Consider the following 55964-nt stretch of genomic DNA (forward strand, 5'->3'; position numbering starts at 1 on the left):
CCCGCGCCTCCGGCGTCATCCCGCAGATCTCCGTGATGCTCGGCCCCTGCGCCGGCGGCGCCGCCTACTCACCCGCACTCACCGACTTCGTGTTCGCGGTGCGCGGCATCGCGCAGATGTTCATCACGGGGCCCGAGGTGGTCAAGGCCGTGACGGGTGAGGACATCACGCACGACGGGCTGGGCGGCGCCGACGTCCACGCGGGCACCTCAGGCGTCGCGCACTTCGCCTACGACGACGAGGAGACGTGCCTTGCCGAGGTGCGCTACCTGCTGTCGTTCCTGCCGTCCAACAACCGCGAACTGCCGCCCGTCACCGCCGCGTCCGACCCGGCGGACCGCCGCTGCGACGCGCTGCTCGACCTGGTCCCGGCCGACGGCAACCGCGCGTACGACGTCCGCGCCGTGATCGGGGAGATCGTGGACGACGGCGACCTGGTGGAGGTGCACGCGGGCTGGGCGCCCAACCTCGTGTGCGCGCTGGCGAGGATCGACGGCCGCCCGGTGGGCGTCGTCGCCAGCCAGCCGCGGTCCATGGCCGGGGTGCTCGACATCGGGGCGAGCGAGAAGGGGGCGCGGTTCGTGCAGTTCTGCGACGCGTTCAACATCCCGCTGGTGACGCTGGTCGACGTCCCCGGCTTCCTGCCGGGCGTCGGGCAGGAGCACGAGGGCATCATCCGGCACGGCGCGAAGCTGCTGTACGCGTACTGCAACGCAACGGTGCCGCGCGTCTCGGTGGTGCTGCGCAAGGCGTACGGCGGCGCGTACATCGTCATGGACTCGCTGTCGATCGGCGCCGACGTCGCGCTGGCCTGGCCGGGCAACGAGATCGCCGTCATGGGCGCGGAGGGCGCGGCCAACGTCGTCTTCCGGCGCGAGATCGCGGCGTCGGACGACCCGGAGGCGACGCGGCGCCGGAAGATCGAGGAGTACCGCGCCGAACTGATCCACCCCTACTACGCGGCCGAACGCGGCCTGGTCGACGACGTGATCGAACCGGGCCAGACCCGCGCCGTGCTGGCGCGCTGCCTCGCGATGCTCGCGTCCAAGTCCACGGCGCTGCCGCCCCGCAAGCACGGCAACCCACCGCAGTGACAGGAAGGACCCCAGCCATGGAACAGACCGCCCCCGACCCCGTCGGCGCGCTGCGCGTGCACCGCGGCGCCGCCGCGCCCGAGGAGCTGGCCGCGCTGATCGCCGTCCTCCACCTGCGCGCCGCCGCGCTCGGCGCCGCGACCGCCCCCACCACGCGGCCCCGGCCCCCGGCCACGTGGAACAGACCCGAGCGGCAGGCCCGTTACACCGACCCGCGCGGCTGGTCGGCGGGCTGAGCGGGACCGCGCCCGTCCCCGCGCGTCAGGGCGAACACGGCCCACGCCACGGCGCACACGGCGGCGGACACCACGAGGGACCAGCCGGTGTCCGCCGCGACCGCCGCGCCCATGACGGCCACGCCCAGCGTCGCGCCCACCTGGCGCACCGCGTTGAGAAGCCCGCCGACCGCCCCCGCCGTCCCCTCGGGCGCGGCGCCGACGAGGGCGGAGACCAGGGCGGGCAGGGCGTACGAGACGCCGAAGCCGGTCGCCAGCAGGCCGAGCGCGAGCCAGGGGTAGGCGGCGTCGGCGAGGACCGCCGCGCCGAGCACCGCGCCGCCGCCGGTGAGCAGGCCGAGCCCGGCCAGGACGGGCGGCCTCGGGCCCCTGCGGGCGACGATCCGGCCGGTGAACGGGGGGTTGGCGGCGAAGGGCACGGTCAGCGGGAGGAAGGCGAGGCCGGTCTCCAGCGGGCCGAGGTGCCGTTCCTGCTGGAAGAGGAGCGGCAGGACGAACAGGGCGCCGGTGAGGGCGAAGGTGACGACGGCGGCGGCGAGGAGCCCGGCGCGTACGCGGGCGGAGCGCAGCAGGGCGCGGTTCAGGACCGGCGCGTGGCTGCGGCGTTCGAGGGCGCGGAAGGCGGCGGCCGAGGCGGCGAGCCCGGCGGCGGACCAGGCCGTGTGCGTCCAGGCGCGGGCACCGGAGGCGATCAGCGCGTCCGTGAACAGGGCGAGGACGGCGGCCGCCGTGAGCTGCGCCCACCAGTCCACGCGGCGGTCGCCGCGCGGGCAGTCGGCGGCGTGGCCCGACGTCAGCGCAAGGACCAGCAGGCCGAGGGGCACGTTGACGAGGAACACCGCCCGCCACCCTGCCGCGTCCACGAGCGCGCCGCCCAGGACGGGCCCGGCCGCGACGGCCGCCCCGCTGACGGCGGCCCAGGCCGCGACAGCTCGCGCCCGTTCCGCCGGGGCGGGGTACAGCCGGGCGATCATCGCCATCGACGCGGGCACGCACGCGGCCGCCGCGACACCGGAGACGGCGCGCAGCAGGACCAGCGCGCCCAGGGTGGGGGCGGCGGCGCTCAGCAGCGACGCGGCGGCGAACGCGGCGGTCCCGGCGCGGAAGACGCGTTCGGCGCCGTGGCGGTCGGCGACGGCGCCCGCCGTGAGCAGGAGGGCGGCGAACGCGACGGTGTAGCCGGTGGTCGCCCACTGGAGGCCGGCCATCGAGGTGCCGAGGGACGCGGCGAGGTCGGGCTCGGCGACGGACAGGACGGTCATGTCGAGCAGCACCATGAAGTAGCCGAGCGAGATGCCGGTCAGCGCGCGGCGGCGGTGGGGGGCGGGGGAAAGCACAGTGGTCATGCCGGGTCCTGGAAGCGGGAGGGGATGGACGCGGCCCACTGTGCGCGGGAGGGGGCGGGCGGCTCCACCGGCGCGGGCGCAGGGAGCGTTCGGAATTTCCGCACGCTCCCGGTCGTTGGCGCCGGGCATGGAACTGCGCCAGCTCAGGACGTTCGAGGCGGTCGTACGGCACCGCACGGTGACCGACGCCGCGCACGCGCTGGGGCTCGCGCCGTCGTCCGTGTCGGCGCAGGTCCGCGCGCTGGAGGCGGCGCTCGGCGTGCCGCTGTTCGTGCGCGGCGCCCGGGGCATGGAGCCGACCGAGGCGGGTGAGCGGCTGCGGACCTGGGCCCGCACCCTCCTGGAGCAGGCGGAACGGGCGCGGCGCGACGTACGCGGCGAGCGCGCGCCGCTGCGGCTCGGCGCGCTGGAGACGCTCGCCGGGACGCACGTGCCGCCCGTCCTCGCCAGGCTCGCCGGGCGGCGCCCCGACCTGGCGGTGGAGGTGCGGCCCGAGCGCTCGCGGGCCGTGCTCCTGGACGACGTGGCCGGGGGGCGGCTCGACGCGGCGCTGCTGCTGGACACGGGGGACGCGCTGGGCGGGCTCGGCTTCGCGGCCGGGGACGGGTCGCTGGCGTTCGTGGACGTGGAGCCGGTGCCGCTGGCGCTGGTCGCGGCGCCGTCACACCCCCTCGCGGGCCGCCCCGCGCTGACGGCGGACGACCTGCGCGGGGAACGGCTGCTGGTGAACGTCCCCGAGTGCTCGTTCTGGATGGCCGGGACACGCGCCCTCGGCCCCGGCCTTGAGCGGATCAGGGCCGGGGGCGTGCCGGTGATGCGCGCCTGGGCGGAACACGGCCTGGGCATCTCCCTGCTCCCGCGCTTCGCGATCGCGGACAGCCTGGCAACGGGCGCACTGGTCCCCCTCACCCTCCCGGTCCCGGACCTGAGCCTGCGGCTGGTGTGGCAGGCGAACACGGACCACCACCCACCGATCCGCGCCCTGCTCTACGCGGCGGCCCACACGTGACCGCGCGCCGGGCCGGTCACTCCATCCACTCGTAGACCTTCCCCCCGATCCCGAGTGCGAGGAAAGCGGCGACCCACCACCAGAAGTCGAACAGGAAGAAGAACACGCCGAAGAGGACGGCCGCGCACACCAGCCCGGTGATCAACCGGAACCTCTCCGCCCTCTCCTTCTCTTCACGCCGCAAGCGCTCCTGCCGCGCTGCCTCTGCCCGGCGGGCCTGCTCCGCCCTGAGTATGGCTGCCTCCATCGCGCGGGCGAGCTCGGCGGGGTCGTGGGGCCGGGCCCAGTGCATGTTCACATCGCCGTGCACCGTGCCGAACTGTCCGACCGGTCCGTCGATGTCGCCGCCGCTGATCTCGTTGCGCACGTCCGGCAGTTCGTCGTCCCCCTCGTGTCTCCCCATGTCCCCAGCATGGCCGTTCCCCACCCGCGTGGCCAGGTTCACCGGCACATCCGCCGGCCCTCCGGGACGCCGCTCCGCCCGGCGGCGGGTGCGCGCGGGGTGAGGGGGTGGTGAAGAGCACGGTTAGGCATGCCTTACCTTAGTCGGCGTGACAGTGAACTCTGCGGCCGCCGGGGCGGACGCGATGCGTGCCGAGGGTGTGCGGGCGGGTTACCGCGGCACCGATGTCGTGCACGACGCCTCGGTGCGGCTCGCGGCCGGGCGCGTGACCGCGCTCATCGGGCCCAACGGCAGCGGCAAGTCGACGCTGCTGCGCACCATGGCGGCCCTCCACCCCGCGACGGCCGGCCGGCTCGTCCTCGACGGCGACACGGCCGTACGCGACCTGGCCCCGCGCGACCTCGCGCGCCGCCTGACCCTGCTGTCACAGGCACGCCCGACCCCGGGCGGCGTGACGGTGCGCGAGGTGGTCGAGTACGGCCGCCACCCGTACCGCCCCCGCTGGGGCCCCGGTGACGAGGAGGGCCCCGAGGTCGTCCGGCGGGTCATGGAGATGACCGGCGTCACCGCCCTGGCCGCGCGCCCCGTGGACAGCCTGTCGGGCGGCCAGCTCCAGCGCGTGTGGCTGGCGAGCTGCCTCGCGCAGGACACCCCCGTCCTGCTGCTGGACGAGCCCACCACCTTCCTCGACCTGCGCTACCAGGTCGAACTCCTCGACATCGTGCGCGACCTGGCCGACGAGCACGGCATAGCCGTCGGCCTCGTCCTGCACGACCTCGACCAGGCCGCCGCCGTGGCGGACGACGTGGTGCTGCTCGTGGACGGCCGCGTCGCCGCCGCCGGGCCGCCCGCCGAGGTGATGACGGCCGACCTGCTCTCCGCCGCGTACGGCATCGACGTCGACGTCCACCACGACCCCGTCTCCGGCCTGGTCCACACCCGGCCCCGCGCCCGTCACCACAGCCGCCTCAGCCGGCTCCAGCACCCGCACCACCCCTGAAAGGACCACTTCGTTGAGATCCCGCTCCGTCCCCGCCCTGGCCACGCTCGTGGCGCTCGCCGCGCTCACCGCCTGCGGCACCACCGAGGACCCGGCCGAGGACGAGAACACCGGCTCCGGCTCCGACTCGTCCGCCGCGCCCCTGACCGTCACCGACGCGCGCGGCAAGGAGATCACCCTCGACGGCCCGGCCGTCCGCGTCGCCGGCACGGAGTGGAACGTGGTCGAGTACCTCGTCTCGCTCGGCATCCAGCCCGTCGGCGTCTCGGACGTCGAGGGCTTCGAGACGTGGGACAGCTCGGTGCAGCTCGACGAGGGCGTGACCGACATCGGCACCCGCGGCGAGCCCAGCATGGACACGCTCGCCACGCTCGACCTCGATGTCGTCTTCGCCACCGACGAGATGGTCGACGGCGCCCTGGAGCAGATCGAGGAGAACACGCCGGTCATCGTCGTCCCCGGCGGTGACGTGGCCGACCCGCTCGGCACGATGTGGGACAACCTGGATCTCGTGGCGCAGGCCACCGGCACCGAGGACCGGGCCGCCGGGATGCGCGACGCGTTCGACGAGGCGCTGGCCGACGGCCGCACCGCGCTCGCCGAGGCGGGCGCCGAGGGCGCGAACGTCGCCTTCGCCGACGCGTACCAGGCGGGCGAGGCCGTCTCCATACGCCCGTTCGGCGAGGGCTCCCTCATCGGCGGCGTCCTGGCCGAACTCGGCCTCACCAACGCGTGGAGCGGCGTCGAGGGCCTGGAGTTCGACCCGGTCTACGGCCTCGGCCAGACCGACGTCGAGGGCCTGACCGCGCTGCCGGACGACACCGCGTTCTGGTACATCGCCAACGACAGCGAGCCCGACGTCTTCACCGAGGTCCTCGCCGACAACTCCGTCTGGAACTCGCTGCCCTTCGCCGCCGACACGGTCCGCTTCCCCGACGCCATCTGGATGTTCGGCGGCCCGGCGTCGATGGAGCAGTTCATCGACGCGGTCGTGGACGCCGCGAGCTGACCACGCGATGAGCATCGGCACGCTCACCCGGCGCACCGCCGGGCCCGCCCCCGTCGCCCCGGCCGGGGAACGCCCCCCGGCCGGGCGGCTGGTGGCGCTGACCGGGACGCTGCTCGCCGTCCTGGCGCTCCTCGCGGCGGTGCACCTCACGCAGGGCACCGCCGCGGTGGGCGTCGGCGACCTCGTGTCCTGGCTCCTCGGCCGCGACGGCGGGACCGGGACGGCCGTGGTCGTCGAGTCCCGCGTCCCCCGGCTCGTCGCCGGGCTCACGGTCGGCGCCGCGCTGGGCGCCGCCGGGTGCGTGCTCCAGTCGGTCTCGCGCAACCCGGTGGCGTCCCCCGACGTCCTGGCCGTCAACGGCGGCGCGCACCTCGCGCTCGTCACGGGCGCCGTCACCGGCCTGTCCCTGCCGTTCTTCGGCGAGGTCGCCCTCGCGTTCGCGGGCGGCCTGCTCGCGGCGGTCGTCGTCCTGCTGCTGACCGGCAACGCGTACGGCACCGTCCGGCTGGTCCTCGGCGGCACGGCCGTCTCGCTCGCGCTGTCGTCCGTGACGACGTCGCTGCTCCTGCTCTACCCGAACGAGGGCACGGGCCTGTACGCCTGGGCCGCCGGGTCGCTCAGCCAGAACGGCCTCGGCACCATGCGGATGCTGGCCCCCGTGGTCCTCGCCTGCGTCGCGGTCCTGCTGCTATACGGCAGGCGGCTCGACGTCATGGCGCTCGGCGACGACGAGGCGCGCGCCCTCGGCGTCCCCGTGCGGCGGACGCAGCTGATCGTCGTGCTGCTGGCCGTCCTGTTGTCCACGGCAGCCGTCGCCGCGACGGGGCCCGTCTACTTCGTCGGCCTGGCGGCGCCCGCGATCGTCCGGCTGCTGGTCCCGCACGTGCCCGGCCTGCACCGGCACCGGGCGCTCGTCCCGCTGTCCGCGCTGACCGGCATCGGCGTCGTGCTCGGCGCGGACGTCCTCCTGCGGGCGGTCATCGGCGCGCAGAGCGCCGTCAGCGTCCCCACCGGCGTCGTGACGTCGCTGCTCGGCGGGCTGCTGATGATCGGCCTGGCGCTGCGGCTGCGCGCCACGCCGATCGGCGGCGCGGCCACGGCACTTGAGGTACGCGGCACCGGCACCCGGCACCGGGGCCTGCTGACGGGCGCGGTGGCCCTCGTGCTGGTGGGCGTCCTGCTGGCGGCCGCGCTGGTGGGCGACCGGACGTTCCTGCTCGGCGACCTCGTGATGTGGGCGCGCGGCGAGGCGGGTCCGCTCGTCACGACGGTGCTGGACACGCGGGTGCCGCGGCTGGCGGCGGCGCTCCTGGCGGGCGCCGCGCTCGCGGTGGCGGGCACGACCATCCAGGCCGTGACGCGCAACCCGCTCGCGGACCCCAGCGTCGTCGGCGTCGCGGGCGGCGCGTCGGTGGGCGCGGTGCTGGTGGTGACGTACGTGCCGATGGTCGGGTTCTGGGCGCTGACCGGCGCGGCGGGGGCGGGCGCGGCCGTGGCGGCGCTGGTCATCTTCACGCTGTCGGCGCGCGGCGGTTTCGCGTCGGACCGGCTCGTCCTGGTGGGCGTCGGGGTGTCGTACGTGACGTCGGCGCTGGTGACGGTCCTGATCGTCGCCACCGACCCGTTCAACGCGACCAAGGCCCTGACGTGGCTGTCGGGTTCGACGTACGGGCGCACGTACGAGCACCTCGTGCCGCTCGCCGTCAGCTGCCTGGTCGTGATCCCGCTCGCCTGGGCCGCGCACCGGCGGCTCGACCTGATCTCGCTGGACGACGACACCCCGCGCCTGCTCGGGCTGAGCGTGCCGCGGACGCGGCTGCTCCTGCTGGCGTGCGGCGTGGTGCTGACGGCCACGGCGGTCGCGGCGATCGGGATGATCGGGTTCGTCGGCCTCGTCGCCCCGCACGCGGCGCGGACGCTGATGGGGCGGCGCCACCGGTGGGTGCTGCCCGTGGCGGCGCTGCTCGGCGGCACGCTCGTCGTCGCCGCCGACCTGCTGGGCCGCACGGTGATCGCGCCCGCGCAGCTGCCCGCCGGGCTGCTGACCGCGGTGATCGGGACGCCGTACTTCCTCTGGCTGCTGCGCAGGACGCGCGGCGTGTGACGGGTCACCCCGCCGCCGTCGCGCTTGCGCGACGGGGGTGCGGGGGCCGAGGATCGGGGGATGCAGGGGTCCGCGTCCGTGAAGCTCACCGAGGGTGATGTCACCCTGTCACCGCTGCTGCCGGGGGATGTGGACGCCCATCTGGCGGGCGAGGACGAGGAACTCGCCCGCTGGCTGAACGGCGGGGCCGGCACGCGTGCCGACGTGCAGGACTACGTGCGGCACTGCGGCGAGCAGTGGGAACGCGGCGGGCCGCTGCGCGCGTTCGGCCTGCGGGTGGGTGAACCCCCGGTGCTCGCGGGCACGGTGGACCTGCGCTTCGCCATGCCGGGCCTCGAACCGCACCAGGTGAACATCGCGTACGGCCTCTACCCCGCGTGGCGGGGGCGGGGGCTGGCGACGCGAGCGGTGCGGCTGGCGTGCTGGTACGCGGCGGGCGAGGGGGCGACGGAGGGCGTGATCCAGGTGGATCCGGGCAACCCCCGCTCGGCCGATGTCGCGGTGCGGGCGGGCTTCACGTACGCGGGACAGGTACGGCGCCTGGACGGCGGCCTGTTCGACCGCTACGTGCTCGACCTGCCGCCCGGCGCGGACGCGGACTGAGTGCGCGCGGGGACGCCCGCACCGGCCGGACCGGACCGCTCACCCGCGCGGGCCTGAACACCGGCTGCTCGCGCCACGTCCCGCCACTGGACGGCGAGTCGGGGGTGTGGTGGCCCTGTCGGCGGTCGGCGGCGTGCGGATGACGGGATGGGAGTCGGAGCGGCGCTGGCGACTCCTGCGAGCGGCCGGTGCGTCGGTCTGCGGTGGAGCGCGGTCGCCGTCACGTACGCCGGGCGGGGCGCCGCGTACGCGCGTCTCCCGTGCCGCCGCCGCGCGTTGACGGCGGCGGCACGGGGGGACGGGCGCCCGGTGGGTCAGGCGGTGTGGAGTGTCAGGCCGTACGCGCCCAGGATCTCGTTGACGGGCTGGTGCCAGGTCTGGCCGCCGCTGGCGCAGTTGCCCCAGCCGCCGGAGGTGACGCCCTGGGCCTGGTCGCCGCTGATGTAGGAGCCGCCGGAGTCACCGGGCTCGGCGCACACGCTCGTCCGCGTCAGCTGGTAGACCACCTCGCCGGATGAGTAGTTGACGGTCTCGTTCTTGCCGAGGACGGTGCCGCAGTGCCAGCGCGTCGTGGAGCCGGAGCGGCAGACGGACGCGCCGACGGGGGCCTCGGCGGAGCCGCGCACGAGGACGTCCGGCACGGTGCCCCAGCCGAGGACGACGGGCACCGTCCACCAGCCGTTGCCGACGCTGACGAACGCGTAGTCGTTGCCCGGCCAGGACGAGCCCTGGATCTGCCCGATCAGGGACCGGTCCCAGCCGTACGCCTGCTGCCCGGCGCGGCCGCAGTGCCCGGCCGTCACGAAGCCGCCGTGCACGGAGAAGCCGATGGAGCAGCGGACGTTGCCGGTGTACCACGGGTCGCCGCCGACCGTCCCGGCAGCGAACGTCTCGGGGGCGCGCGTCGTCGTGGCGGACACGGTGACGGGCCCGGCCGCGCGGGCGGCGGCGAGGAAGTCCTCGGTGGCGGCGTCCCGTTCGGCCCCGGTCACGAGGGTGACGACGACGCTGTTGGCGCGCGGGTCGACGCGCCAGCTCGCGACGGAGGCGGGGGCGTCGAGGCGGTCGAGCGCGGTGGCGGTGGCGTCGAGTTCGGCGTCGGTGTGGGTGACGAGCCGGGGCTCGGCACCGGTGGCGCGCACGTCGTCGGCGCGGCCGGTGTCGGTGACCGCGACGACGAGCGTGCCGCGCGCCGGGTCGAACCAGCTGCCGCCGTACGCGTCGCCCGCCGCCTCGCGGGCGGCGGGCTCGGTCCCGGCGGCGTCGGCCTCCTGTGCCAGGCGCGTACGGGCCTCGTCCGGCGAGAGGCCGAGGTCGCGCTGGAGTGCGCTGAGCAGACCGGCGGAGAGCGGCTGTGCGGCGCTCTCCTCGCCACCGGCGGTGGCGGTGGAGGCACCGGTCCCGACCAGGGTTCCGGTGACCAGCAGGGCGGACAGGGAGAGGCGCACAGCGATGCTGCGTCTCATGGGGGTTCTCCTTCTGTCGCTTCGTGGCGCGAACGTGGGGGAACAGCGGAAGTGTGCGAACGCGTGCTCCTCTGGGAGTTTCTGAGGAGTCGCGTCGCCATATTGGCATGCCCACACCAATACAGACAGCCCTCCGGAACCCACTCGGGGCGCACGGGGCGCGGCATCGCCAACGAGCCGCGAGAACGCCCGTGGTGCGCTCCGCGCCCGGCGCACCACCGCCGCGCGCGCCGCGGCGGAGCGCGCTTCGCGGAAGCGACCGCCGCCGGGGCCCGGCGCGGCGGGGCGGGTCCGCGATTGGTACAGACCATGGTCTTGACGGCGGGGCGTGTCCGCTTCTTCAATCAGCCGGAGGGCATCGCCCCGCCCGGTCACTCCCGCTGTTCCGACGCGCCCTCTCCCGAGGAAAGGTATGTCATGAGCATGCAAAATTGGTGGAGACGTGCGCTCCGCAAGGTCAGGTACGTCGCGGCCGGGTCGCTGGTCGTCGGGCTGCTGAGCGTCCTGCCCGCGTCACCCGCGTCCGCCGCCACGGGGCAGATCAGCGGCCTGGCCGGCAAGTGCGTCGACGTCGCCGCCGCGTCGAGCGCCAACGGCACACCGGTCCAGCTCTACGACTGCAACGGCACCAACGCCCAGCAGTGGAATGTCGGTTCGGACGGCACCATCCGCGCCCTCGGCAAGTGTCTCGACGTCGCCAACAACTCCACGGCCAACGGCGCGCAGCTCCACCTGTGGGACTGCACCGGCGGCGCCAACCAGCGCTGGACCGTCACCGCCGCGCGCGACATCGTGAACCCCCAGGCCGACAAGTGCCTCGACGTCACCGGCAACAACTCGGCGAACGGCACCCGCCTGCAGATCTGGACCTGCACGGGCGCGGCCAACCAGAAGTGGAACGCCCCGGCCACCGGGGGCGGCAACCCGAACCCGACCGGATTCGTGGTCACCGAGGCGCAGTTCAACCAGATGTTCCCCGGCCGCAACTCCTTCTACAGCTACAGCGGCCTGACGGCGGCACTCAGCTCGTACCCCGCCTTCGCCACCACCGGCGGCGCGACGATCTCGCGGCAGGAGGCGGCGGCGTTCCTCGCGAACGTCAGCCACGAGACGGGCGGCCTCGTCCACATCGTGGAGCAGAACACCGCCAACTACCCGCACTACTGCGACTGGGGCCAGCCGTACGGCTGCCCGGCCGGGCAGGCCGCCTACTACGGGCGCGGCCCGATCCAGCTCAGCTGGAACTTCAACTACAAGGCGGCGGGCGACGCCCTCGGCATCGACCTGCTGGGCAACCCCTGGCTCGTCCAGAACGACTCGGCGATCGCCTGGCGCACCGCCCTGTGGTACTGGAACACCCAGAACGGCCCCGGCACCATGACGCCGCACAACGCCATGGTCAACCAGCGCGGCTTCGGCGAGACGATCCGCAGCATCAACGGCTCGCTGGAGTGCAACGGCGGCAACCCGACGCAGGTCCAGAGCCGCGTCACCACCTACCAGCGCTTCACGTCGATCCTCGGCGTCCCGACCGGCGCCAACCTGTACTGCTGAACCCCGCCCCCACCCACCGGCACCGCCCCCGGCACGGACGAGCAGCGGCCCGCGCCGGGGGCGGGCACGTCATGTCACCCGGCCTCGGCCCAGGCGCGGGCCAGCAGTTCGTACGAACGCACCCGGTCCGCGTGGCCGTGCGTGATGGTCGTGATCAGCAGCTCGTCGGCGCCCGTCGCCTCGCGCAGCGTGGCCAGCCCCTTGACCACGGTGTCGGGGGAGCCGACGAACTGGGTGTCCACCCGGTCGGCGACCAGCTCGCGGTCCTCGTCGGTCCAGGGCAGCGCGGCGGCCTCCTCGGGCGTCGGGAACGGGATGGCGCCCTCCGCGCTGCGGATGCTGCGCACCCAGGGGGCGTAGCCGGTGGCGAGTTCGCGGGCGGTGGCGTCGTCGGGCGCGACGACGGCGTCGGCGGAGACGAGGACGTACGGCTCCGCCAGCGCGGCGGACGGGCGGAACGCGGCGCGGTACGCCTCCACCGCGTCGAGCACCGTCCCGGGGCTGACGTGGTAGTTGGCCGCGAACGGCAGGCCCCGCTCCCCCGCCACCTCGGCGCTCTGCCCGCCGCTGCTGCCGAGGACCCACACCGCGACGCCGGCGCCCGCGCCCGGCACGGGGCGCGCGTCGGCCTCGCCGTCCGTGTAGGTGCCCGCGAGGAGCGCGAGGACGTCGTCGACCTGCTCCGCGTAGTCCGGTGTCTCCGCCTTCGGCTGCTGGAGCAGCGCCTGGTGCAGCCGGAAGCGCGGGGAGTCGAGCAGCCGGGCGAAGCCGGTGAAGCGGGGCGGGATGTACAGGCCCTCAGGCGTGTGGCGGCCGGGCGCGGCGGGCGGCGGCGCGCCGGGGCGTGCGCCGGGCTGGAGGCGCGGCGGGCCCGAGCGGCCGAGGCCGAGGTCGACGCGGCCGGGGAACAGCGCGTCGAGCAGCCCGAACTGCTCGACGACGGCGAGCGGCGTGTGGTGGCCGAGCTGCACGGCGCCCGAGCCGACCCTGATCGTCCGTGTGGCCCGCGCGACGAGCTGGATGACCAGCGCGGGCGTGGTGCCGGCTACTCCCGGGTTGAGGTGGTGTTCCGCCAGCCAGTAGCGGTGGTAACCGAACTCCTCGGTCCTGCGGGCGAGTTCCTCGGTGTTGCGGAGGGCCTGCGCGGCCGTGGAGCCGGAGCTGACGGGTACCAGGTCGAGCACGGAGAGGGGCACGGGTGGCTTCATGCGGTGGGTGTCTCCCTGGGGTCGTCGGCACGTCGGGCGGCCGCGCGCCGGGGCACGCGCCGGGGCACGGGAGGGCCGCCCGAAGGACGTCCGGTCGAACGCACGGTCCCACTGTGACCACCCAATGTTGCGATGCTGTGACCATGGCATGGACACACATACGGGCCCGCCGGGCGCGGTCAGGCCCCTGAGCGGCGCACTTGCCGTCCCGGGCCCGCGCCGCCCTCGTCCGGCCGCCCCGAAGGCCCATGGACAAGCCGGAAGAGCCCCTGTTAGCTTCCCGTCATCCGCCCGGCGGCCTCCGCCGGGCCCGTCACGCCCCGGGTGAGGAGGCACACGCATGACCCGCGTCCCGCACGGAACCACGGCTCTCCCGTCCGCCTTCGCCGCGCCCTGCCGGATCACACAGCGCGTGCCCCTGTTCCGGCGGCTGACCATCGACCTGCGCCGCTCGGCCGGTTCGCTCTGTAGCTGACCCCGGGTCACACGCCCGTTCCCCGCGCCGCGCGCGGTCCGTACGCGCCGTGCGCTCCCGTCGCTCCGTCATCCCTTCGCTCCGTCCAGCGCCGCCCGCGTGCCCGGTCCGGCGCGCGCCGCGCCGTGCCCCGCCGTACCGGCGCGTCGCCCTCCCGGACGCCTCCTCCCCGTTCCCGGCAGCCCCGTTCCAGAAGGTGAGCGCACGATGCCCACTCCCGACCACCTCCACCTCGCGGTCGCCCTCGACGGCGCGGGCTGGCATCCGGCGGCCTGGCGCGAGCCGCGCGCCAGGCCAGACGAGCTGCTGACCGCGCGGTACTGGGCCGATCTCGTCGCCCTGGCCGAATCGGGGCTGCTCGACTTCGTGACGCTGGAGGACGCGCTGGCCCTCCAGTCCACGGACGCGAACGCGCCCGACGACCGCACCGACCTCGTACGCGGCCGCCTGGACGCGGTGCTCGTCGCCTCCCGGGTGGCGCCGCTGACGCGGCACATCGGCCTGGTGCCGACCGTGACGGTCACGCACACCGAACCGTTCCACATCTCCAAGGCCGTCGCGACGCTCGACCACATCAGCGGCGGCCGGGGCGGCTGGCGGGCGCAGATCGCGCGGCCGCTGGAGGCGCCGCACTTCGGGCGGCGGGAGATCGCCCCGTTCCCCGCGCCGGGACCCGGCGGACGGCTCGCGCCGCCCGAGGAGTACGAGCGGGCGGCGGCGGACGCGTTCGGCGAGACCGAGGACTTCGTGGAGGCCGTCAGGCGGCTGTGGGACAGCTGGGAGGACGACGCGGAGATCCGCGACGCGGCGACCGAGCGGTTCGTGGACCGCGACAGGCTGCACTACGTGGACTTCGCCGGGCGCTGGTTCAGCGTGCGGGGCCCGTCGATCGTGCCGCGCCCGCCGCAGGGGCAGCCGCTCGTGACGGTCCTGGCGCACGCCGCCGCGCCCCGCCGCCTCGGCGCGCGGTCGGCGGACGTCGTGTACGTCACGCCGCGCGACGGCGAGGACGCGCGGGCGGCCGTCGCCGACGTGCGCGCCGAGCAGGAGGCGGCCGGGCGCGGCGGAGAGACCGTGCACGTCTTCGGCGACCTCGACGTGACGCTCGCCGCGACGGCCGCCGAGGCCGAGGACCGCAGGGCCGCGCTCGACGCACGGGCGGGCGGGGCGCCGGCGAGCGACGCGCAGGTGTTCACGGGGACGGCGGTCGAACTGGCGGACCTGCTGCTGGCGCTGCGCGACGGCGGCCTGACGGGCTTCCGGCTGCGACCCGCCGTCCTCCCAGACGACCTGGCGGCCATCACCGGCGCGCTGGTGCCCGAACTCCAGCGGCGCGGCGTGTTCCGCACCGCCTACGAGGCGGACACCCTGCGCGGCCTCCTCGGGCTCGGCAGGCCCGCCAACCGTTACGCGGCCGCCCGGTGACCGGCGCCCGCGCGCCCCGCGTCCCCCTTCCCACCCCCCTCCCGATCGGACGGCGTCCATGAGCGCGGAAGCCCAGAGGAAGCACAAGAAGCAGATCGTCCTCGGCGCCTTCGTCAACGGCGTCAACCACACCACCGTCTGGTCCGACCCGCAGGCCGGGAGCCAGATCGACTTCTCGACCTTCCGGCATGTCGCGCAGACCGCGGAACGGGGGAAGTTCGACTTCTTCTTCCTCGCCGAGGGCCTGGCGCTGCGCGAGCGCGGCGGGTTCGTCTTCGACCAGGACATCGTGGGACGGCCCGACACGTTCCCGCTGCTGGCCGCGCTTGCCGCCGTCACCGAACACCTCGGGCTCGTCGGCACGTTCAACGCGACGTTCAACGAACCGTACGAGCTGGCCAAGCAGCTCGCGTCCCTCGACCACCTCTCGGGCGGGCGCGCGGGGTGGAACGTCGTCACCTCCTTCGACGCGTTCACCGGGCGGAACTTCCGGCGCGGCGGCTTCCTGCACCGGGACGACCGGTACGTGCGGGCGCAGGAGTTCCTGGCGGCGGCACGGCAGTTGTGGGACTCCTGGGCCGCGGACGCCGTCGCGGCCGACAAGGAGAGCGGCGCGTTCCTGCGCCACGCGGACGCCGGGGCGTTCGCGTACTCGGGCAAGCAGTTCGGCATCGAGGGGCGGTTCGCGACGCCGCGCAGCCCGCAGGGGCACCCGGTGATCCTCCAGGCGGGCGGCTCGCCGCAGGGCCGCGACTTCGCCGCCGGGGGCGCCGACGCCGTCTTCTGCCCCCTCCAACCGCTGGACAAGGCGCGGGAGTTCTACCACGACGTGCAGGCGAGGGCCGCGCGGCAGGGGCGCGCGCCCGGGTCCGTGAAGCTGCTGCCGTCGGCGCACGTCGTGCTCGGCGAGACGGAGGAGGAGGCCGTCGAGCGGCACCGGGACATCGTGCTGCGGCAGATCAGCGGCAAGACGGCGCAGATCCTGCTGGAGACCGTCTGGAACCGCGACCTGTCCGGCTACGACCCGGACGGGCCGCTGCCCGACGTCGAACCGGGCACGGACGAACCCCGCTTCATCCAGGGGCGTGCGAGCATCTTCCAGGACGCGCGCAAGACCGTCGCGCAGTGGCGGGAGATCGCCGAAACGCACCGCTTCAGCCTGCGCGAGCTGGCCATCCACGTCTTCGGGCGGGCGGAGTTCGTCGGCACGCCCACGCGGATCGCCGACGAACTGGACGACTTCGTCCAGCGGGACGGCTCGGACGGCTACATCCTCGGCTCCCACCTGGTGCCGTCGGGGCTCGACGAGTTCGTCGACAAGGTGGTGCCCCTGCTCCAGGAACGCGGCTCGCTGCGCACCGAGTACACCGGCAGCACCCTGCGCGACAACCTCGGCATCCCCGCGCCGGCGGGGGCCGACGGATGACGGCCCAGGACACCGGGACGGCGACGACCGCGAAGGCGGACGGCCTCACCGTCGTCCCCGTCAGGCTCTCCGACCCGCTGTGCGGACCGATGCTGCGCGACCTGGAGCGGGAATACGTCACGCGGTACGGGCCCATCGCCTCCGACGAGATGGCGCGCTACCCGGACGCGGAGTTCGCCCCGCCGGACGGCCTGCTGCTGCTCCTGCTGCGGGACGGGGAGGCCGTGGCGGGCGGCGCGTACCGGCGGTACGACGGGCGGACCGCCGAGCTGAAGCGGATCTGGACGCACGCGGCGCACCGCAGGCGCGGGCTGGCGCGCCGGGTCGTCGAGGAGCTGGAACGGGCCGCCGCCGTACGCGGGTACCGCCGCGTGTACCTGACGACCGGGCCCCGGCAGCCGGAGGCGCGCGGGCTGTACCTCGCCGCCGGGTACACGCCGCTGTTCGACACGGCGGCCGACCCGGAGACGATCGGGCCGCTGCCGTTCGAGAAGCACCTCGGCGCCGTACCGGCGGGTGCCGGAAGACCGGGAGGGACGTGATCATGACATCGGAAGCCGACAGAGACGGCCCGCCGTCCGCCGTCGCCGCCCCGGAGCGTGCACACGCAGGCGGGCCCGAGGCGCACGGCGACGACGACCTCTCCGGCCTGCGCATCGTGCCCGCCCGGCACTACGGGCGCTGGCTCGCCGGCCTCGCGGTCCTCGTGCTGGTGGCCCAGTTCACCCACGGCCTGGTCACCAACCCGGCGTGGGACTGGCCGGTCTTCTTCGACTACCTGCTGGCCGACAGCGTGCTGCGGGCGGTCTGGCTGACGGTCCAGCTCACCCTGTACGGCACGCTGCTCGGCTTCGCGCTCGGCGTCGTGCTCGGCCTGATGCGGCTGTCCCGCAGCGTGGTGCTGCGCGGCGTGGCGTGGGCGTACGTGTGGGCGTTCCGCTCGATCCCGCTGATCGTGCAGCTGCTGTTCTGGTTCAACCTGGCGTACCTGTACCGCGAGCTGGGCTTCGGCGTCCCGTTCGGCCCCGTCCTGTGGAGCGTGGGGACGATGGACCTGATCGGCGCGATGACGGCCGCCGTGATCGGCCTGGCGCTGCACCAGGCGGCGTACGCGGCGGAGATCGTGCGCGGCGGCGTGCTGGCGGTGGACCCGGGGCAGCGGGAGGCGGCGGCGGCGCTCGGCATCCCGTGGCTGCGGCAGTGGCGCCGCATCGTGCTGCCGCAGGCGATGCGCGGCATCCTGCCGAACGCGGCGAACGAGATCATCTCCCTGTTCAAGGGCACGTCGATCGTGTCGGTGATGGCGATCGGCGAGCTGTTCTACCAGGTGCAGGTGATCTACGGGCGCAACGGGCGGGTCGTGCCGCTGCTGATGGTCGCGACGGTCTGGTACATCGTGCTGACGACGGTGCTGACCGTCGCCCAGTACTACGTGGAGCGGCGCTTCGCGCGGGGCGCGACACCCCGGGCCGCCGAGAGCCCGGTGCGGCGGCTGCGGGAGCTGGCGGGCGGCAGGCGGCCGGGGACGGCGCGTGCCCCGCGCGCGGCGGGAGGTGCCGGGTGAGCGGCGGAACGGGCGGGGTGATGGTGGACGTGCGCGGCGTCCACAAGTCGTTCGGCGCCCTGCCGGTGCTGCGCGGCGTGGACCTGCGGGTGCGGACCGGGGAGGTGACGGTCGTGATCGGCCCGTCCGGGTCGGGCAAGTCGACGCTGCTGCGCGGCATCAACCACCTGGAGAAGCTGGACCGGGGCTCGGTGCGCATCGACGGGGAGCTGATCGGCTACCGGCGCGCGGGGCGCACGCTGCGCGAACTGAAGGAGCGCGAGGTGCTCAGGCAGCGCGCGCACATCGGCTTCGTCTTCCAGAACTTCCACCTCTTCCCGCACCTGACCGTGCTGGAGAACGTGATCGAGGCGCCGGTGTCGGCCCTGCGCAGGCCGCGCCGCGAGGCCGTCGCGCTGGCGCGGTCCCTGCTCGCCCGGGTCGGGCTCGCGGACCGCGAGGCGGACTACCCGCGCCGCCTGTCCGGCGGGCAGCAGCAGCGGGTGGCGATCGCCCGCGCGCTCGCGCTGGAGCCGAAGGTCCTGCTCTTCGACGAGCCGACATCGGCGCTCGACCCGGAACTGGTCGGCGAGGTGCTCGGCGTGATCAGGGACCTGGCACGCTCCGGCACCACGATGATCGTCGTCACGCACGAGATCGGCTTCGCCCGCGAGGTGGCCGACACGGTCGTCTTCATGGACCAGGGGCGGATCGTCGAGCAGGGCCCGCCGCCCGACGTGCTGGACCGGCCGCGCCACGAGCGGACGCGGGCGTTCCTCTCCCGGGTCCTCTGATCGCACGCCCGTCCACCGCCCCGGCCGGCCGCACGCCGGGGCGGCGGGCAGGCCCGGCCGTCCGGCGGGCGTTTCCTGCACTTTTCTCCTTTTTCGCCCCCTCGTCCCGTCCCTCCCAGAAAGAGCAGCCATGACGCCACGCACCGCCCGCCGCAGAACCGCCGCCGCCCTGACCCTCGCACTCGCCGCAGCGCTCACGGCCTGCGGCGAGCCGGACGAGCCGGAGGGCGGCACGGGCGGTGCCGCCTCGGGCGACTCCGCCGGCTCGGACGACCCGGGGGTGAACACGAGCCCCGACCAGGACCGCGTCCGCGCCGAGGAGGTCCCCGAGATCGCCGCGCTCGTCCCCGAGGAGATCCGCGAACGCGGCACCCTGGAGGTCGTGAACTCGGTGGGCGCCGTCCCGCCGCTGAACTTCTACGCGACCGACGACGAGACCGTGATCGGCAGCGAGACGGACGTCGCGGTGCTGGTCGGCGACGTGCTCGGCCTCGACGTCTCCTTCAACACCGTGGACTGGGCCAACATCTTCGTCGGCCTCGACAGCGGGCAGTACGACGTGGGCTTCAGCAACATCACCGTCACCGAGGAGCGCAAGGAGAAGTACGACTTCGCCACCTACCGGCTCGACAGCGTCGCGTTCGAGACGTCCGTGGACGCCGACTGGACGGTCGAGGGCCCCGAGGACGTGGCGGGCAGGACCATCGGCGTCGGCTCCGGCACCAACCAGGAGCAGATCCTCGTCGAGTGGAACGAGCAGAACGTCGAGGCGGGCCTCGACCCGGTGGAGATCGCCTACTACGCCAACCCCACCGACTACTACCTCGCGCTCGGCTCCGGGCGGCTCGACGCGTACCTCGGCCCGAACCCCAGCGCCGCCTACCACGCCAGGGTGAGCGGCGAGACCAAGGTCGTCGGCGTCTTCTCCGGCGGCGGCGACGCGCTCCAGGGGGAGATCGCGGCGACCACGCGGAAGGACAACGGGCTGGTGGAGGCCCTCGCGGCGGCGCTGAACGAGGTGATCGACAACGGCGCCTATGCCGAGGTCCTGGAGCGCTGGGGCCTGTCCGACGAGGCGCTCGACGCGTCCGAGATCAACCCGCCGGGGCTGCCCAGGCCCGAGGAGTGAGCGACCCCGCACGGCCGGGCCGCACGGTCCGGCCGTGCGCGGCGGGCGGGAGCCCTGTCGAACGCGCACCGCACACGAGATATCTTGATGTCGAGCAATGTTGCAGACGTGGAGACGTGGAGCGGAGCATCCGGTGACTGACTCGACCATCATCTACACCCACACCGACGAGGCCCCGGCCCTGGCGACGTATTCGTTCCTGCCGGTGGTGGAGGCGTACGCCTCGACGGCGGGCGTGCGTGTGGAGAGCCGTGACATCTCGCTGGCGGGCCGGATCATCGCCGGTTTCCCCGAGTGGCTCACGGAGGACCAGCGCATCGACGACGCGCTCGCCGAGCTGGGCGCCCTGGCCGGCACCCCCGGTGCCAACATCATCAAGCTGCCGAACATCTCGGCGTCCATCCCCCAGCTCAAGGCGGCCGTCGCCGAGCTGCAGGAGCAGGGCTACGCGCTGCCCGACTACCCGGACGACCCGCGCACCGACGAGGAACGCGACATCCGCGCCCGGTACGACAAGGTGAAGGGCAGCGCGGTCAACCCCGTCCTGCGCGAGGGCAACTCCGACCGCCGCGCCCCCGCCTCGGTCAAGAACTACGCGAAGAACCACCCGCACCGCATGGGCGCCTGGTCGTCCGACTCCCGGACCCACGTGTCCCACATGACGGCGGACGACTTCCGCTCCACCGAGAAGTCCGCCGTCGTCGCCGCCGACGGGGCGCTGCGCATCGAGCTGGCCGGCGACGACGGCACCACCACCGTGCTGCGCGAGTCCGTGCCGGTCCTGGCGGGCGAGATCGTGGACGCCTCCGTGATGCGGGTGGCGGCGCTGCGCGAGTTCCTGTCGGCGCAGGTGGCGCGGGCGAAGGACGAGGGCGTGCTGTTCTCCGTCCACCTGAAGGCCACCATGATGAAGGTGTCCGACCCGATCATCTTCGGCCACGTGGTGCGCGCGTTCTTCCCCGAGACATTCGCCGCCTGGGGCGGGACCCTGGCCGCGGCCGGTCTCACGCCGAACGACGGGCTCGGCGGCATCCTCAAGGGCCTGGAGTCGCTGCCCGAGGGCGCCGACATCAAGGCGTCGTTCGAGGCCGAGCTGGCCTCGGGACCGGCCCTCGCGATGGTGGACTCGGACCGGGGCATCACCAACCTCCACGTGCCGAGCGACGTCATCGTGGACGCGTCCATGCCCGCGATGATCCGCACCTCGGGCCACATGTGGGGCCCGGACGGGCAGGAGGCCGACACCCTCGCCGTCATCCCGGACAGCAGCTACGCCGGTGTCTACCAGGTCGTGATCGACGACTGCCGCGCCAACGGCGCCTTCGACCCCGCCACCATGGGTTCCGTCCCGAACGTCGGCCTGATGGCGCAGAAGGCCGAGGAGTACGGCAGCCACGACAAGACGTTCGAGATCCCGGCCACCGGCACCGTGCGCGTGCTCGACGGGGACGGCGCCGTCGTCCTGGAGCAGACGGTGAGCGCGGGCGACATCTTCCGCATGTGCCAGACGAAGGACGTGCCGGTCCGCGACTGGGTCAAGCTGGCCGTGAGCCGGGCGCGCGCCACCGGCGCGCCCGCCGTGTTCTGGCTGGACGAGGACCGCGCGCACGACGCCCGGCTGATCGAGAAGGTCCGCGCGTACCTCCCCGAGCACGACACGGAGGGCCTGACCATCGCGATCATGTCCCCCGAGAAGGCGACGGCGTTCTCCCTGGAGCGCATCAGGAAGGGCAAGGACACCATCTCCGTCACCGGCAACGTGCTGCGTGACTACCTGACGGACCTCTTCCCGATCCTGGAGCTGGGCACCAGCGCGAAGATGCTGTCCGTCGTCCCGCTGATCAACGGCGGCGGCCTCTTCGAGACGGGCGCGGGCGGCTCGGCCCCCAAGCACGTGCAGCAGCTCGTCAAGGAGAACTACCTGCGCTGGGACAGCCTGGGCGAGTTCCTCGCGCTGGCCGTCAGCTTCGAGCACCTGGCGCAGACCACGGGGAACGCGCGGGCGCAGGTCCTCGCCGACACCCTGGACCGGGCGACCGCGACGTTCCTCGACCGGGACAAGTCCCCCAGCCGCCGCGTCGGCGGCATCGACAACCGCGGCAGCCACTTCTACCTGGCGCTCTACTGGGCCCAGGAGCTGGCCGCGCAGACCGGTGACGCCGAGCTGGCCGCCGCGTTCGCCGGTCTCGCCGCCACGCTGGCCGAGCAGGAGTCCGCCATCGTCGGCGAGCTGGCGGCGGTGCAGGGCTCGCCCGCCGACATCGGCGGCTACTACCAGCCCGACCCGGAGAAGGCGGCGGCCGTCATGCGCCCGTCGAAGACCTTCAACCAGGCGATCGACTCGCTCGCCTGACGCGCGGCGCGCACCCCGCGCCGTACGCCCGTGCGCCCCGGCCAGGCGGCTCCCCGCCCGGCCGGGGCGTACGCGTTCTCCCTCACCCGCCTGCGCCGCCGGTCACGGCACGCGGGCGACACCGCCCATGCCGACGCTCGCCGGGTAGTCCCCCACCTGCACGTCGGGCCGCCACTCGGGCATGGGGACCACGCCGGGTTCGAGCAGTTCGAGCCCGTCGAAGAAGGCGGTGATCTGCTCGCCCGTCCGCAGGATGTACGGGACGGCGCCGGTGTCGTTGTACGTGTCCTGCGCGGCGATCAGCTCGGGGTCGGTCGCGGCGCCGTGGCTGAGCATCAGGTAGCTGCCGGGGCACAGGCCCGCCACCAGGCGGCGCACGATGTTCCGTGCCACGGCGAAGTCGGCCACGTGGCCCAGCACGTCCGACAGGATCAGCGCGGTGGGCCTGCCGAGGTCCAGCGTCTTCGCGGCCTCCGCGAGCACCGTCTCGGGGGCGTGCAGGTCGGCGTCGATGTACTGCGTGACCCCCTCGGGCGCCGAGGTGAGGAGCGCCTGCGCGTGGAGCAGGATCAGCGGGTCGTTGTCGACGTACACGATCTTGCTGGACGGCGCGACGCGCTGCGCGACCTCGTGCGTGTTGTCGACCGTCGGGAGGCCGGTGCCGACGTCGAGGAACTGCCGTATCCCGGCCTCCCCGGCGAGGAAGCGGATCGAGCGCGTCAGGAAGTACCGGGAGGCGCGGGCCATGGCGTCGATGTCCGGGACGGTGCGGCGGTAGGCGTCGCCGGCCTCGCGGTCGACCTGGTAGTTGTCCTTGCCGCCGAGCCAGTAGTTCCAGATGCGCGCCGAGTGGGGCACCGAGGTGTCGATGCCGGCGGGGACGCTCTGCGCGTCGGACGTGCTCATGGTGGTCTCTCCGCTCCGTTCTGGGCGTACGGGGGTCATGGAAGACATGTTCCCGCAGTAACCCGGGATGCCCAACGTCGTTATGGGGACGGGTGCTTCGGGGGAAGGCCCCGACGGGGCACGGCCGATTCGAGGGATGGTTTTCGTGTACGAGATGCTCGCCGCGCTGCTGGTCGAGGAGTTCGGCTGCGAGGCGGACGCGGTGACGCCGGAGGCGACCTTCCGGAGCCTGGAGCTGGACTCGCTGTCGCTGGCGGAGATCGCGGTGCTGGTCGCGGACCGCACCGGTGTCTTCGTCGAGGACGCCGGTCTCGGCCTGGACAGCACGCTGGCCGGGGCCGCCGCCGGGTTCGAGGCGGCGTCGGCGCCGTCCGGGAGCGCGGCCTGATGGGCGGTGCCCCGGACGCCTGTTGGGGCCCCGGTGCCGTCGCGGTCACGGGCGTCGGGCTCGTGACACCGGGCGGGACCGGGGTGGCCGGGGCGTGGGACGCGGTGTGCCGGGGGCTGCCGACGGCGCGGCGCGACCCGGAGCTGGCCGGGCAGCCGGTGGACCTGACGTGCGCGGTGCCGGACTTCGACGGCGACGCGCTGCTCGGGCGGCGGCTCGCGCGGCGGATGGACCGGGTGGCGCAGTTCGCCGTCGTGGCGGCCAGGGAGGCGGTCGCGATGGCGGGCCTCGGCGGGCGGACGTGGCCCGGGGAACGGATCGCCGTCCTGTTCGGCGCGGGCGGGTCGAGCTTCGAGGGGCTGACCGACGCGTACCCGAAGCTGCTGTCGGGGCGCGCGCGGGCCATCTCCCCGATGACGCTGCCCCGTTCGCTGCCCAGCGCGCCCGCCGCCGAGGTGGCGCTCGACCTGGGCGTGTCGGGGCCGGGCTTCGCGACGTCGGCGGGCTGCGCGTCGGCGCCGGTGGCCGTCGGTGTGGGCCGCGACCTGCTGCGCTCGGGGACGGTGGACGTGGTGGTGGCCGGAGGTGCTGAATCGTTGCGCCACCCGCTGGCCGCCGCCGGTTTCGCGCAGCTCGGCGTCGTCTCGCGGACCGCCGCCCGGCCGTTCGCCGCCGACCGGGACGGCTTCGTACCGGCCGAGGGGGCGGGCGTACTCGTCCTGGAGAGCGGCGCGCACGCCTGCGCGCGGGGCGCGGAGGTCCTCGCCTGGCTCGGCGGATACGGCGCCGCCGGGGACGGCCACCACGTCGCCGCGCCGCACCCGGACGGCGTGGGAGCGGAGCGCGCCCTGCGCGCGGCGCTGGCGGCGGGCGGCACGGAGCCGTGCGCCGTCGGGCACGTCAACGCGCACGGCGCCGCGACACGCCTCAACGACCGCGCCGAGGCCCGCGCCCTCGCCCGGCTGCTGCCGCACCGGCCCCCGGTCACCGCGACCAAGGGCGCCCTGGGCCACGCGGGCGCCGGCTCAGGCGCCATCGAGGCGGTGGTCACGGTCCTCAGCCTCCGCGACCAGCTGATCCCCCCGACGGCGGGACTGACCGGCCCCGACCCCGAGTTCACCCTGGACGTCGTCACCGGCGCCCCCCGGCGCGCGGCCCTGCGGACCGCCGTGTCGGTCTCCACCGCGCTCGGCGGGCAGAACGCGGCGCTCCTCCTCCTCGCGGCCTGACGCCCCCTGCCCCCCCTTTCCGCATCCGACCCCCCCGATTCCACACGCACATCCACACGCACATCCACACGCACATCCACACGCACGAAAGCAGTCATGCACACCCTCCCGGCCCTCGCGCCCCCGTCCCGTGCCGTCGAAACCGCCCGACTCCTGCTGCGCCTGCGCACGGCGAGCGACCCCGCCCCCGTCCACGAGCAGTTGCGCGCCCTCGGCCCCGTCCTGCGGGTGCCCTGGCTGAGGTCCCTGGTCGTCACCGGCCACGACGAGTGCCGCGCGATCCTGCGGGACGGATCGTTCATCCACCCGGACGCGGGCTGGCGGGACAGGCACCAGCCCGGCTGGCGCGGGCACCCCGCCATGCGGGCTCTGTACTCGTCGCTGCTCACGTCGAACGCGCCCGACCACGGGCGGCTGCGCGCCACGCTCGCGCCGCTGTTCTCGCGCGGCGCGGTGGCCGCGCTGCGGCCGAGGATCGCCGAGCTGGCCGACGACTGCCTCGACGGTCTGGCGGCGGTGCTGCGCGAGGGCGTGGCGGACATCGCGGCCGAGGTCGGCGTGCCGCTGCCCGCGCGCGTGATGTGCTCGTGGCTGGGGCTGCCGGAGGAGGACGCGCCGGTGCTGACGGGCCTGTCGCGGCGCTTCGCGGCGGTGCACGAGCTGTCGCCGAGCGAGGCGCAGATCGCCGACGCGGACCGGGCGCAGGCCGAGCTGCGCGCGTACTTCACGCCGGTGGTGCGCGCGTGCGCGGCGGGCCGGGGCCACGGCGTCCTGGCGCGGTGGATCGGGGCGGGCGGGCTGAGCGAGGAGGAGTACGTGGTGAACGCTGCCCTGCTGTTCGTCACCGGCTTCGAGACGACGGCGGCGCTCCTCGCCACGGTGACCCGTGTCGTCCTCGAACAGCCCGCCCTGGGCGACCGGTTGCGCGAGGCGCCGGAGGAGGAGGTGGCGGCGGAGGTCGAGGACGTGATGCGCCGCTATCCCCCGGCGGCGCTGCTCAGCCGCGTCGCGACGGAGGAACGGACGCTGGCGGGCGTGCGCGTGCCGCCCGACCAGCTCGTCCACCTGCTGCTCGGGCCGGCGAACCTGGACCCGGCGGCGCGGCGTTCGGCGGCGGCGCACCTGTCGTTCGGCAGCGGCGCGCACTACTGCCTGGGGGCGTCGGTGGCCCGGCTGGAGCTGGCCGTGTTCCTGCCCGCGCTGCTGCGGCGGTTCCCCGCCCTGCGGCTGGCGGCGCCGCCGGAACCGGCGGACGGGCTGGCGCATCCGCAGGCGCGGCGGCTGCTGGTGACGGAGTACATGGCGGTGGGCGTGTTCTGACGGGCGCGGGCCCGGCGTTCCGCGGCGGGGGCGCCGGGCGTCCGCCCGGGGGTGACGCGCGTAGTTTCCGGTCCGCGACTGGCAGGTACATATCAAAGTACCGGCCGCGACCGGCCGGCCCCCCACGGAGAGGCCCTCCCATGCGGATACCGCTGGCAGCCGGCGCGCTGGCGCTCGCCCTGCTCGTCCCCGCCCCGTACGCCTCGGCGGACGGCGCCGCGGACGCGGCCGGATACTACGACGACGCGGAAGGGCTGACGGGTGCGGCGCTGCGCGACGCGCTGCACGACATCGTCAGCACGGGTGTGACGACCCTGACGTACGCGCAGGTGTGGGACGCCCTCAAGGTGACCGACCGGGCGCCGTCCGACCCGGACAGCGTCGTCCTCTTCTACACCGGCCAGTTGCGGGACGCCGACGAGAACGGCGGGGCGGTCGGCGACTGGAACCGCGAGCACCTGTGGGCGCAGTCGCACGGCGACTTCGGCACGGGACGCGGGCCCGGGACCGACCTGCACCACCTGCGGCCCACCGACGTGCAGGTCAACAGCACGCGCGGCAACAAGGACTTCGACGACGGCGGCTCAGCCGCACCCGGCGCGCCCGGGAACTACACGGACGCCGACTCCTGGGAGCCGCGCGACGCGGACAAGGGCGACGTGGCGCGTGCGCTGTTCTACATGGCCGTGCGGTGGGAGGGCGGCGGCGGGTTCGCCGACCTGGAGCTGAACGACGCGGTGGACAACGGCGGCAGCCCGTACATGGGGCGGCTGTCGACGCTGCTGGAGTGGCACGAGGCGGACCCGCCCGACGCGTTCGAGCGGCAGCGGAACGAGACGGTCTACGCGTCGTACCAGCACAACAGGAATCCCTTCGTCGACCACCCCGAGTGGGCAGCCGAGATATGGGACTGACGGCCGGGGCCCGGCCGTGCAGCATGGACGGCCGGGGCCGCGGCGACGGGCGCGCGCCATGAGCCGGGAGGTACCGGATGCGGGTGATCGAGGGGCACGGCGTGCGGCTGAGGGCGGCGGGTGAGGGGGACCGCGAGCGGTTCACCGAGATCCTCGCCGCGCCGGGGGTGGCGCGCTGGTGGGGGGACGCGCGGGAGGAGGCGGCGGGGGTGTGCGCGCCGGAGGAGGGGACGCGTTCGTACGCGATCGAGCGCGCCGGGGCGGTGGTCGGGCTCGTGCAGGCCTGGGAGGAGACGGCACCCCATTACCGGCACGCGGGGCTCGACATCGCGGTGGACGCCGCGTGCCAGCGGCGTGGTCTCGGGGGTGCGGCGCTCTATGTGCTGGCGCGTCACCTGTTCGAGGTGGAGGGGCACCATCGGCTGACGATCGATCCGGCGGTGGGGAACGAGGGCGCGGTGCGGCTGTATCAGCGGCTGGGATTTCGGCCGGTGGGCGTCATGCGGCAGTACGAGCGGCGGGACGACGGGACTGTGCGGGACGGCCTGTTGATGGACATGCTGGCGGGGGAACTGGTGGCACCACCGCTGCCGCGGTGAACAGCCGTGGGTGCGGCGGCGCGTGGCGCGTCCGGTCCGCGAGGGGTCGGACGCGCCACGCGCGGGCGCGTTCGGGCGCCGGTGCGGCTCAGGCCTTGCGGGCGACGCCTCCGGCCATCAGTTCCTGGGCCACGTCGAGGGGCAGCGCGACGGGACCGTCGGGCCGCCACAGCGGCAGGGACACCACGCCGGGGTCGAGGAGTTCGAGGCCGTCGAAGTAGGCGGTGATCTCCTCGATGGTGCGGAAGCGGCCGGTGCCGAGGAAGTCCAGCATCGTCACCTCGACGGCGCGCGCCTCGGGGCCGGTGTCGCAGAAGCAGGTGAGGACGAGGTGGCTGCCGGGCGGGACCGCGTCCATGTAGGCGGTGACGACGCCCTGCGGGTCCTCGTCGTCGTGGAGGTGGTGCAGGATGCCGACCAGCATGACGCCGACGGGCTTGGAGAAGTCGATGAGGCGCTGGACGCTGGGGTGTCCGAGGACGGCGGCGGGGTCGCGGAGGTCGGCGGTGACGACGGCGGTGCGGTCGTTCTCCTCCAGCAGGGCGCGGCCGTGCGCGAGGACGATGGGGTCGTTGTCGACGTAGACGACGCGCGCGTCGGGGTTCTGGCGCTGGGCGACCTGGTGGGTGTTCTCCAGGGTGGGCAGGCCCGCGCCGAGGTCGATGAACTGGTCGATGCCGACGGCCTCCGAGGCCAGGTGGCCCACCATCCGGCCGAGGGCGGCGCGGTTGTACCAGCCGACGTCGCTGATGTGCGGCATGTTGCGGCGCACCTCGTCGGCGACGACGCGGTCGACCTCGTAGTTGTCCTTGCCGCCGAGGACCGCGTCGTAGACGCGCGCGATGCTCGGCCTGCTGAGATCGATCTCCGGGGCCGTGCCGCCGTCCGGTGTCCCGTTCTGCTGATCCGCCATCGCGGACCTCCCCTCTTCCCGGCTTCTCTCGGGCGTCTCTCCGGTTCCGTCCGCGTTCCGGACGCCCCGCGCGTCGGGCAAGACTAACGTGCGTGACGCGGGGGACAGCCCGTTGTTGATCATCAACTCGCCGTGCGGGCACGCAAGTTATCGATCCGATACCTCGCGGGACGCCGCCGGGCGGACGGTCCGTCAGGAAGGGGCGCCCGGGGGTGGCGGGTGAATACCCGGGAATTGCCCTTGCCGCCTTCGATTACGGAGAGTAACGTTACCCGTGCGTTGAGGGAATCGCGGGACGCGGGGGCGTCACGCGGGGGAAAGCAGGGGGCGGTTTCGTGCGGCAGATGATTGCGGAATATGGCGGAGGCGCCGGGAGGCCGGGACGTGGCCCCGCATTGCCGGGCCCGGGGCCGGGCAAGCGGGTGGGCGCACGTCGCCTGATGGGCACGGTGGTGCCGTTTTCTGTTCACACGCGGGGCATCGAGTGGGAACGGTGGCGATTTCCAGGGGTCCGGCCGCCCGCCGAATTGGGTGATTCGGCGGGCACGGTCGAGGAGAAGCATGCCGCGGCGACGGTGCCGTTGCTGCCGATTCGCGTGGTCCCGGTCTTTTGCGGGAAGCCGTTCCGGCGGGGAAACCGGCGGCGGGGGGACGGCGCGGGCCGAACCGGGGGCGTGCCACCCGGTGTTGCCGGCGGGGCCCGCTCCGGCGCGGCGGATGCCCGGCGGCGGGCGGCGGCGCGGGGGTTCGGCGTGCCGGAGTGCCGCGTGGGGCGGGGAGCACCGGGCCGCGCGGGCCCGGGGGGTTCAGTGGGCCTTGTCGTAGGCTTCCTGCACGTTTCCGGGTACGCGTCCCCGGCCGTTCACCTCGTAGCCGTTCTCCTTGGCCCACTCGCGCACCTTGGCCGGGTCGGCCCCGGGCGCCGGGCGCTTGGCCGACGAGCCGCCGCCGCGCTGGGAGCGGCCGGTCTTGCGGCCCTTGTCGATGAATGGGCCGAGCGCTTCGAGAAGCCGGTCGAAGGAGTCGGGCGCGAGGTCGATCTCATAGTTCACGCCGTCGAGACTGAAGGTATGCGTACCGACATCGGTGGCCTCGTCCCCGGTGAGGTCGTCGGTGTAGATGGTGACCACTTTCTTTGCCATGACCGGGAGTATACGGCCAATGGAGTGGTATTCACGCCCTCTGCCCGGCCTGTTTTCCGCCCGACAATGCCGATCCGGGCCGGCCGCGACCGGGCGGGGATTCCCCGGGCGGACATCCGCGCGGCATGCGGGGACAACGGCATTTCACCGGCGGGCGCCCCGGCGATATCCGCCGTGGGACGTCCGGCGGTTGCCGGGCCCCGGAGATCGACGGCGACAGGGGCGCGCGCTCCCGCACCGGCTGTGACGGGGAAGCGCTGGCGACTGTATCGCCCCGGGCGGCGGCGGACGGGTGCGGAACGGCACAATGCGGCGCTCGGGTATCAGTGGATTTCCCTGCACTGCCCGCGTTCTTGGCGTCGCCGTGCCACGGATGGCGAGTTCTCGCCCGTCGGTCGGTGCCGGAGCGGGCGCGGACATCCCGGCGTCGCCGTTCCGCTCCCCCTCCGGAGCACGCGCCCGCCGCCCGACCCGGCAGGGCGCGGGGTGGGCGGGTCAGACAGCGGTACTCGTGGTACCGGCGGCAGGGGCGGCGCCCGCGCGGCGCCGCCTGCGGAACTCCGCGCCGATCCCCAGCAGGACGCCCGCCACGATCAGGGGCAGGCCCCTGAGCCACACCTCGCGCTCGACCTGGGTGGCCAGCAGCGCGCAGGAGGCGACCCCGAGCACCGGGACGAGGGCCGGGACCCGGAAGTGGTCCCGGGCGACAGGGTCGCGGCGCAGGACGAGGACGGTGGCGTTGACGACGGCGAAGACGAACAGGAGCAGCATCACCATGGTGGAGGCCAGCGTGGCGACGTCGCCGGTGAGGGCGAGGCACATGGACAGCGCGGTGGTGACGATGATCGCGGCCCACGGGGTGCGCCGCCGGGGCAGCACGCGGGTGAGGAAGGAGGGCAGGAGGCCGTCCCTGGCCATGCCGTAGGTGAGCCGGGAGGTCATGATGCCGGTCAGCAGGGCGCCGTTGGCCACGGCGACGAGGGCGATGAAGCTGAACAGCCGGTCGGGCACTCCCCCGGCGGCGTGGACCACTTCGAGCAGCGGACCGCTGGACTCGACGAGCCGCTCGGTGGGCACGGCGGTGCTGGCGACGACGGCGACGAGTCCGTAGAGCAGCCCGGCGGCGCCGAGGGCGCAGAACAGGGCGCGCGGGTAGGAGCGGCGCGGGTCGTGGGTCTCCTCCGCCAGGTTGACGGACGTCTCGAAGCCGCCGAAGGCGTAGTAGGCGAGGACCACGCCGCCGAGGACGGCGGCGGCCGGGCCACCGCCCTCCTCCGCTCCGAGGTCGGCCAGCCGGGACGGGTCCCCGTCGCCGCGCAGGACGACCCAGGCGCCGAGCGCGATGATCAGGACGAGGCCGCCGACCTCGATCACCGTGGCGACCGCGTTGGCCCGCATCGACTCGGCGATGCCCCGGGCGTTGAGCAGGGCGAGCGCGAAGGGGAAGGCGATGGCGACGGCCGCCGGGGGGACGGTGACGAAGGCGCCGAGGTAGTCCCCCGCGAAGGCGCGGGTGAGCGTCGCGACGGACACGGTCCCCGCGGCGAGCATGCAGAAGCCGGTCAGGAAGCCGGGGAACGGGCCGAAGGCGAGATGCGCGTAGTGCGCCGCTCCCCCGGCGCGCGGGTACTTGGTGGCCAGTTCGGCGTACGAGGCCGCCGTGAGGAGGGCGAGGCAGAGGGCGGCGAGCATCGGCACCCAGACGGCGCCGCCCGACTCGGAGGCCATCTGACCGACCAGCACGTACACGCCTGCGCCCAGGACGTCGCCCAGGATGAAGAGGAAGAGCAGCCGTGTGGTGAGGGCCCTCCTGAGGGGTGGCTGCACGTCCGCCGGAACGTCCGTGGGGGGAGTGTCCGTGGGAGTCATGGGGTCCCCCTGCCCGGCTCAGGGCCGCACAGGCGCGTGTTCAGTCGAACGTGTCATGTCCTCCCGGGAAGGGGCACGGGCCCGCCGTACGGCTGGTATGCCGGGCGGTCCGGCGGGCCGCCGGGCCCGGTGGCGCGGGCCTCTAGGAGGCGGACGACGGCCGGTTGGTACGGTCCAAGGGTCGTCACTTCCTCCGGCGAACGGACTCGAAGACATGCCCGACCGACTGATCTGTGTCGGCTCCTACACGGCGGAGACCGGCGGCCGTGGCCCCGGCCTCACCCTCCTGCGCGCGACGGGCCAGGACGGACGCCTCGCGCCGTCAGGCGAACTGCCGCTGCCCGGCGCCTCCTGGCTGGAGTGGCACCCCACCCTGCCGGTGCTGTACGCGGTGCACGAGCTGGCCGAGGGCGGCGTGAGCGCCGTCGCCTTCGACGGCGAGGGTGTGCCTGCGGTGCGCGGGACCCTCCCGACCGGCGGCGCGGAGCCCTGCCACCTCGCCGTCACACCGGACGGCCGGCACCTGCTGGCGGCCAACTACGGTTCCGGCAGCGTCGCCGTCTTCGCGCTGGACGCGGCGGGCGACCTGGTCGGCCGCACCGACCTGGTGGAGCACTCGGGCTCGGGGCCCGACCCGGACCGCCAGGAGGGCCCGCACGCCCACATGGTGACGCTGCACGGCGCGGACGGGCTGCTCACCGTCACCGACCTGGGGACGGACACGCTGTGGACGTACCGGCTGGCGGCCGACACCGGCACGCTGGAGCGGGTGGCGGCGAGCGTGCTCACGGCGGGGACGGGGCCGCGCCAGCTGATCCGGGCGACGGAGAACCGCGCGTACGTGGTGGGCGAACTCGCCCGTGAGCTGGTCGTGGTGGCGGAGAACGGGCCCGGCACCTTCGCGCCCGTCGCCTCGGTGCCCGCCTCGGCGCAGCCGGGGGACGACACCATGCCCGCGCACTTCGCGCTCTCGCCGGACGGCCGCTTCGGCTACCTCTCGAACCGCGGCCCCGACACGGTCGCGACCTTCGCGCTGGGCTCGGAGCAGCCCGCGCTCGTCGGCGAACACGTCCTGGACGCCGCGTGGCCGCGCCAGTTCGCGCTCGACGGCGACCGGATGTACGTCGCGGCGCAGGAGAGCGACACGGTGGTGGTCCTCACCGTGGACCACGGGACGGGCTCCCTCACGGAGGAGTACCGCGTGCCCGTGGGTTCCCCCGCCTGCGTGGCGATCCAGCCCTGACCACCCCCGGCCGGTGCCGCCGCGACACCCCTGACGGTGCGGTGCGGCGCTCCGGGGCCCGAAGGGCTTCCGCCGCCGACAGCGCGGGCCGGGGCGGGCCTCGGAGTACGGGTACGTGGTCTACCGCTGCCCCGCACGGCGCCCCTTCCTCCCCCGCCGTCACGGCATGGGGCGGACAGGGCGCCGTGGGGCCCGGCCGATCCGGCGTCGCGGGACGGAAAGCCCATTCCGATCCGGGGCCGCAGTATGCCGGGCGATCCTGCCCCGCCCGGCAGGCCGCAGGAGCCGTCCAGGACCTCCGAGTCTGGAGGGCTTTCCCGCCGACGGTTCCCGCCGCGTGGTCAGGGAGCGCGGCGTGCGCGGCACTTCGGTACGGCCCCGCCCGTCCGGCGTGTGTCCATGGTGTCCGGGCGGGATACGGGCCGGAGAAGCACCCGGAGCCACGGACAAGAAGGTGCCGCTGACGACCGTCGATCCGACCTCTGTGGCGCGGTGCAACGGCAGGCAGGAAACGAGAAGTCGACGGTGGCCACCCTCCGCCTCGGCACGGCCGCACCGGCGTGAGGACGGGACGCGCCACGGGGCTCCGCCCGCTGCCGCCGCGGTCGTCCTGCCCCCGTGACACCGCGGTGGCGGCACGGCGGACCGCCCGGCAGGCGGCCGTACGCGCGACGCGCCACCCGCGGCGTCAGAGGACGAGGTGCGCGGCGACCTCGGCGGGGTGCGTGAGTTGGGGGTAGTGCCCGGCGCCGGGGATTTCGATCACCGGGTGCCCGATGTCCCGTGCGTCGGAGGCCGTCAGCGGGTCGTGCGAGCCGACGACGATCCGCACGGGCACCTTCACATGGTCGAGCAGCGCCCGGGTCCGCTCGCGTTCGGCGGCCCCGGCGCGCATCGCGGCGACCACCCGGCCCGCCACCCCCGGACGGCGCAGGTCGGCCACCGCGCTCTCCACCTCCGCCCCCTCCGGTACCCCGAGCGTCGCGGCCAGCCGGGCGGCGGTCATGCGGCGCAGCACCGGTACGGCCAGCCGGGAGCGCGTGAACCGCCGCCCCGGCGCCTGGAGGAAGGCGGGCGCGACGAGGACGAGCCCGCCGACGCGGTCGCGATGGTCGGCGGCGAAGCGCAGCGCGGGCCCGCAGGCCGCGGAGTGGGCGACCAGCGTCGGGCGCCCCCGCACCGCCCCGAACAGGTCGGCGAGCCACGCGTCCACCGGCCGCTCCCCCGGCGCCGACCGCCCGAGGCCCGGCAGGTCGGGGGCCAGGACGGGCCCCGGCAGGTGCGGCGCGAGCGGGGCCCAGAGGTCGGCGTTCATCGGCAGGCCGTGGAGCAGGACGTGGGCGGGGTCGCGCCGTTCGCCGGCCACCCAGGTGCGGCTGCCCGCGACGGCGCGGAAGCCGTACGGCCTCAGCCACGGCGTGGCGGCGCCGAACCGGGCCGCCACCAGGTCGTCGGTCCAGGTGCGGAGTGCGTCGGCAACCGGGGGCGTCTCCAGGCCCGCGTGCGCGGCGAGGGCGCGGGCGGAGTCCGTGGGGTAGCGGTCGGCGGAGAGGAACGAGAGCGTCTCGGGGTCGGCGCCGGTGAGCCTGCGCGGCAGCCGCCGCAGCAGGCCGACGGGGACGGTGCGGCGGGGCGCCCGCACCCCGGCGTGCTCTGCGATGGTGCGGATCAGTCCGGGGAGCGGAGGGGTGTCGTCGTCGAGCACCCAGTGGCTGTCCCCCGCCAGCGGCGAGGCGGGGATCTCGGCGAGGAAGCGGGCGAGGTGGCCGACGGTCACGATCGGCACGAACGTGTCACGACCGCCCGGTATCGCGGGCAGCCGCCCCCGCCACAGGTCCGCGACGAGGGCGGCCAGGCCGATGTACTGGCCGGGCCCGATCACCGTGCTGGGGTTGGCGACGGTCAGCGGCACCCCCAGCGCGCGGGCACGGGCGCGCACCGCCAGGTCGCCTTCGAGCTTGGACGCCTCGTACGCGCCCGTCGGCACGGACGCCGCCTGCCCGTCGGGCGGGCTGACGCGGTAGCCGCTCAGGTGGACCAGCCGCCGCAGGGCGGGCAGCGCGGCGGCCCATTCGAGGACGTTGAGCGCGCCGGTGACGTTGACCGCGCGCGCCTCACCGGTGCCGAGGCCGAAGGCGAACAGGGCGGCGGCGTTGTAGACGTCCCGCGCCTCGGGGAGCCCGGTGAGCGGCCGCGTGATGTCGGCGTGGACGACGTCGAGCCCGCCGGTGTCCACGCCCCGGCCGGTCAGCCAGGGGGTGAGGGTGTCGGTGCGGACGGCCGCCGCGACCCGTTGCCCCCGGCCCAGCAGTTCCGCGACGAGGGAACGGCCGATGAAGCCGGTCGCGCCGAAGACGATGGCGTCCATGAAACTCCTCAGTAGATCGGTCTGCATATTTTCGGGGCATGCGCGGGCCGCGGCGAAGAGCGGCCGACCCGCGTCAGGTGTCCAGCAGGACGCCGATCCGGCGCGCCACGCTGTCCAGGGGCGCCCTGCTGCGGTGCGTACGGGCCAGCAGGAGCGCGCCCTCCACGAGCGCCAGCACCGTGACCGCCAGGTCGTCGGCGTCGGGACGGTCCGCCAGCCGGTCGCGCAGGACCCGTTCCCAGGAGGCGTAGACCTCGGAACAGGCCTGCTGGAGCGGGTCGTTCGTCGCGGCGGTCTCCAGTGCGACGGTGGCCACCGGGCAGCCCCGGCGCCAGCCGGACTCCTCCAGCCGGTCGCCGAGGAGCCGCAGCGCGGCGCCGGTGAACTCCGCCGCGGACCCGTCGCGTTCGGCCAGTCCCGCCAGGGCGTCGCCGACCGCCTGCCCGGCGCGCCGCACGGACTCGGCGACCAACTGGTCCTTGCCGCCCGGGAAGTGGAAGTAGAGCGAGCCGCGGGGCGCCCCGCTGGCGGCGATCACCTGGTTGAGCCCGGCCGCGGAGTACCCTCCCGCCTCGACCAGCTCACGCGTCGCGTCCAGCAGCCTGTCGCGCGTCTCGGCGCCCTTCTGTCCCATGCCCGCCAAAATAGACCGGTCGACATAATTCTTCAAGCGGCCCCGCCCCCGCCGACCGGCCGCCACCCCGCCGTGGGAGCGGCCCCATGCCTCCCACCTGCGGCGCGGCACACCCGGGAGAGCATCGGCAACCCGCCACCTTCGGGGTGCGTTTCACGCTACGCGTCCGGGCAATGCGGATGTCATGTCACCGCATACGAGCAGAACCGGCCCGGCGGGGGCGATCATCGCCGCGATCGCCGACATCGCCGCATTCATCATCGTCCTGTGGATCCTCATGTACCTGCTGGACGCCAATCCGGGCAACGCGCTCGTGGACTTCACCCACGACGCGTCCCGCTGGCTCGCCGGCTGGTCCCACGACCTGTTCACCTTCGACGAGGAGTGGGCGCGCGTGGTGTGCGGCTACGGTCTCGCCGCTGTCGTGTACTTCGCCATCGGCAATCTCGTGGCCAACCGCGTACGACGATACTGACCCGCCCCGCACACGGCACCGTACGCCGCGGGCACACGACGCGCGACGGTCCCCCGGCCCGGCGGCCGGGAGATCCCCGGGCGGGGGGACCGCCGCGCGGCACGGGCCACAAGGCAGCACCGCGCGAGGGCGACGGAGACCAGGACCACCGAGGAACGGCGCGACCAGGAGCGGGTGGCGGACGGCGTGACGACCGTCCGCCACCCGCTCCTCCCTTGTGCGCGACGCATTGACGCGGACGCGCCACCGCGGTCCAATGACCTCGTTTGGGAGCGCTCCCATACCCCAGCCGAGGCGAAGGAGACCGCATGCGCGTACGCACCCCATCCCGAGGACGGACGGCCGCCCCCGCCCTGCTCACCGCCCTGGCGGCCCTGCTGGCACCGCTGGGCCTCGCCCCGGCCGCCACCGCCACCGCGCCCGCCACGCCCGCCGCCGCCCCCCGGGCGGCCCAGGTGTACGAGGCCGAGGACGGCGTACTCTCCGGCGTCACCGTCGGCTCGTCCGCCGCCGGTTACTCGGGCACCGGCTACGTCGAGGGCTTCGACGCGCCCGACGACCAGGTGACCGTCACCATCCCCGACAGCCCCGGCGGCCTGCACGACCTCACGGTGGTCTACCGCGCCCCGTACGGCCAGAAGAACACCGCGCTGCGCCTCAACGACACCGGCATGGGCGAGATCACCCTCCCCGCCACCGACACCTTCTCCACGGTCTCCGCAGGCCGCGTCCTGCTGGAGGAGGGCGACAACACCGTCACGTTCCAGAACTCCTGGGGCTGGTACGAGATCGACGCCGTCACCCTCGCGCCCGTGCCCCCGCGCCCGCCGCACCAGGTGACGGGCGAGCCGGTCGACCCCGACGCGACGCCCGAGGCCCGCGCCCTGCTGCGCTACCTGACCGACGGCTACGGCGACCACATCCTCAGCGGCCAGCAGGACATGGCGGGCATCCGCTGGATCGAGGAGAACATCGGCCGGACCCCCGCCGTCGCCGGGCTCGACATGATGGACTACTCCCCCAGCCGCGTCGAGCGCGGCACCACCTCCCAGGAGGTCGAGAACGCCCTCGCCTGGGACGAGCGCGGCGGCATCACCACGTTCGTCTGGCACTGGAACGCGCCGACGGGCCTGATCGACGAGCCGGGCCGCGAGTGGTGGCGCGGCTTCTACACGGACGCGACGACGTTCGATCTCGCCGCCGCGCTGGCCGACCCGGACTCCGCCGAGTACGCGCTGCTGCTGCGCGACATCGACGCCATCGCCGTGCAGCTCGGGCGGCTCCAGGACGCGGGCGTGCCCGTGCTGTGGCGCCCGCTGCACGAGGCGGAGGGCGGCTGGTTCTGGTGGGGCGCGAAGGGTCCTGGACCGGCCAAGGAGCTGTTCCGGCTGCTCTACGACCGGCTCACCGACGTCCACGGCCTGCACAACCTGATCTGGGTCTGGAACTCCGTGGACCCCGCCTGGTACCCGGGCGACGACGTGGTGGACATCGTCAGCGCCGACTCGTACCCGCCCGCAGGTGACCACGGGCCGGTCAGCGCGACGTACGAGAAGCTGGTCGAGCTTGCGGGCGACCGGAAGATCGCGGCCCTCACCGAGGTCGGCTCGATCCCCGACCCGGATCTGCTGGAGGCGTACGAGGCGGACTGGAGCTGGTTCGTCACATGGTCGGGCGACTTCCTGACCGACGGGGTGAGCAACCCGCGCGAGCACCTGGAGCACGTCTACGGCCACGAGCGCGTCATCACCCTCGACGAGCTGGGCGACTTCCGCGCCCACGGCGGCTGCCGCGCCACGCACACCGTCACGCGCAGCTGGGGCACCGGCCACATCGCCGAGGTGACCGTCGAGAACACCGGCGACACCCCGCTCACCGGCTGGCGGGCCGCCTGGCGCGAGACGGGCGGGCAGGCGCCCGGCAGCGCGTGGAACGCCGAGGTGACGGGCGACGGGACCACCGTCCGTGCCACGCCGTCCGCCTGGAACGCGACGCTGGCGCCGGGCGCGAGCACCACGTTCGGGTATCTCGGCAGCGGCCCCTGGCCGGACGACCGGGCGCTCGCGCCCAGTTGCACGGCGGACTGAGGGGGCGCCCGCGAGGTGCGGGGCATCGTGACACGTGGTCTTGACCACCTGTCACGATGCCCCTAACTTCCCGCACCAGGAAGCGCTTGCACCGCCTCCACCCCCACACAGAGAGGACGCGCCATGGTCTTACCGAGCCCCCGCAGGCCCGCGCGGCGCCGCCTGGCCGGCCTGGCCTTCGCGCTGGTCGCGGCCGGTACGCTGGCCGCCCCCGCGAACGCCGCGCCCAGCGCCGCCGCCACCCCGTTCGAGCAGTACGGCCGCGTGTGGGTGTGCGGCACGTCGCTGTGCGACGAGAACGGCGACCCGGTCCAGTTGCGCGGCATGAGCACACACGGGACGCAGTGGTACGAGCAGTGCGTCACCGACGAGTCCCTCGACGTGCTGGCGTACGACTGGGGCGCGGACGTGCTGCGCGTCTCGACGTACGTCCAGGAGGGCGGCTACGAGACGGACCCGCAGTACTTCACGGACCTCGCGAGCCGCGTCATCGAGGAGGCCACGGAACGCGGGCTGTACGTCGTCGTCGACTGGCACATGCTCGACCCCGGCGACCCGAACGCGAACACCGCGCTCGCCCAGCGCTTCTTCCGCGACATCACGGCGCGCTTCGGCGACCAGGACAACATCCTCTACGAGATCGCCAACGAGCCGAACGGCGTGAGCTGGCAGGCGATCAGGAACTACGCGCACACCCTGATCCCGGTGGTGCGGCAGGGCGACCCGGACGCCGTGGTGATCGTCGGCACCCGGGCCTGGTCGTCGCTCGGCGTCTCGGACGGCGCGGACGAGTCGGAGGTGGTGGACGCGCCGGTCAACGCCGAGAACATCATGTACACGTTCCACTTCTACGCGGCCTCGCACCAGGACTGGTACCTGGACACGCTGGCGCGGGCCGCCGAGGAACTACCGATCTTCGTCACCGAGTTCGGGACGCAGGAGTACACCGGTGACGGGCCGGACGACTTCGCGATGTCGCAGCGGTACCTCGACCTGATGGAGCGCGAGAACATCAGCTGGACCAACTGGAACTACTCGGACGACTTCCGCTCGGGCGCCGTGTTCGAGCCGGGCACCTGCGACAACGGCGACTGGGCCGATCCGGGCGCGCTGAAGGAAGCGGGCGAGTGGATCAGGGACCGGATCGGCTGACGCTCCGGCCCGGACACCGGCCGGCGCGTGGCCGCCGCCTCAGTCGCCCGGCGGCGGCCACGCGTCACCCCACCGCGCGTCGCGCGCGGCGCGGTACAGCTCGCGCTGCCGCTTGGTGACGGTCGTGTCGGCGAGCCCTTCGTCGGCCGTACACTCCCGCAGCGCCACCAGGCCCTTGCGCTTGAGCGGATGGCGCAGCACCCGGCTCGCGGCCCGGCCGTACGGGTGCCGGGAGGCCGCGACGTAGGAGAACTTCTCGTCCTCGAAGTTGAGCGTCCCCTCCTTGATCTGCCGGTGCGCGTCGAGGCGGGGCAGGCGGGCGGCGAAGTGGCACCAGTCCTGGCCGCGCGGGATGGGGCAGGCGTGGTCGTGCGGGCAGGGGGCGAGGACGGTGAGGCCGTGCCCGACGAGGGTGTCGCGGGCGGCGACGACGCGCTCGTACCCGTCGGGCGTGCCGGGCTCGACCAGCACGACGACGCCCTCGGCCCCGGCGGCGTCGGCGAGCCAGCGGACGGCGGACTCCCGTTCGGCGGCGGGCAGTTCGCCGAGGACGTAGGAGAGGGTGACGAGGTCGGCGGCGGGCGGCGGGGCCGCCGGGTCGATGGTGCCGCGCCGCCAGGTGGCGCCGCGCAGGGCGGGCGCGGCCGAGGCGGCGGCGAGGCGGCGGCCGAGGTCGATGGCCTCGGGGACCTGTTCGGTGACGGCCAGTTCGCCGAGTCCCGGCCAGGTGCGCTGGGCGGCCCAGAGGGCGGCACCGGTGCCGCCGCCGAGATCGGCCATGGTCGCGGGCGCGTAGCCGGGCGCCGCGCGCGCCACCTCGGCCAGCGCGGCGTGCACGGCGGCGTAGGTGGCGGGCATGCGGTAGCCCGCGTAGGCGGCGACGTCACCGGCCGTCGCGAGGATCGGCGCGGTGGCGGCGCGGCCCTCGCGGTAGCGGCCGCTGAGGCGTTCCACGGCGCGCGCGAGGTCGCGGCGGCCGAGTCCGTCGAGGGCCTCGTCCAGGGCCGCGCGCAGGTCGTCGGGCAGGGCGGTCATGCCCCGCATTCTGCCCGGTCACGGCGGACGCCCCGGACACGGGCCGGTGAGGCGGCGGACGAACCCGCCTGCTCGACGCGGCCGGTCAGGTGCGCGACGGCGCCGGTGGTGGCGTGCCCGCGCGGTCGGGGGCTTGGAGGCGGAGCCGGTCGTCGCCACCGCCGCCGCCCTGCTCGCACTGGGACCGGCGGCCCCCGCCCTCGCCCACGACGACGACAAGCCGGCCGAGCGGCTCGGCCACCTCCGACGCGTTCCCGCAGAACATCACGCCGCGCCAGACCAGCGGCAACCCGCGCGCGTCACGGGAGCGCGGGTTCCTGATGGACGTCTTCGTGGACCCGGTGGACGTCACCACCGGCGACGCGCCCCGGCATCCGCACAGGTGCGGTGGATGTTCGCCGTGTACTCCCCTGGCGTCCGTGCTCGGCGGCCTCTTCCGCCACCGCTGCGTCGCCCCCACGGGTGGGGCAGGGCCTCTCCGTCGCCGTGCTGGTGCCACAACTCCCGACGTCGTAGGCGCCCGACGGCGCACCGGCCCGGCGCTCGGAGTCCCCGGCCCTGCCCGACGCGCGGGACGTCCGGGCCGTGACTCGACTGCGGCGGCGGGCCGCTGACGCAGTTCCTGTTCTCCCTGCCGGTGACGGGCTTCCCTTTCCCCCTTCACCACGCGCCATCAGCGCCTTGCCCTACGCACCCGCCGCGGGCTCGACGGCCGGTCTCGGCGCGGTCGGGCAGCCGTCCGCCTTCGTCGCCCCGCCGCCGGGCAGATCGGTGCCGGTCCGCATCCGCGTCCCGCTGCTGGGCACGGCTGCGTCGCGGTGGCGGCCGGGGCCATCGGTCCCGGTGCGCCTGGCCGGGAACGGGCGCGGGCCGGTGGCCGTGTGCCGTGTGGGGCGCGCGGTCACCGGCCCGTGCCGGGTGTGGTGCCGGAGGTCAGGGCAGCAGGCCCTCGATCTCGGCCAGTTCCTCGTCGCTGAAGTCGAGGTTGCGGACGGCGCCCGCGCTGTCCTCCAGCTGCGCGACGCTGCTGGCGCCGATCAGCGCCGACGTGACGCGCCCGCCGCGCAGCACCCACGCCAGCGCGAGCTGCGCGAGGGTCTGGCCGCGCCGCTCGGCGATCGCGTTCAGGGCGCGGACGGTGCCGATGGTCTTCTCGACGCCCTCGGCGGTGAGGAACGGGCTGTCGCCGGCGGCCCGCGAGCCCTCCGGGATGCCGTTCAGGTAGCGGCTGGTCAGCACGCCCTGCGCCAGCGGGGAGAACGCGATGGACCCGGCGCCCACCTCGTCCAGGGCGTCCAGCAGGCCGTCCTCGACCCAGCGGTTCACCATCGAGTAGGAGGGCTGGTGGATGAGCAGCGGGGTGCCCAGCTCGCCGAGGATGCGGGCGGCCTCGCGGGTCTGCTCCGGCGAGTAGTTGGAGATGCCCGCGTAGAGCGCCTTGCCCTGGCGGACGGCGCTGTCGAGGGCGCCCATCGTCTCTTCGAGCGGGGTGTCCGGGTCGGGGCGGTGCGAGTAGAAGATGTCGACGTGGTCGAGGCCGGTGCGGGCGAGGCTCTGGTCCAGGCTGCCCAGCAGGCTCTTGCGCGAGCCCCATTCGCCGTACGGGCCGGGCCACATCAGGTATCCGGCCTTGGTGGAGACGACGATCTCGTCGCGGTGGGCGCGGAAGTCGGCGGCGTAGATGCGGCCGAAGTTGCGCTCGGCCTCACCGGGCGGGGGGCCGTAGTTGTTGGCGATGTCGAAGTGGGTGATGCCCAGGTCGAACGCGCGGCGCAGGATCGCCCGCTGGTCGGCGAAGGGCTTGGCGTCCCCGAAGTTGTGCCACAGGCCGAGGGAGATGGCGGGCAGCTTGAGACCGGAACGGCCCACACGCCGGTAGGGCATGGACTCGTAGCGCTGGTCCGATGCGACGTAGGTCACGGGGACTCCTTGGTGGGACGGTGGGGGCGGGTGGGGACGGGACCGCCGCATCCTGGCATACCGGGGCGTACCGCCTCAACCCTCTTTCCGTGTGGCGGTCGCGCGCGGCGTGCCCAGGGGGAACGGACGGCGGGTGCGATCTGTTCCCCGCCGCTTCCCGCCGCCGTGTCAGCGGGAGGCGGCCGCGCTGACCACGGCGTCGAGCAGCAGGCGTCCGGCGCGCAGCACGGGCTGGGCACGGGTGGGCGTCGCGTTGGCCAGCAGTACGGCGCCCGCGTGGGCTTCGGGGCTGAAGCCGATGAACGCGGTGAAGCCGCCGGTGCCGCCGCTGTGCCACAGCAGGGTGCGGTCCTGCGTGGCGCGGTGGGTCCACGCCATGCAGGCGGCGTTGGGGCTGCGCGGGTACGGGTGGTACGGCTGGTGGGTGGCGGTGAGCGCGGTGGGGATGGGCGTCTGGTGCGGGCGCAGGTGGGCTTGCAGGTAGCGGAGCATGTCGTCCGCCGTGGCGTACGCGGCGCCTGCCCCGGCGAGTGCGTCGAACGTCCAGTGCTGCACGGGTCGTCCGCGCCGGTGGCCGGTGACGGCGTCGGGGGGTGGGCCTTGGAGGCGGGAGAGGCTGGTGCCCGTCATGGCGAGGGGGTGCAGGACGCGCTCGGTGAGCAGGGTGCCGAAGTCGGTCCCCGCCGCGTTGGCCAGGAGGTGGCCGAGCAGTCCCATGCCGAAGGTGGAGTAGCGCACGACGCGGGAGCGCTGCCGGATACGGGCGGTGGCGTGGTGGAGGTCTTCGGCCCGGTAGCGGGCGTACGGGTTGGCGAGCGGGTGGGGCAGGGCGCGTCGCAGGAAGTTGCCGGGCAGGCGTGGGAGTCCGGCGCTGTGGGTGGCGAGGTCGAGGAGGGTGATCGGGGGGCCGCTGCGTCGGGGGGCGGCGGTCGGGGGCAGGTGGAGGTCGATCGGGTCGTCGTAGGAGACATCGCCGCGGGAGGCGAGTTCGGCGAGCAGCAGGGCGGTGAGGGTCTTCGTCAGGGAGCCGAGGGCGAACGGGGTGTCGGGGCGTACGGATTCGCGTGATCCGGCCGTCCGGTGGCCGGTGGTGAGGACGGCCTGTTCGGTGCCGATGACGGCCGCTGCGGCGACGCCGGGGGCGACGCGGCCGGTGACCAGGGGGACGGCCGTGGCGCGGAGGATCTCGGTGACCCCGGGGGCGGGGAGGGCGGGTCGTGTCATGGAGGAGTCCCGTCCGTGACGGTGTCGAGGGCGCGCAGGACGGTGAGGGTGCCCGCGACGACCGCGACGACGGTGGGGTGGTGGTGGTCGGATGGGGGGTCGCCGTCGTCCTGGGGCGTCGGCGGCCCGGTGGTCAGGGTCCCGTCCGGGTGCTGTGCCTCGGCGAGGCGCGGCCAGAGGGCGTGGGGGAGGCTGGGGCGGGGCAGGCAGGCCCCGGCGGCGAGGAGTTCGCAGACCAGGTCCCAGGAGTGCGTTCCGGCGAAGGTCTCGGTCCACACGGGCAGCCAGCGGTCCGTGTAGTCGGCCAGGTCGGGCGGGAGCGCGTCGGGGTGCGCGGCCCAGTCCGTCAGGTGCAGGACGGTGTGGGCGAGGGCGTGGGCGTGTGTGCGGTCGAGCATCCAGGGTTCCGGGGTGCCGCCGAGCCAGGTCCTGCGGGTGAGTTCCGCGGCGTCGGGCGGGTCGGGGAGGCCGAGTCTGCGGGTGGCGGCGAGGACGGCGAGGCGCCGGTGCGGGGCGAGTTCGGTGACGCGTGCGGCGCGCAGTCCGTGGAGGTGCGCGGCGAGGTCGTCGAGTCCGGCGTGCCGGTATCCGGCGGCGGCGAAGCGGCTGTAGAGCTCCACGGGGCGGGTGGCCGCCGGTGTGTCCCGCTGGATCTGGTGGAGGAGTGCGCCGTCGCGCAGTTCGTGCCAGGCGAAGTCCATGAGTTCCTGGGCCGTGCGTGCCGCGTCGGGCCCGGTGACGGGGAAGCGCAGGACGGTGCCCGCAGCGAGGGCAAGTCCCGCGAGGGCGCGGAAGGCGGCGGCGGGTATGTCCCGGTGGGGGACGCCGGGCGGGAGGGAGAGGCGGGCGCGGTCCGCGCCGAGGCGCGCCACCGCGTTCTCCGCGACCTGGTGTGCCAGCCGTACGGTCGCCGCGTCCATCAGCCCGCACCTCCCAGGAGCCGCCGGACGACGGCGAGTTCGAACAGTGTCCGCGGCCGGTGGGGGCCAAGGGCGGTGAGGTGGGTGAGCGCCGCAGGAAGGAGCGGGTCGGGGGTGGTCCCGGCGTCGAGCGCGAGCCAGCGGGCCGTGCGGGCGGCGGCGAGGTGGTCGCGGCGCAGCAGCGCGTGGACCAGGCCGTTGACGAGGGCGGGCGGGTGCGCGCCGAACCGCTCGCGGAGGGTGCCGGTGACGGGCGGCAGCGCCAGGGCGCTGAGGCGGACGGCCTCGGCGGTCCACGCGGTCCAGGCGGTGGGGTCGGGCAGCGCGGCGGGGCCGGTGAGGGCGGTGTGCCGGTCGGCGGCGAGCCCTTCCCAGCCGTGGGTGGGGACGCCGAGCGCGGCGAGCGCCTGGGTCAGGGCGGCGTCGCGCGGCGCCCATGCCGCGTCGTCGGACGTGCGCGGCTCCGGCGCGGGGAACGCGGTGACGGCGGCCCTGACGAGCGCGGCGTCGCTCGCGGTGAACGGGTGCCCGCCGAGGAGGAAGGGCGCGAGGACGTCGGCGCCGGTGCCGCGCAGGGCACCGAGGGCGCGGACCGGATCGACGCGGCCGTCGAGACCGGCGCGCAGGGTGAACGTTCCTCCCCCGGGGGTGAGCGCGTCGGCGAGGGCGGCGGCCAGGACGTCGGCCGCCGTGCCCGCGGCGCCGTGCCCGGCCCGGTGCGCGAGGGACATCAGCCGCCGGGACGGGCCGCCGTCGTGCGGCCGTCCGGCGGAAGGGGCGACGGTGGACGTTCCATGGCGTGCCTCGTCTCGTACTGTTCCCCCGGAGGACCCGTCCCCCGGGAGGACCCTGTTGCCCGACAAAGATTGCCCTGCATTCGCCGTGCGCTGCGACGCTTTCCGGGCGCCGGGACGTCCATGCGGGATTGACGGAAAAAGATTTGCCCTGGGCAGGAAAGCGATCCGCCATATCCGCTTTCGCGCGCATGCGGCACGAGAGCGATCACTTTCTCGCACGCCCCGCACGGCCGGGCGACGGCCGCACACCAGCCCACACCCGGCCCCACCAGCCACGCGGCCACTGCGTCTCGAATTCCTGTATCCCTCTCGCACCGGTCGGCGAACCGGCGGCGGCGATCACCTCTCAGGCGGAAAATCACCCGTCGGATGTACACTTCGGCCGCCTATTGGGCAGGGTGCCCTGGACAACAGTGCTCCGCACGACTCGCGTAGTCAGGACGCCGAATAACCATGGCAGACTGTGTTTCTTTCCGGGCCGGCCCATTGGAACGGTTTCTCTACGGCTCCCCCGGGAGCAAAGTGATCCCGACCGGTTTCTTCATGGACCTCCCGGGCACTCCCCCGTCCGCCGGCGCGCTCCGCGACCGGGCACTCGGCCGGGTGGCCGAACTGCCCGCGCTGCACCAGCTCGCCGCGCCGGGACCGCGCTGGGGACGGGCGACCGCGCTCGACCCCGCCCGGCACATCAGGACGCGGGACGTCGCCCCCGGCGGCGCCGCGCTCGACGCGGCGAGCCAGGAACTGCTGCACCTCCCCCTCCCCTCGGGCGCCGCCCCGATGTGGGACATCTGGCTCCTGCGCACCCCGGGCCAGGACGGCTACCGCCTCTGCTTCCGCGTCCACCACGCGCTGCAGGACGGCGTGGGCGCCGCCCACACGGTGACCCGCCTGCTGGCCGACGACCCCGGTACGCCGGGCCCCCGCGCCCACCGCCCCGTGCCGGTCACGCTGCGGGGCCTGACCGGACTCGGCCGCGACCTGTACGGCAGCCTGCGCCGCGACCGCAGCTGGGGCGTCCTCGGCGTCCCCCCGGCCGACGACCTGGCCTGGTCGTACCGCGACGTCCCCGACGCGCGGCTGCGCGCCCTCGCCGCGCGCTGGGGCGGGACGGTCAACGACATGTACCTCGCCGCGCTGGCCCGCGCGTTCCGCGCCTGGCACGCCAGGCGGCCCGCGCCGCACCCGCCCTGCGGTGACGTGACGGCCGTCGTGCCGATGTCGCTGCGCAGGAAGGGCGAGGAGCACGCGCCGGGCAACCGCCTGGTGTTCGCGCGCGTGGCGCTGCCCTGCTCGCAGGCCGGACCCGCGGAGTGCGTACGGCGGCTCGTCTGCGACACACGGCAGTTGCGCACGTCGGGGCAGCGGGAGATCGCGGGCCGGCTGTTCAACTGGGCCCCGGCGGCGGCGACCATAAGGAAACAGCTCGCCATCACCACGCCCCGCATCTCGCTGATCGCCAGCAACGTGCATCTCCCGCACGACGTCAGCTGCTTCGGGTCCCGTGTCGGCGCCGCCAGCATGTTCACGGCACTGCCGCACGGCGTGCTCTGCTACGTCTCGCTGACCAGGACCGGCGGCACCGCGCGCTGCACCGTCGTCCATGACCGGGCGCTCCCCGGCGCCGGTGACCTGCCGGAACTGTGGCTCACCGCACTCGGCGAGCTGGAGGCCACGACCCCCCTCTGACACACCCCGCCGCCCCCGCCCGTGCAGGACACGCACCGCACGGGCGGCTTCCCCCTGCCCACGCCGCACCCAGCCGGACGCCGTGCGTCGCGGCAGGATCACATTCCGGCGTCATGTCGCGGCCCCCGCCTGTTCAGAGCCGCGTCCCGTCGCGCTGCCAGCCTCTCGTCACGTCGAAGCCTGTCCGTCCGACAGACGAGAGGGACCCCACATGTCCCAGGACCCGACCGCCCCCTCCCCCGCCGGTCCTTCCCCCACCGGCCGCAGGCGGTTCCTCGCCTCCGGCGCCGCCGCCCTCGGCGCGGCCACGGCGGGCCAGCTGGCCGCGCCCGCCCCCGCCCTGGGCGCCACCCCGTACGTCCCGCGCCCCGTGCACCGGCCCACCGCCGCGCCGCTGCCCGACGGCCTGTTCACCCTGGGCGTGGCCTCGGGCGACCCGCTCCCCGACGGCGTGGTCCTGTGGACGCGCCTCGCCCCCGACCCGCTGAACGGCGGCGGCATGCCGGAGCGCACCGTCGAGGTCGAGTGGCAGGTGGCCGCCGACTCCCGCTTCCGGCACATCGTGCGGCGCGGCACCACCCGCGCGGAACCGGCGTACGGGCACAGCGTGCACGCCGACGTGCGCGGCCTCGCCCCCGGCCGCGACCACTGGTACCGCTTCCGCGCCGAAGGGCAGCTCTCCCCCACCGGCCGCACCCGCACCGCGCCCCCGCCCCACTCCACCGGCACGCTGCGGCTGGCCCTCGCCTCCTGCCAGAACTGGCAGCACGGCTACTTCTCCGCCTACGCCGACATGGCCGCGCAGGATCCGGACGCCGTGCTGTTCGTCGGCGACTACATCTACGAGAGCGGCCCGTCCGCCACCGCCGTCCGCCGCCACGAGGGCACGGGCGAGCCGGTCACGCTGGAGCAGTACCGCAACCGGTACGCGCAGTACCGCGCCGATCCCGACCTCGCGCGGATGCACGCGAGCGCCCCGTGGATCGTCACGTTCGACGACCACGAGGTGGACAACGACTACGCGGGCGAGATCCCGCAGGACCCGGACCGGCAGCCGCACGAGGCGTTCGTCCCGCGCCTCACCGCCGCCTACCAGGCGTTCTACGAACACATGCCCGTACGCGCCACCGCCGTGCCGTCGGGGCCGCACATCCGCGTGCACCGCAGGCTGGACTTCGGGCGGCTCGCCCGCCTCCAGGTCCTCGACACGCGCCAGCACCGCAGCGACCAGGCCACCACCCAGGAGGGCGCGCAGAGCCCGCTGCTGACGATGCTCGGCGCCAGCCAGAAGCGGTGGCTGGTCGAGGGCCTGCGGGACTCGCCGGCCCGCTGGAACCTGATCGCCTCCCAGATCATGCTGGCCGAGACCGACCTGCTGCCCGGCGTCGGCAAGCGCTGGTACTACGACGCGTGGGACGGCTACCAGACCGAGCGCAACGAGCTGCTGGGCGAGCTGGCGGCGATCCGCAACCCGGTCGTCCTCAGCGGCGACCGGCACCTGACGATGGTCAGCGACCTGCGGCGCGACTACGCGGACCCGGCGTCCCGGACGATCGGCGCGGAGTTCGTCGGCTGCTCGATCTCCTCCAACGGCGACCAGGACCAGGACGCGTTCCGCGCGCAATGGGACCCGCTGAGGCCGGACAACCCCCATTGGAAGCTGCTGGACGCCCACCGGGGCTACCACCTGTTCGACATCGGCCGGGACGGCATCGACGCGCAAGTGCGCACCGTCGAGACCGTGCTCTCCCCGGCTTCGCCGGTCAGGCCGCCGGTGCGCCTGCGCGTGGACGAGGGCACCCCGGGCGTGCGCCTGGTCTGACCGTCACACGTCGTCGTCGGGGACGACCGCCGGCCGGCTGCGCAGCACCTCCGTGTAGTCGGCGGCGGCGGCCTCCGTCGGCACGTCCTCGCGGCGCCGCTCCGACAGGAGCAGCCGGTGTTCGAGCAGTTCGTGGTAGACCTGCGCCGTGTCGAGGCCCTCGCGCACCTCCAGCGGCACGAGGCGGACGGCGGGCCGGAAGACGTCCCGCACCCAGCGGTGCGCCAGCACCTCCATGCGGGCGCCGAGCGGGTCGCCCGGCGCGTAGTCCTCCTGGGAGACCATCCACGTCTCCAGGTCGTTGAGGAGGCTGCGCGCCTGGTTCTCCTCGGCGTCCAGGCCGGTGAGGCGCAGCAGCTGCCGCTGGTGGTGCCCGGCGTCGACGACCTTGGGGACGAACGTCACGGCGTCGCCGTCCGGCGAGCGCTGGATCTGCATCTCGGCGACGTCGAACCCCAGGTCGTTGAGGCGCCGGATGCGGCGGTCGATGTAGTGCCGCTTGTCGCGCGGGTAGACGGACGTGCGGGTCAGCTCGTGCCACAGCGCGTTGTAGCGGTCCACGATGTCCTGGCCGAACGGCACGGGGTCCACGGCCGGGTGCAGCGAGCCGCCCGCCTCCAGGTCCATCAGCTCGCCCGCGATGTTGACGCGCGCGACCTCCAGGTCGTAGTCGCGCTGCCCCTGCGACAGGGTCGGCTGGATCTGCCCGGTCTCGGCGTCCACGAGGTACGCGGCGTAGGCCCCGGCGTCGCGGCGGAACAGCGTGTTGGACAGCGAGCAGTCGCCCCACGCGAAGCCGTTCAGGTGCAGCCGCACGAGGAGGACCGCGAGCGCGTCGAGCAGGCGCTTTATGGTGCCGGGCCGCATCGTCGTCTCGAACATGGAGCGGTACGGCAGCGAGCCCTTCAGCTGCCGGGTGATCAGGACCGGCTCCAGCGGCTCGCCCTCCGGCGTGCTCCGCTTCGTCACGACGGCGACGGGGTCCACCGACGGCACGGCGAGCCGGTCCAGGTCGCGCAGCAGGCCGTACTCCCGCACGGCGGCCCACTCGCCGACCTCCTTGACGGCGACGACCTCCTCACCGGCGCGCGCGAACCGCACGACGTGCCGCGAGATGCCGCGCGGCAGGGCGACGAGGTGCTTGTCCGGCCACTCCTCCAGCGGCATGTGCCACGGCAGGTCGAGCAGCGTCGCGGGATGGCGCGGATCGGTCGCGGTGATCTGGAGATCCATGCCCCCAGTCTGCGCCACCCCCACCCCTCCCCGACCGCCGGTGGGGCCGTGCCGTCCCGTTCACGCGTTCCGGGGGGCGCGGCGGGTGGTGTGACGGAGTCGTCTGTATGTGGGGGCGGTGTGTGGGGGACAGTAGGGGCAGCGTGCAGTGTCGCCCGTGAGGAGTGTTGATGTCCGAGATGGCCGGTTCGCCGGTTGCTGGTCCGGCTGGGGGTGACTTCGCCCTTGCCGACGGGTTTCCCGAGGTGGGGCGGGAGGAGTGGCGGGGGCTCGTCGCGGGTGTGCTGCGGAAGGCCGGGCGGCCGGTGGACGGTGACGGGGGTGCCGCCGTCGAGGACGCGCTGGCCACCCGGCTGGCGGACGGCATCGTGACGCGTCCCCTGTACGCGGCGGACGACGCGCCGTCGGGCCCGACCGGCTTCCCCGGGGCGGCGCCGTACGTGCGCGGTGCACGGCCCGCGGGCACGGTCGGCGGGTGGGACGTGCGGCAGCGGCACGCCGACCCCGATCCCGCGCGGACCAACGACGCGGTGCTCACCGACCTGGAGAACGGCGCGACCTCCCTGTGGCTGGTGACGGGCGAGGGCGGGCTGCCGCTCGCCGGGCTGCCCGCCGCGCTGGATGGTGTACTCCTCGACCTGGCGCCGGTGGTGCTCGAACCCGGCCCCGACTTCGAGCCGGCCGCCCGGCTGCTGCTGGACGTGGCGGAGGAACGCGGCGTGGGAGCCGCCGCGCTGCGCGGCGGGTTCGGCGCGGATCCGCTGGGGCTCGTGGCGCGTACCGGGGACGCCGGGGACCTGGCGGGGCGGTTGCGTGCGGCGGCGGGGCTGGCCGTCCGTACGCACCGGGACCTGCCCGGCATGTGGGCGGTGTCGGTGGACGCGCTGCCGTACCACGAGGCGGGCGGCTCGGACGCGCAGGAACTGGGCTGCGCGCTGGCGACGGGCGTGGCGTACCTGCGGGAGCTGACCGCGAGCGGGCTGCCGGTGGACGCGGCGCTGGGGCAGCTGGAGTTCCGGTACGCGGCGGGCGCCGACCAGTTCCTGACGATCGCGAAGCTGCGGGCGGCGCGGCGGATGTGGGCGCGCGTCGCGGAGGTGTCGGGCGCGGGTGCGGCGGCGGGCGCGCAGCGGCAGCACGCGGTGACGTCGCGGGTGATGATGACGCGCCGCGACCCGTGGGTGAACATGCTGCGGACCACGGTCGCCGCGCTGGGCGCGGGCGTGGGGGGCGCGGAGTCGGTGACGGTGCTGCCGTTCGACGAGGCGCTGGGGCTGTCCGACGCGTTCGCCCGCAGGATCGCGCGGAACACGTCGTCGGTGCTGGTGTCGGAGTCGCACCTCGGGCGCGTGATCGACCCGGCGGGGGGCTCGTGGTACGTGGAGCGGCTGACGGACGATCTGGCGCGGGCCGCGTGGGCATGGTTCCAGGAGCTGGAGCATGCCGGGGGCCAGGCGGAGGCGCTGCGGTCGGGTCTGGTGGCAGACAGGATCGCCGCCGAGTGGGAGCGCCGCTCGCGGCTGCTGGCGACGCGGCGGGAACCGGTGACGGGCGTGAGCGAGTTCGCGGACGTGTCGGAGGCGCCGGTGGTGCGGCCCCCCGCGCCGCGGCCGCCGGGCGGCGGGCTGCCGCGCGTGCGGCGGGACGAGGCGTACGAGGCGCTGCGGGCCCGTGCGGACGCGCGGGAGGCGGCGACGGGCGTGCGGCCCAGGGTGTTCCTGGCGGCGCTCGGCCCGGCGGCGGCGCACTCGGCGCGCGCGTCGTTCGCGGCGAACGTGTTCCAGGCGGCGGGTGTCGTGCCGGTGCACGAGCCGGTGTCGGTGGACGCGGCGACGGCGGGCGCGGCGTTCGCGGCGAGCGGCGCGGAGGTGGCGTGCCTGTGCGGCAGCGACGCGCTGTACGACGAGCGGGCGGTGGGGGTGGCCGAGGCGCTGCGGGCGGCCGGTGCGGGGCGGGTCCTGCTGGCGGGGCGGCCAGGGGAGCGGGAGGCGGAGCTGCGGGCGGCGGGCGTGGACGGCTTTGTCTACGCGGGTTGTGACGTGGTGGCGTTCCTCGCGTCCGTCCTCGACACGACGGGACGCGAAGAGGGACTCGAAGGAAGGAGAGAGGCGTGATGGCGGGCATCCCCGATTTCTCGGACGTCGGTCTCGGCGAGGGTGCCGGCGCGGGCCCGTCACCGGCCGGCGAGGAGCGGTGGCGCGCGGCGGTCAAGGAGACGACCGGCCACGGCCCCGACGACCTGGTGTGGGAGACGCCCGAGGGCATCGCGGTCAAGCCGCTGTACACGGCGGACGACCTCGCGGGCCTCGACTTCCTCGGGACCTGGCCCGGCATCGCGCCGTACCTGCGCGGCCCGTACCCGACGATGTACGTCAACCAGCCGTGGACCGTGCGGCAGTACGCGGGGTTCTCGACGGCCGAGGAGTCGAACGCGTTCTACCGCCGCAACCTGGCGGCCGGGCAGAAGGGCCTGTCCGTCGCCTTCGACCTGCCGACGCACCGCGGCTACGACAGCGACCACCCACGCGTCACCGGCGACGTCGGCATGGCGGGCGTGGCGATCGACTCGATCCTCGACATGCGGCAGCTCTTCGACGGCATCCCGCTCGACCGCATGACCGTCTCGATGACGATGAACGGCGCGGTGCTGCCCGTGCTGGCGCTGTACATCGTCGCCGCCGAGGAGCAGGGCGTGCCGCCGGAGAAGCTGGCGGGGACCATCCAGAACGACATCCTCAAGGAGTTCATGGTCCGCAACACGTACATCTACCCGCCGCGGCCGTCGATGCGGATCATCTCGGACATCTTCGCGTTCACCTCGCAGCGGATGCCGCGCTACAACTCGATCTCCATCTCCGGCTACCACATCCAGGAGGCGGGCGCGACGGCCGACCTGGAGCTGGCGTACACGCTCGCCGACGGCGTCGAGTACCTGCGGGCGGGGCAGGAAGCGGGCCTGGCGGTGGACGCGTTCGCGCCGCGGCTGTCGTTCTTCTGGGCGATCGGCATGAACTTCTTCATGGAGATCGCGAAGCTGCGCGCCGCCCGGCTGCTGTGGGCGCGGCTGGTGCGGGACTTCGGCCCGGAGAATCCCAAGTCGCTGAGTCTGCGCACCCATTCGCAGACCTCCGGGTGGTCGCTGACGGCGCAGGACGTGTTCAACAACGTGACGCGCACCTGCGTCGAGGCCATGGCCGCCACGCAGGGCCACACCCAGTCGCTGCACACCAACGCGCTGGACGAGGCGCTGGCGCTGCCGACGGACTTCTCGGCGCGCATCGCCCGCAACACGCAGCTGTTCCTCCAGCAGGAGTCGGGCACCACGCGCGTGATCGACCCGTGGGGCGGCAGCGCGTACGTCGAGCGGCTGACGCACGACCTGGCGCGCCGCGCGTGGCGGCACATCGAGGAGGTCGAGGCGGCCGGTGGCATGGCGCGGGCGATCGACGCGGGCATCCCGAAGCTGCGGGTGGAGGAGGCGGCGGCCCGTACGCAGGCGCGGATCGACTCGGGGCGGCAGCCGGTGATCGGCGTCAACCTGTACCGCGTGGCGGACGACCAGCCGATCGAGGTCCGTGCGGTGGACAACTCGGCCGTGCGCGCCCGGCAGGTCGCGAAGCTGCGGCGGCTGCGGGACGAGCGGGACGAGGCCGTCTGCCGGGACCGGCTGCGGGCGCTGACCGCCGGGGCGGCCGGGGACGGGAACCTCCTCGCGCTCGCCGTGGACGCGGCCCGCGCGCAGGCGACGGTCGGGGAGATCTCGGACGCCCTTGAGCAGGTCTTCGGGCGGCACTCGGGGCAGATCCGTACGATCTCGGGTGTGTACCGCGAGGAGGCCGGCGGCTCGCCGGGGGTGGAGCGCACGCGCGCGCTGGTCGCCGCGTTCGAGGAGGCGGAGGGGCGCAGGCCGCGCATCCTCGTCGCGAAGATGGGGCAGGACGGGCACGACCGGGGGCAGAAGGTGATCGCGTCGGCGTTCGCCGACCTGGGGTTCGACGTGGACGTGGGCCCGCTGTTCCAGACGCCTGAGGAGGTGGCGCGGCAGGCCGTCGAGGCGGACGCGCACATCGTCGGCGTCTCGTCGCTGGCGGCCGGGCACCTGACGCTGGTCCCGGCGCTGCGGGAGCAGCTGGCGCTGGCCGGGCGGGAGGACGTCATGGTCGTCGTCGGCGGGGTGATCCCGCCGCAGGACGTGGCGGCGCTGCGGGAGGCGGGCGCCGCGGCCGTCTTCCCGCCGGGCACGGTGATCCCGGACGCGGCGTACGAGCTGGTGGCCGCGCTGGCGGCGGATCTCGGCCACGCGCTGTGAGCCCGGCGAGGCCGATCGACGCGGACGCGCTGGCCGAGGGCGTGCTCGCCGGGTCGCGGGCGCAGGTGGCGCGGGCGATCACGCTGGTCGAGTCGCGGCGGGACGACCACCGGCGGCTCGCGCAGCGGCTGCTGCTCGGCCTGCTGCCGCACGCGGGACGGGCGCGGCGGGTGGGGATCAGCGGGGTGCCGGGAGTCGGCAAGTCGACGTTCATCGACGCGCTCGGGACGCTGCTGACCGGCCGGGGGCACCGGGTCGCGGTGCTGGCGGTCGATCCGTCGTCGTCCCGTACGGGCGGGTCGATCCTCGGGGACAAGACGCGGATGGAGCGGCTCGCGGTCGATCCGGCGGCGTTCGTCCGGCCCTCGCCCGCGGCGGGGACGCTGGGCGGGGTGGCGCGGGCGACGCGTGAGTCGATCGTGGTGATGGAGGCGGCCGGGTACGACGTGGTGCTGGTCGAGACGGTCGGCGTCGGGCAGTCGGAGACGGCGGTGGCGGGGATGGTCGACTCGTTCCTGCTGCTGACGCTCGCGAGGACCGGGGACCAGTTGCAGGGCATCAAGAAGGGTGTGCTGGAGCTGGCGGACGTGATCGCGGTGAACAAGGCGGACGGGCCGCACGAGCGTGACGCCCGCCGTGCCGCCCGTGAACTGGCCGGTGCGCTGCGGATGATGGGCCCTGCGGACGACGGGGCGTGGACGCCGCCCGTCCTGACGTGCAGCGCGCGGGAGGGCGGGGGGCTCGCGGAGGTGTGGGAGCGGGTCGAGGCGCACCGGGCGGCGCTCGACGCGGCGGGGGGTCTCGCGGCGAAGCGGCGGGACCAGCAGGTCGAGTGGACGTGGGCGATGGTGACGGAGCATCTGCTGACGAGCCTGCGCCGCGACCCGGAGGTGCGGCGCCTGGCGCCGCTGCTCGAACAGCAGGTACGTGACGGCGCGCTCACCGCGACGCTGGCGGCGGAGCGGCTGATCGCCGCCTTCCGGCCGGAGGGGGACGCCGGGGCGTAGGCGCGGCGGCCGGAAGGCGGGAGGAGGACGGGCGGGGTCAGAGCGCCTTGACCGTGCCGCCGTCGATGAGGTGGTCGGCGCCCGTGATGTTCCCGGCGACGCCGGACAGCAGGAAGACGATCAGGGCCGCCACCTCCTCGGGCTCGGTGATGCGGCCCGTGGTGATGCCGAACGCGTCGGGTATGCCGTGGAGGAAGGCGGCGTGGTCGACACCGGCCGCGGCGGCGACCTTGCCGCCGAAGCCGTCCGGTTCGTCCCAGATGGCGGTGCGGACGGCGCCGGGCGAGACGGTGTTGACGCGGACGCCGCGCGGCCCGAACTCCTCGGCCAGGGACTTCCCCAGCGCGGTGAGGGCCGCCTTGGCCGTGCTGTAGGCGACGGGACCGGCGGCGGGCAGCCGGGAGTTGATGGACGAGACGTTGACGATCGAGCCGCGGCGTTCGATCAGGCTGGGCAGGGCCGCGCGGGTGGCGCGGACGGCGCTGAGCAGGTTGAGGTCGAAGACGCGGGTCCACTGCTCGTCGTCGGTGCCGAGGAAGCCGCCGAGCCGGACGTCGTCCCCGGCGCCGACGTTGTTCACCAGCAGGTCGAC

47 protein-coding genes (1 of these 47 running past the window's edge) are annotated in these 55964 nt (G+C 74.5%); 29 read left to right on the forward strand and 18 right to left on the reverse strand.

Annotated features, from left to right (window positions below; all coding sequences use genetic code 11):
* A partial coding sequence (locus tag ACIBPC_RS14845; protein ID WP_398844409.1) for an acyl-CoA carboxylase subunit beta occupies nucleotides 1–1094 on the forward strand: 1094 nt, incomplete at its 5' end.
* 17 nt (nucleotides 1095–1111) lie between these two features.
* Nucleotides 1112–1330 (forward strand): acyl-CoA carboxylase epsilon subunit, encoded by a 219-nt coding sequence (locus ACIBPC_RS14850; RefSeq protein WP_398844412.1) that lies wholly within the window; start codon nucleotides 1112–1114, stop codon nucleotides 1328–1330.
* Here the strand turns inward: ACIBPC_RS14850 and ACIBPC_RS14855 are convergent.
* The gene (locus ACIBPC_RS14855; protein ID WP_398844415.1) at nucleotides 1297–2676 is read right to left on the reverse strand and encodes an MFS transporter; all 1380 of its coding nucleotides are present in this window, start codon (nucleotides 2674–2676) and stop codon (nucleotides 1297–1299) included. The two genes, ACIBPC_RS14850 and ACIBPC_RS14855, sit on opposite strands and share 34 nt — an antisense overlap.
* A gap of 127 nt (nucleotides 2677–2803) precedes the next feature.
* Between ACIBPC_RS14855 and ACIBPC_RS14860 the strand changes: the two genes are divergently transcribed.
* Nucleotides 2804–3685 carry a LysR family transcriptional regulator gene (locus ACIBPC_RS14860; RefSeq protein WP_398844417.1) on the forward strand — a complete coding sequence of 294 codons (882 nt, stop codon included), beginning with the start codon at nucleotides 2804–2806 and terminating at the stop codon, nucleotides 3683–3685.
* Between the two features lie 16 nt (nucleotides 3686–3701).
* Here ACIBPC_RS14860 and ACIBPC_RS14865 read toward each other — a convergent pair whose 3' ends face one another.
* Entirely contained in the window at nucleotides 3702–4088 is a 387-nt protein-coding gene (locus ACIBPC_RS14865; RefSeq protein WP_398844419.1) for a hypothetical protein, read from the reverse strand.
* Nucleotides 4089–4272: 184 nt separating this feature from the next.
* On the opposite strand from ACIBPC_RS14865, the gene ACIBPC_RS14870 reads away from it, so the two are divergent.
* From ACIBPC_RS14870 to ACIBPC_RS14885, 4 genes are read left to right on the forward strand one after another with little or no spacing between them, the layout of a single operon-like run.
* Complete coding sequence (locus ACIBPC_RS14870; protein WP_398845590.1) at nucleotides 4273–5088, forward strand: ABC transporter ATP-binding protein; 816 nt, start codon at nucleotides 4273–4275, stop codon at nucleotides 5086–5088.
* A gap of 13 nt (nucleotides 5089–5101) precedes the next feature.
* A complete protein-coding gene (locus ACIBPC_RS14875; RefSeq protein WP_398844421.1) occupies nucleotides 5102–6097 on the forward strand; it encodes an ABC transporter substrate-binding protein in 996 nt (331 codons plus the stop codon).
* A gap of 7 nt (nucleotides 6098–6104) precedes the next feature.
* Nucleotides 6105–8201 (forward strand): iron ABC transporter permease, encoded by a 2097-nt coding sequence (locus ACIBPC_RS14880; RefSeq protein ID WP_398844423.1) that lies wholly within the window; start codon nucleotides 6105–6107, stop codon nucleotides 8199–8201.
* 60 nt (nucleotides 8202–8261) lie between these two features.
* Nucleotides 8262–8804: a GNAT family N-acetyltransferase gene (locus ACIBPC_RS14885; RefSeq protein ID WP_398844425.1), complete on the forward strand. Its 543-nt coding sequence runs from the start codon at nucleotides 8262–8264 to the stop codon at nucleotides 8802–8804.
* A 314-nt stretch (nucleotides 8805–9118) separates the two neighbouring features.
* Here ACIBPC_RS14885 and ACIBPC_RS14890 read toward each other — a convergent pair whose 3' ends face one another.
* Nucleotides 9119–10270, reverse strand: a complete 1152-nt coding sequence (locus tag ACIBPC_RS14890; protein WP_398844426.1) for a S1 family peptidase — start codon at nucleotides 10268–10270, stop codon at nucleotides 9119–9121.
* Between the two features lie 417 nt (nucleotides 10271–10687).
* Between ACIBPC_RS14890 and ACIBPC_RS14895 the strand changes: the two genes are divergently transcribed.
* Entirely contained in the window at nucleotides 10688–11824 is a 1137-nt protein-coding gene (locus tag ACIBPC_RS14895) for a glycoside hydrolase family 19 protein (RefSeq protein WP_398844429.1), read from the forward strand.
* A gap of 74 nt (nucleotides 11825–11898) precedes the next feature.
* Here the strand turns inward: ACIBPC_RS14895 and ACIBPC_RS14900 are convergent, their stop codons facing one another.
* Nucleotides 11899–13032, reverse strand: a complete 1134-nt coding sequence (locus tag ACIBPC_RS14900) for an LLM class flavin-dependent oxidoreductase (protein ID WP_398844432.1) — start codon at nucleotides 13030–13032, stop codon at nucleotides 11899–11901.
* 682 nt (nucleotides 13033–13714) lie between these two features.
* On the opposite strand from ACIBPC_RS14900, the gene ACIBPC_RS14905 reads away from it, so the two are divergent.
* The 7 genes from ACIBPC_RS14905 to ACIBPC_RS14935 all read left to right on the forward strand — a co-directional run bounded on the left by ACIBPC_RS14905 (nucleotide 13715) and on the right by ACIBPC_RS14935 (nucleotide 22177).
* Complete coding sequence (locus tag ACIBPC_RS14905) at nucleotides 13715–14932, forward strand: LLM class flavin-dependent oxidoreductase (protein WP_398844434.1); 1218 nt, start codon at nucleotides 13715–13717, stop codon at nucleotides 14930–14932.
* A 58-nt stretch (nucleotides 14933–14990) separates the two neighbouring features.
* A complete protein-coding gene (locus ACIBPC_RS14910) occupies nucleotides 14991–16358 on the forward strand; it encodes an NtaA/DmoA family FMN-dependent monooxygenase (RefSeq protein ID WP_398844437.1) in 1368 nt (455 codons plus the stop codon).
* Nucleotides 16355–16900 (forward strand): GNAT family N-acetyltransferase, encoded by a 546-nt coding sequence (locus ACIBPC_RS14915; protein ID WP_398844440.1) that lies wholly within the window; start codon nucleotides 16355–16357, stop codon nucleotides 16898–16900. Before ACIBPC_RS14910 ends, ACIBPC_RS14915 begins: the two co-directional genes overlap by 4 nt.
* Nucleotides 16901–16902: 2 nt before the next feature.
* Entirely contained in the window at nucleotides 16903–17922 is a 1020-nt protein-coding gene (locus ACIBPC_RS14920; RefSeq protein ID WP_398844443.1) for an amino acid ABC transporter permease, read from the forward strand.
* Nucleotides 17923–17942: 20 nt separating this feature from the next.
* Entirely contained in the window at nucleotides 17943–18695 is a 753-nt protein-coding gene (locus tag ACIBPC_RS14925) for an amino acid ABC transporter ATP-binding protein (protein WP_398845593.1), read from the forward strand.
* A gap of 130 nt (nucleotides 18696–18825) precedes the next feature.
* The gene (locus tag ACIBPC_RS14930; RefSeq protein ID WP_398844446.1) at nucleotides 18826–19824 is read left to right on the forward strand and encodes an ABC transporter substrate-binding protein; all 999 of its coding nucleotides are present in this window, start codon (nucleotides 18826–18828) and stop codon (nucleotides 19822–19824) included.
* 133 nt (nucleotides 19825–19957) lie between these two features.
* Nucleotides 19958–22177, forward strand: a complete 2220-nt coding sequence (locus ACIBPC_RS14935; RefSeq protein WP_398844449.1) for an NADP-dependent isocitrate dehydrogenase — start codon at nucleotides 19958–19960, stop codon at nucleotides 22175–22177.
* 102 nt (nucleotides 22178–22279) lie between these two features.
* Here ACIBPC_RS14935 and ACIBPC_RS14940 read toward each other — a convergent pair whose 3' ends face one another.
* Complete coding sequence (locus tag ACIBPC_RS14940; protein WP_398844451.1) at nucleotides 22280–23083, reverse strand: SAM-dependent methyltransferase; 804 nt, start codon at nucleotides 23081–23083, stop codon at nucleotides 22280–22282.
* Between the two features lie 136 nt (nucleotides 23084–23219).
* Between ACIBPC_RS14940 and ACIBPC_RS14945 the strand changes: the two genes are divergently transcribed.
* The 5 genes from ACIBPC_RS14945 to ACIBPC_RS14965 all read left to right on the forward strand — a co-directional run bounded on the left by ACIBPC_RS14945 (nucleotide 23220) and on the right by ACIBPC_RS14965 (nucleotide 27533).
* Nucleotides 23220–23471 (forward strand): phosphopantetheine-binding protein, encoded by a 252-nt coding sequence (locus ACIBPC_RS14945; RefSeq protein WP_398844453.1) that lies wholly within the window; start codon nucleotides 23220–23222, stop codon nucleotides 23469–23471.
* Nucleotides 23471–24700, forward strand: a complete 1230-nt coding sequence (locus ACIBPC_RS14950) for a beta-ketoacyl-[acyl-carrier-protein] synthase family protein (RefSeq protein ID WP_398844455.1) — start codon at nucleotides 23471–23473, stop codon at nucleotides 24698–24700. Before ACIBPC_RS14945 ends, ACIBPC_RS14950 begins: the two co-directional genes overlap by 1 nt.
* Nucleotides 24701–24796: 96 nt before the next feature.
* On the forward strand, nucleotides 24797–26020 hold the full coding sequence (locus ACIBPC_RS14955) for a cytochrome P450 (RefSeq protein ID WP_398844457.1): 1224 nt from the start codon (nucleotides 24797–24799) through the stop codon (nucleotides 26018–26020).
* 140 nt (nucleotides 26021–26160) lie between these two features.
* Nucleotides 26161–26934: an endonuclease gene (locus ACIBPC_RS14960; RefSeq protein ID WP_362962281.1), complete on the forward strand. Its 774-nt coding sequence runs from the start codon at nucleotides 26161–26163 to the stop codon at nucleotides 26932–26934.
* 77 nt (nucleotides 26935–27011) lie between these two features.
* The gene (locus tag ACIBPC_RS14965; protein WP_398844459.1) at nucleotides 27012–27533 is read left to right on the forward strand and encodes a GNAT family N-acetyltransferase; all 522 of its coding nucleotides are present in this window, start codon (nucleotides 27012–27014) and stop codon (nucleotides 27531–27533) included.
* A gap of 88 nt (nucleotides 27534–27621) precedes the next feature.
* On the opposite strand, the gene ACIBPC_RS14970 is transcribed toward ACIBPC_RS14965, so the two are convergent.
* The 3 genes from ACIBPC_RS14970 to ACIBPC_RS14980 form a co-directional block, all read right to left on the reverse strand.
* On the reverse strand, nucleotides 27622–28446 hold the full coding sequence (locus tag ACIBPC_RS14970) for an SAM-dependent methyltransferase (protein ID WP_362962285.1): 825 nt from the start codon (nucleotides 28444–28446) through the stop codon (nucleotides 27622–27624).
* An 806-nt stretch (nucleotides 28447–29252) separates the two neighbouring features.
* On the reverse strand, nucleotides 29253–29588 hold the full coding sequence (locus ACIBPC_RS14975) for an Lsr2 family protein (RefSeq protein WP_362962287.1): 336 nt from the start codon (nucleotides 29586–29588) through the stop codon (nucleotides 29253–29255).
* A gap of 495 nt (nucleotides 29589–30083) precedes the next feature.
* Nucleotides 30084–31457: an APC family permease gene (locus tag ACIBPC_RS14980; RefSeq protein WP_398844463.1), complete on the reverse strand. Its 1374-nt coding sequence runs from the start codon at nucleotides 31455–31457 to the stop codon at nucleotides 30084–30086.
* A gap of 214 nt (nucleotides 31458–31671) precedes the next feature.
* Here ACIBPC_RS14980 and ACIBPC_RS14985 point away from each other — a divergent pair, with 214 nt between their 5' ends.
* The gene (locus tag ACIBPC_RS14985) at nucleotides 31672–32700 is read left to right on the forward strand and encodes a lactonase family protein (protein ID WP_362962291.1); all 1029 of its coding nucleotides are present in this window, start codon (nucleotides 31672–31674) and stop codon (nucleotides 32698–32700) included.
* Between the two features lie 688 nt (nucleotides 32701–33388).
* On the opposite strand, the gene ACIBPC_RS14990 is transcribed toward ACIBPC_RS14985, so the two are convergent.
* Both ACIBPC_RS14990 and ACIBPC_RS14995 read right to left on the reverse strand, forming a co-directional pair.
* A complete protein-coding gene (locus ACIBPC_RS14990; protein WP_398844467.1) occupies nucleotides 33389–35068 on the reverse strand; it encodes an alpha/beta fold hydrolase in 1680 nt (559 codons plus the stop codon).
* Nucleotides 35069–35141: 73 nt separating this feature from the next.
* Nucleotides 35142–35702 (reverse strand): TetR/AcrR family transcriptional regulator, encoded by a 561-nt coding sequence (locus tag ACIBPC_RS14995; RefSeq protein ID WP_398844470.1) that lies wholly within the window; start codon nucleotides 35700–35702, stop codon nucleotides 35142–35144.
* Between the two features lie 184 nt (nucleotides 35703–35886).
* On the opposite strand from ACIBPC_RS14995, the gene ACIBPC_RS15000 reads away from it, so the two are divergent.
* The 3 genes from ACIBPC_RS15000 (at nucleotide 35887) to ACIBPC_RS15010 (ending at nucleotide 39416) form a co-directional block, all read left to right on the forward strand.
* A complete protein-coding gene (locus tag ACIBPC_RS15000) occupies nucleotides 35887–36177 on the forward strand; it encodes a hypothetical protein (protein ID WP_362962297.1) in 291 nt (96 codons plus the stop codon).
* A 308-nt stretch (nucleotides 36178–36485) separates the two neighbouring features.
* Nucleotides 36486–38264 (forward strand): glycosyl hydrolase, encoded by a 1779-nt coding sequence (locus tag ACIBPC_RS15005; protein WP_398844473.1) that lies wholly within the window; start codon nucleotides 36486–36488, stop codon nucleotides 38262–38264.
* A gap of 123 nt (nucleotides 38265–38387) precedes the next feature.
* Nucleotides 38388–39416 (forward strand): glycoside hydrolase family 5 protein, encoded by a 1029-nt coding sequence (locus ACIBPC_RS15010; RefSeq protein WP_398844476.1) that lies wholly within the window; start codon nucleotides 38388–38390, stop codon nucleotides 39414–39416.
* Between the two features lie 39 nt (nucleotides 39417–39455).
* On the opposite strand, the gene ACIBPC_RS15015 is transcribed toward ACIBPC_RS15010, so the two are convergent.
* The 6 genes from ACIBPC_RS15015 to ACIBPC_RS15040 all read right to left on the reverse strand — a co-directional run bounded on the left by ACIBPC_RS15015 (nucleotide 39456) and on the right by ACIBPC_RS15040 (nucleotide 45246).
* On the reverse strand, nucleotides 39456–40451 hold the full coding sequence (locus tag ACIBPC_RS15015; RefSeq protein WP_398844479.1) for a small ribosomal subunit Rsm22 family protein: 996 nt from the start codon (nucleotides 40449–40451) through the stop codon (nucleotides 39456–39458).
* An 85-nt stretch (nucleotides 40452–40536) separates the two neighbouring features.
* The gene (locus tag ACIBPC_RS15020) at nucleotides 40537–40806 is read right to left on the reverse strand and encodes a hypothetical protein (RefSeq protein ID WP_398844480.1); all 270 of its coding nucleotides are present in this window, start codon (nucleotides 40804–40806) and stop codon (nucleotides 40537–40539) included.
* Between the two features lie 578 nt (nucleotides 40807–41384).
* Nucleotides 41385–42335 carry an aldo/keto reductase gene (locus ACIBPC_RS15025; protein WP_362962514.1) on the reverse strand — a complete coding sequence of 317 codons (951 nt, stop codon included), beginning with the start codon at nucleotides 42333–42335 and terminating at the stop codon, nucleotides 41385–41387.
* 204 nt (nucleotides 42336–42539) lie between these two features.
* Entirely contained in the window at nucleotides 42540–43595 is a 1056-nt protein-coding gene (locus ACIBPC_RS15030) for a serine hydrolase domain-containing protein (protein WP_398844483.1), read from the reverse strand.
* Nucleotides 43592–44515: a DUF6895 family protein gene (locus ACIBPC_RS15035; protein ID WP_398844485.1), complete on the reverse strand. Its 924-nt coding sequence runs from the start codon at nucleotides 44513–44515 to the stop codon at nucleotides 43592–43594. The genes ACIBPC_RS15030 and ACIBPC_RS15035 overlap by 4 nt, the downstream gene beginning before the upstream one ends.
* Complete coding sequence (locus ACIBPC_RS15040) at nucleotides 44515–45246, reverse strand: hypothetical protein (protein ID WP_398844487.1); 732 nt, start codon at nucleotides 45244–45246, stop codon at nucleotides 44515–44517. The genes ACIBPC_RS15035 and ACIBPC_RS15040 overlap by 1 nt, the downstream gene beginning before the upstream one ends.
* 588 nt (nucleotides 45247–45834) lie before the next feature.
* Between ACIBPC_RS15040 and ACIBPC_RS15045 the strand changes: the two genes are divergently transcribed.
* The gene (locus ACIBPC_RS15045; RefSeq protein WP_362962311.1) at nucleotides 45835–47001 is read left to right on the forward strand and encodes a wax ester/triacylglycerol synthase domain-containing protein; all 1167 of its coding nucleotides are present in this window, start codon (nucleotides 45835–45837) and stop codon (nucleotides 46999–47001) included.
* 211 nt (nucleotides 47002–47212) lie between these two features.
* The gene (locus ACIBPC_RS15050; RefSeq protein WP_398844489.1) at nucleotides 47213–48823 is read left to right on the forward strand and encodes an alkaline phosphatase D family protein; all 1611 of its coding nucleotides are present in this window, start codon (nucleotides 47213–47215) and stop codon (nucleotides 48821–48823) included.
* A 3-nt stretch (nucleotides 48824–48826) separates the two neighbouring features.
* Here ACIBPC_RS15050 and ACIBPC_RS15055 read toward each other — a convergent pair whose 3' ends face one another.
* Nucleotides 48827–50056: a DUF4032 domain-containing protein gene (locus tag ACIBPC_RS15055; RefSeq protein ID WP_362962315.1), complete on the reverse strand. Its 1230-nt coding sequence runs from the start codon at nucleotides 50054–50056 to the stop codon at nucleotides 48827–48829.
* 170 nt (nucleotides 50057–50226) lie between these two features.
* Here ACIBPC_RS15055 and ACIBPC_RS15060 point away from each other — a divergent pair, with 170 nt between their 5' ends.
* The 3 genes from ACIBPC_RS15060 to meaB are packed head-to-tail and all read left to right on the forward strand — an operon-like array spanning nucleotide 50227 to nucleotide 55372.
* Entirely contained in the window at nucleotides 50227–52170 is a 1944-nt protein-coding gene (locus ACIBPC_RS15060) for a methylmalonyl-CoA mutase family protein (RefSeq protein WP_398844492.1), read from the forward strand.
* Nucleotides 52170–54365 carry a methylmalonyl-CoA mutase gene (gene scpA, locus ACIBPC_RS15065; RefSeq protein WP_398844494.1) on the forward strand — a complete coding sequence of 732 codons (2196 nt, stop codon included), beginning with the start codon at nucleotides 52170–52172 and terminating at the stop codon, nucleotides 54363–54365. The genes ACIBPC_RS15060 and scpA overlap by 1 nt, the downstream gene beginning before the upstream one ends.
* Nucleotides 54362–55372 carry a methylmalonyl Co-A mutase-associated GTPase MeaB gene (gene meaB / locus ACIBPC_RS15070; protein WP_398844496.1) on the forward strand — a complete coding sequence of 337 codons (1011 nt, stop codon included), beginning with the start codon at nucleotides 54362–54364 and terminating at the stop codon, nucleotides 55370–55372. The genes scpA and meaB overlap by 4 nt, the downstream gene beginning before the upstream one ends.
* A gap of 37 nt (nucleotides 55373–55409) precedes the next feature.
* Here the strand turns inward: meaB and ACIBPC_RS15075 are convergent, their stop codons facing one another.
* Nucleotides 55410–55964, reverse strand: the 3' portion of a protein-coding gene (locus ACIBPC_RS15075) for an oxidoreductase (protein ID WP_398844498.1). 228 nt of this gene lie beyond the right edge of the window; 555 of the gene's 783 nt are visible here — the last part of the coding sequence; the start codon falls outside the window, past its right edge; it ends in the stop codon at nucleotides 55410–55412.

This window comes from Streptomyces sp. NPDC049879, from assembly GCF_044461265.1.
Taxonomy (GTDB): Bacteria; Actinomycetota; Actinomycetes; order Streptomycetales; family Streptomycetaceae; genus Streptomyces.

What these genes read in the sequence shown, in the direction of transcription:
- ACIBPC_RS14970 (WP_362962285.1), bottom strand. Translation starts at nt 28,446, where the DNA reads ATGGCGGATCAGCAGAACGGGACACCGGACGGCGGCACGGCCCCGGAG.
- ACIBPC_RS15015 (WP_398844479.1), bottom strand. Translation starts at nt 40,451, where the DNA reads ATGACCGCCCTGCCCGACGACCTGCGCGCGGCCCTGGACGAGGCCCTC.
- ACIBPC_RS14895 (WP_398844429.1), top strand. Translation starts at nt 10,688, where the DNA reads ATGAGCATGCAAAATTGGTGGAGACGTGCGCTCCGCAAGGTCAGGTAC.
- ACIBPC_RS14860 (WP_398844417.1), top strand. Translation starts at nt 2,804, where the DNA reads ATGGAACTGCGCCAGCTCAGGACGTTCGAGGCGGTCGTACGGCACCGC.
- ACIBPC_RS15030 (WP_398844483.1), bottom strand. Translation starts at nt 43,595, where the DNA reads ATGACACGACCCGCCCTCCCCGCCCCCGGGGTCACCGAGATCCTCCGC.
- ACIBPC_RS15050 (WP_398844489.1), top strand. Translation starts at nt 47,213, where the DNA reads ATGTCCCAGGACCCGACCGCCCCCTCCCCCGCCGGTCCTTCCCCCACC.
- ACIBPC_RS14920 (WP_398844443.1), top strand. Translation starts at nt 16,903, where the DNA reads ATGACATCGGAAGCCGACAGAGACGGCCCGCCGTCCGCCGTCGCCGCC.
- ACIBPC_RS14995 (WP_398844470.1), bottom strand. Translation starts at nt 35,702, where the DNA reads ATGGGACAGAAGGGCGCCGAGACGCGCGACAGGCTGCTGGACGCGACG.
- ACIBPC_RS14980 (WP_398844463.1), bottom strand. Translation starts at nt 31,457, where the DNA reads ATGACTCCCACGGACACTCCCCCCACGGACGTTCCGGCGGACGTGCAG.
- ACIBPC_RS15000 (WP_362962297.1), top strand. Translation starts at nt 35,887, where the DNA reads ATGTCACCGCATACGAGCAGAACCGGCCCGGCGGGGGCGATCATCGCC.
- ACIBPC_RS14940 (WP_398844451.1), bottom strand. Translation starts at nt 23,083, where the DNA reads ATGAGCACGTCCGACGCGCAGAGCGTCCCCGCCGGCATCGACACCTCG.
- ACIBPC_RS14965 (WP_398844459.1), top strand. Translation starts at nt 27,012, where the DNA reads ATGCGGGTGATCGAGGGGCACGGCGTGCGGCTGAGGGCGGCGGGTGAG.
- ACIBPC_RS14870 (WP_398845590.1), top strand. Translation starts at nt 4,273, where the DNA reads ATGCGTGCCGAGGGTGTGCGGGCGGGTTACCGCGGCACCGATGTCGTG.
- ACIBPC_RS15010 (WP_398844476.1), top strand. Translation starts at nt 38,388, where the DNA reads ATGGTCTTACCGAGCCCCCGCAGGCCCGCGCGGCGCCGCCTGGCCGGC.
- ACIBPC_RS14900 (WP_398844432.1), bottom strand. Translation starts at nt 13,032, where the DNA reads ATGAAGCCACCCGTGCCCCTCTCCGTGCTCGACCTGGTACCCGTCAGC.
- ACIBPC_RS14945 (WP_398844453.1), top strand. Translation starts at nt 23,220, where the DNA reads ATGGTTTTCGTGTACGAGATGCTCGCCGCGCTGCTGGTCGAGGAGTTC.
- ACIBPC_RS14855 (WP_398844415.1), bottom strand. Translation starts at nt 2,676, where the DNA reads ATGACCACTGTGCTTTCCCCCGCCCCCCACCGCCGCCGCGCGCTGACC.
- ACIBPC_RS14850 (WP_398844412.1), top strand. Translation starts at nt 1,112, where the DNA reads ATGGAACAGACCGCCCCCGACCCCGTCGGCGCGCTGCGCGTGCACCGC.
- ACIBPC_RS15040 (WP_398844487.1), bottom strand. Translation starts at nt 45,246, where the DNA reads ATGTCCCTCGCGCACCGGGCCGGGCACGGCGCCGCGGGCACGGCGGCC.
- ACIBPC_RS14975 (WP_362962287.1), bottom strand. Translation starts at nt 29,588, where the DNA reads ATGGCAAAGAAAGTGGTCACCATCTACACCGACGACCTCACCGGGGAC.
- ACIBPC_RS14985 (WP_362962291.1), top strand. Translation starts at nt 31,672, where the DNA reads ATGCCCGACCGACTGATCTGTGTCGGCTCCTACACGGCGGAGACCGGC.
- ACIBPC_RS14915 (WP_398844440.1), top strand. Translation starts at nt 16,355, where the DNA reads ATGACGGCCCAGGACACCGGGACGGCGACGACCGCGAAGGCGGACGGC.
- ACIBPC_RS14910 (WP_398844437.1), top strand. Translation starts at nt 14,991, where the DNA reads ATGAGCGCGGAAGCCCAGAGGAAGCACAAGAAGCAGATCGTCCTCGGC.
- ACIBPC_RS15055 (WP_362962315.1), bottom strand. Translation starts at nt 50,056, where the DNA reads ATGGATCTCCAGATCACCGCGACCGATCCGCGCCATCCCGCGACGCTG.
- ACIBPC_RS15060 (WP_398844492.1), top strand. Translation starts at nt 50,227, where the DNA reads ATGTCCGAGATGGCCGGTTCGCCGGTTGCTGGTCCGGCTGGGGGTGAC.
- ACIBPC_RS14955 (WP_398844457.1), top strand. Translation starts at nt 24,797, where the DNA reads ATGCACACCCTCCCGGCCCTCGCGCCCCCGTCCCGTGCCGTCGAAACC.
- ACIBPC_RS14990 (WP_398844467.1), bottom strand. Translation starts at nt 35,068, where the DNA reads ATGGACGCCATCGTCTTCGGCGCGACCGGCTTCATCGGCCGTTCCCTC.
- ACIBPC_RS14960 (WP_362962281.1), top strand. Translation starts at nt 26,161, where the DNA reads ATGCGGATACCGCTGGCAGCCGGCGCGCTGGCGCTCGCCCTGCTCGTC.
- ACIBPC_RS14890 (WP_398844426.1), bottom strand. Translation starts at nt 10,270, where the DNA reads ATGAGACGCAGCATCGCTGTGCGCCTCTCCCTGTCCGCCCTGCTGGTC.
- scpA (WP_398844494.1), top strand. Translation starts at nt 52,170, where the DNA reads ATGGCGGGCATCCCCGATTTCTCGGACGTCGGTCTCGGCGAGGGTGCC.
- ACIBPC_RS14950 (WP_398844455.1), top strand. Translation starts at nt 23,471, where the DNA reads ATGGGCGGTGCCCCGGACGCCTGTTGGGGCCCCGGTGCCGTCGCGGTC.
- ACIBPC_RS14865 (WP_398844419.1), bottom strand. Translation starts at nt 4,088, where the DNA reads ATGGGGAGACACGAGGGGGACGACGAACTGCCGGACGTGCGCAACGAG.
- ACIBPC_RS14880 (WP_398844423.1), top strand. Translation starts at nt 6,105, where the DNA reads ATGAGCATCGGCACGCTCACCCGGCGCACCGCCGGGCCCGCCCCCGTC.
- ACIBPC_RS14925 (WP_398845593.1), top strand. Translation starts at nt 17,943, where the DNA reads ATGGTGGACGTGCGCGGCGTCCACAAGTCGTTCGGCGCCCTGCCGGTG.
- ACIBPC_RS14930 (WP_398844446.1), top strand. Translation starts at nt 18,826, where the DNA reads ATGACGCCACGCACCGCCCGCCGCAGAACCGCCGCCGCCCTGACCCTC.
- ACIBPC_RS15005 (WP_398844473.1), top strand. Translation starts at nt 36,486, where the DNA reads ATGCGCGTACGCACCCCATCCCGAGGACGGACGGCCGCCCCCGCCCTG.
- ACIBPC_RS14885 (WP_398844425.1), top strand. Translation starts at nt 8,262, where the DNA reads ATGCAGGGGTCCGCGTCCGTGAAGCTCACCGAGGGTGATGTCACCCTG.
- ACIBPC_RS15025 (WP_362962514.1), bottom strand. Translation starts at nt 42,335, where the DNA reads ATGCCCTACCGGCGTGTGGGCCGTTCCGGTCTCAAGCTGCCCGCCATC.
- ACIBPC_RS14905 (WP_398844434.1), top strand. Translation starts at nt 13,715, where the DNA reads ATGCCCACTCCCGACCACCTCCACCTCGCGGTCGCCCTCGACGGCGCG.
- ACIBPC_RS15035 (WP_398844485.1), bottom strand. Translation starts at nt 44,515, where the DNA reads ATGGACGCGGCGACCGTACGGCTGGCACACCAGGTCGCGGAGAACGCG.